Origin of the sequence: Streptomyces poriferorum (assembly GCF_019399235.1) — a bacterium.
Taxonomy (GTDB): domain Bacteria; phylum Actinomycetota; class Actinomycetes; order Streptomycetales; family Streptomycetaceae; genus Streptomyces; species Streptomyces poriferorum.
In genome coordinates this window covers 1-46898 of record NZ_JAELVH010000023.1, presented here as the reverse complement: position 1 = coordinate 46898, position 46898 = coordinate 1, and the positions used below count along the sequence as shown (strand labels likewise).

At 72.0% G+C, this 46898-nt stretch carries 49 protein-coding genes and 2 pseudogenes; 27 read left to right on the top strand and 24 right to left on the bottom strand.

What is annotated here, in order from left to right; all coding sequences use genetic code 11:
- Nucleotides 1-133 precede the first annotated feature (133 nt).
- On the top strand, nucleotides 134-1678 hold the full coding sequence (locus JGS39_RS06955; RefSeq protein WP_219567844.1) for an MFS transporter: 1545 nt from the start codon (nucleotides 134-136) through the stop codon (nucleotides 1676-1678).
- 19 nt (nucleotides 1679-1697) lie between these two features.
- Here the strand turns inward: JGS39_RS06955 and JGS39_RS06950 are convergent, their stop codons facing one another.
- Nucleotides 1698-2216, bottom strand: a complete 519-nt coding sequence (locus JGS39_RS06950) for a nitroreductase family deazaflavin-dependent oxidoreductase (RefSeq protein WP_219567843.1) — start codon at nucleotides 2214-2216, stop codon at nucleotides 1698-1700.
- A gap of 129 nt (nucleotides 2217-2345) precedes the next feature.
- On the opposite strand from JGS39_RS06950, the gene JGS39_RS06945 reads away from it, so the two are divergent.
- Both JGS39_RS06945 and JGS39_RS06940 read left to right on the top strand, forming a co-directional pair.
- A complete protein-coding gene (locus JGS39_RS06945) occupies nucleotides 2346-2993 on the top strand; it encodes a class I SAM-dependent methyltransferase (RefSeq protein WP_219567841.1) in 648 nt (215 codons plus the stop codon).
- A 99-nt stretch (nucleotides 2994-3092) separates the two neighbouring features.
- The gene (locus JGS39_RS06940; protein ID WP_219567839.1) at nucleotides 3093-3647 is read left to right on the top strand and encodes a MarR family winged helix-turn-helix transcriptional regulator; all 555 of its coding nucleotides are present in this window, start codon (nucleotides 3093-3095) and stop codon (nucleotides 3645-3647) included.
- Nucleotides 3648-3651: 4 nt separating this feature from the next.
- Here the strand turns inward: JGS39_RS06940 and JGS39_RS06935 are convergent, their stop codons facing one another.
- The 5 genes from JGS39_RS06935 to JGS39_RS06915 all read right to left on the bottom strand — a co-directional run bounded on the left by JGS39_RS06935 (nucleotide 3652) and on the right by JGS39_RS06915 (nucleotide 8177).
- Nucleotides 3652-4914 (bottom strand): cation:proton antiporter, encoded by a 1263-nt coding sequence (locus tag JGS39_RS06935; RefSeq protein ID WP_219567837.1) that lies wholly within the window; start codon nucleotides 4912-4914, stop codon nucleotides 3652-3654.
- Between the two features lie 2 nt (nucleotides 4915-4916).
- Complete coding sequence (locus JGS39_RS06930; protein ID WP_148019850.1) at nucleotides 4917-5387, bottom strand: cation:proton antiporter regulatory subunit; 471 nt, start codon at nucleotides 5385-5387, stop codon at nucleotides 4917-4919.
- Between the two features lie 172 nt (nucleotides 5388-5559).
- Nucleotides 5560-6999, bottom strand: a complete 1440-nt coding sequence (locus JGS39_RS06925; protein ID WP_236063358.1) for a flotillin family protein — start codon at nucleotides 6997-6999, stop codon at nucleotides 5560-5562.
- A gap of 76 nt (nucleotides 7000-7075) precedes the next feature.
- On the bottom strand, nucleotides 7076-7585 hold the full coding sequence (locus JGS39_RS06920) for an NfeD C-terminal domain-containing protein (RefSeq protein ID WP_219567835.1): 510 nt from the start codon (nucleotides 7583-7585) through the stop codon (nucleotides 7076-7078).
- Between the two features lie 106 nt (nucleotides 7586-7691).
- Nucleotides 7692-8177: a peroxiredoxin family protein gene (locus JGS39_RS06915; protein WP_219567833.1), complete on the bottom strand. Its 486-nt coding sequence runs from the start codon at nucleotides 8175-8177 to the stop codon at nucleotides 7692-7694.
- A gap of 111 nt (nucleotides 8178-8288) precedes the next feature.
- Between JGS39_RS06915 and JGS39_RS06910 the strand changes: the two genes are divergently transcribed.
- Nucleotides 8289-8996, top strand: coding sequence for an alpha/beta hydrolase (locus JGS39_RS06910; protein WP_219567831.1), 708 nt, complete (start codon nucleotides 8289-8291; stop codon nucleotides 8994-8996).
- A 250-nt stretch (nucleotides 8997-9246) separates the two neighbouring features.
- Entirely contained in the window at nucleotides 9247-10965 is a 1719-nt protein-coding gene (locus JGS39_RS06905; RefSeq protein WP_236063359.1) for a SpoIIE family protein phosphatase, read from the top strand.
- Between the two features lie 16 nt (nucleotides 10966-10981).
- Here the strand turns inward: JGS39_RS06905 and JGS39_RS06900 are convergent, their stop codons facing one another.
- From JGS39_RS06900 to JGS39_RS06880, 5 genes are read right to left on the bottom strand one after another with little or no spacing between them, the layout of a single operon-like run.
- Nucleotides 10982-11830, bottom strand: a complete 849-nt coding sequence (locus JGS39_RS06900; protein ID WP_219567829.1) for a GNAT family N-acetyltransferase — start codon at nucleotides 11828-11830, stop codon at nucleotides 10982-10984.
- A gap of 51 nt (nucleotides 11831-11881) precedes the next feature.
- Entirely contained in the window at nucleotides 11882-12475 is a 594-nt protein-coding gene (locus JGS39_RS06895) for a hypothetical protein (RefSeq protein ID WP_219567827.1), read from the bottom strand.
- Nucleotides 12472-13737 carry an MAB_1171c family putative transporter gene (locus tag JGS39_RS06890; protein WP_219567825.1) on the bottom strand — a complete coding sequence of 422 codons (1266 nt, stop codon included), beginning with the start codon at nucleotides 13735-13737 and terminating at the stop codon, nucleotides 12472-12474. Before JGS39_RS06890 ends, JGS39_RS06895 begins: the two co-directional genes overlap by 4 nt.
- Nucleotides 13738-13779: 42 nt before the next feature.
- On the bottom strand, nucleotides 13780-14340 hold the full coding sequence (locus JGS39_RS06885) for an intracellular growth attenuator family protein (RefSeq protein WP_219567823.1): 561 nt from the start codon (nucleotides 14338-14340) through the stop codon (nucleotides 13780-13782).
- A 1-nt stretch (nucleotide 14341) separates the two neighbouring features.
- Nucleotides 14342-14791 carry a hypothetical protein gene (locus tag JGS39_RS06880; RefSeq protein WP_219567821.1) on the bottom strand — a complete coding sequence of 150 codons (450 nt, stop codon included), beginning with the start codon at nucleotides 14789-14791 and terminating at the stop codon, nucleotides 14342-14344.
- Nucleotides 14792-15416: 625 nt separating this feature from the next.
- On the opposite strand from JGS39_RS06880, the gene JGS39_RS06875 reads away from it, so the two are divergent.
- The 4 genes from JGS39_RS06875 (at nucleotide 15417) to JGS39_RS06860 (ending at nucleotide 19144) form a co-directional block, all read left to right on the top strand.
- Entirely contained in the window at nucleotides 15417-15755 is a 339-nt protein-coding gene (locus JGS39_RS06875; RefSeq protein ID WP_219567820.1) for a MerR family transcriptional regulator, read from the top strand.
- Between the two features lie 803 nt (nucleotides 15756-16558).
- Complete coding sequence (locus JGS39_RS06870; RefSeq protein ID WP_015609674.1) at nucleotides 16559-16762, top strand: cold-shock protein; 204 nt, start codon at nucleotides 16559-16561, stop codon at nucleotides 16760-16762.
- Nucleotides 16763-17185: 423 nt separating this feature from the next.
- Nucleotides 17186-18781, top strand: a complete 1596-nt coding sequence (locus tag JGS39_RS06865) for a DEAD/DEAH box helicase (protein ID WP_219567819.1) — start codon at nucleotides 17186-17188, stop codon at nucleotides 18779-18781.
- A 51-nt stretch (nucleotides 18782-18832) separates the two neighbouring features.
- On the top strand, nucleotides 18833-19144 hold the full coding sequence (locus JGS39_RS06860; protein ID WP_219567817.1) for an SCO5918 family protein: 312 nt from the start codon (nucleotides 18833-18835) through the stop codon (nucleotides 19142-19144).
- An 89-nt stretch (nucleotides 19145-19233) separates the two neighbouring features.
- On the opposite strand, the gene crcB (JGS39_RS06855) is transcribed toward JGS39_RS06860, so the two are convergent.
- The 3 genes from crcB (JGS39_RS06855) to crcB (JGS39_RS06845) are packed head-to-tail and all read right to left on the bottom strand — an operon-like array spanning nucleotide 19234 to nucleotide 20371.
- Nucleotides 19234-19608, bottom strand: coding sequence for a fluoride efflux transporter CrcB (gene crcB, locus JGS39_RS06855; protein WP_219567816.1), 375 nt, complete (start codon nucleotides 19606-19608; stop codon nucleotides 19234-19236).
- Nucleotides 19605-19955, bottom strand: a complete 351-nt coding sequence (locus JGS39_RS06850; protein ID WP_219567815.1) for a DUF190 domain-containing protein — start codon at nucleotides 19953-19955, stop codon at nucleotides 19605-19607. The genes crcB (JGS39_RS06855) and JGS39_RS06850 overlap by 4 nt, the downstream gene beginning before the upstream one ends.
- Nucleotides 19952-20371 (bottom strand): fluoride efflux transporter CrcB, encoded by a 420-nt coding sequence (gene crcB / locus JGS39_RS06845; RefSeq protein WP_308120219.1) that lies wholly within the window; start codon nucleotides 20369-20371, stop codon nucleotides 19952-19954. Before crcB (JGS39_RS06845) ends, JGS39_RS06850 begins: the two co-directional genes overlap by 4 nt.
- A 324-nt stretch (nucleotides 20372-20695) precedes the next feature.
- Here crcB (JGS39_RS06845) and JGS39_RS06840 point away from each other — a divergent pair, with 324 nt between their 5' ends.
- From JGS39_RS06840 to JGS39_RS06815, 6 genes and pseudogenes are all read left to right on the top strand, one after another.
- Nucleotides 20696-22243 carry a DUF8823 domain-containing protein gene (locus JGS39_RS06840; protein WP_219567845.1) on the top strand — a complete coding sequence of 516 codons (1548 nt, stop codon included), beginning with the start codon at nucleotides 20696-20698 and terminating at the stop codon, nucleotides 22241-22243.
- Between the two features lie 149 nt (nucleotides 22244-22392).
- Nucleotides 22393-23157 (top strand): peptidoglycan recognition protein family protein, encoded by a 765-nt coding sequence (locus JGS39_RS06835; RefSeq protein ID WP_219567814.1) that lies wholly within the window; start codon nucleotides 22393-22395, stop codon nucleotides 23155-23157.
- A gap of 62 nt (nucleotides 23158-23219) precedes the next feature.
- Nucleotides 23220-23840 carry a GNAT family N-acetyltransferase gene (locus JGS39_RS06830; RefSeq protein WP_219567813.1) on the top strand — a complete coding sequence of 207 codons (621 nt, stop codon included), beginning with the start codon at nucleotides 23220-23222 and terminating at the stop codon, nucleotides 23838-23840.
- 140 nt (nucleotides 23841-23980) lie between these two features.
- Entirely contained in the window at nucleotides 23981-26191 is a 2211-nt protein-coding gene (locus JGS39_RS06825; RefSeq protein ID WP_219567812.1) for an MMPL family transporter, read from the top strand.
- Nucleotides 26192-26196: 5 nt separating this feature from the next.
- Nucleotides 26197-27384, top strand: a complete 1188-nt coding sequence (locus JGS39_RS06820) for a sensor histidine kinase (protein ID WP_219567811.1) — start codon at nucleotides 26197-26199, stop codon at nucleotides 27382-27384.
- Between the two features lies 1 nt (nucleotide 27385).
- A pseudogene (locus tag JGS39_RS06815) lies at nucleotides 27386-28078 on the top strand (response regulator).
- Here the strand turns inward: JGS39_RS06815 and JGS39_RS06810 are convergent.
- From JGS39_RS06810 to JGS39_RS06800, 3 genes are all read right to left on the bottom strand, one after another.
- Nucleotides 28036-28296: a hypothetical protein gene (locus tag JGS39_RS06810; protein WP_219567810.1), complete on the bottom strand. Its 261-nt coding sequence runs from the start codon at nucleotides 28294-28296 to the stop codon at nucleotides 28036-28038. The pseudogene JGS39_RS06815 and the gene JGS39_RS06810 overlap by 43 nt on opposite strands.
- Nucleotides 28297-28482: 186 nt before the next feature.
- On the bottom strand, nucleotides 28483-28821 hold the full coding sequence (locus JGS39_RS06805; protein WP_219567809.1) for a P-II family nitrogen regulator: 339 nt from the start codon (nucleotides 28819-28821) through the stop codon (nucleotides 28483-28485).
- Entirely contained in the window at nucleotides 28818-30143 is a 1326-nt protein-coding gene (locus tag JGS39_RS06800; protein WP_308120217.1) for an ammonium transporter, read from the bottom strand. Before JGS39_RS06800 ends, JGS39_RS06805 begins: the two co-directional genes overlap by 4 nt.
- A gap of 176 nt (nucleotides 30144-30319) precedes the next feature.
- On the opposite strand from JGS39_RS06800, the gene JGS39_RS06795 reads away from it, so the two are divergent.
- Complete coding sequence (locus JGS39_RS06795) at nucleotides 30320-30739, top strand: PadR family transcriptional regulator (protein ID WP_219567807.1); 420 nt, start codon at nucleotides 30320-30322, stop codon at nucleotides 30737-30739.
- Entirely contained in the window at nucleotides 30720-31313 is a 594-nt protein-coding gene (locus JGS39_RS06790) for a DUF1700 domain-containing protein (RefSeq protein ID WP_219567805.1), read from the top strand. Before JGS39_RS06795 ends, JGS39_RS06790 begins: the two co-directional genes overlap by 20 nt.
- 318 nt (nucleotides 31314-31631) lie before the next feature.
- Here the strand turns inward: JGS39_RS06790 and JGS39_RS06785 are convergent, their stop codons facing one another.
- On the bottom strand, nucleotides 31632-32087 hold the full coding sequence (locus JGS39_RS06785; RefSeq protein ID WP_219567804.1) for an Lrp/AsnC family transcriptional regulator: 456 nt from the start codon (nucleotides 32085-32087) through the stop codon (nucleotides 31632-31634).
- A 102-nt stretch (nucleotides 32088-32189) separates the two neighbouring features.
- Between JGS39_RS06785 and JGS39_RS06780 the strand changes: the two genes are divergently transcribed.
- Nucleotides 32190-33146, top strand: coding sequence for an SMP-30/gluconolactonase/LRE family protein (locus JGS39_RS06780; RefSeq protein WP_219567803.1), 957 nt, complete (start codon nucleotides 32190-32192; stop codon nucleotides 33144-33146).
- Between the two features lie 255 nt (nucleotides 33147-33401).
- On the opposite strand, the gene JGS39_RS06775 is transcribed toward JGS39_RS06780, so the two are convergent.
- Nucleotides 33402-33836 carry an organic hydroperoxide resistance protein gene (locus JGS39_RS06775; RefSeq protein WP_219567802.1) on the bottom strand — a complete coding sequence of 145 codons (435 nt, stop codon included), beginning with the start codon at nucleotides 33834-33836 and terminating at the stop codon, nucleotides 33402-33404.
- 94 nt (nucleotides 33837-33930) lie between these two features.
- Here JGS39_RS06775 and JGS39_RS06770 point away from each other — a divergent pair, with 94 nt between their 5' ends.
- The 5 genes from JGS39_RS06770 to JGS39_RS06750 all read left to right on the top strand — a co-directional run bounded on the left by JGS39_RS06770 (nucleotide 33931) and on the right by JGS39_RS06750 (nucleotide 38841).
- Complete coding sequence (locus JGS39_RS06770; protein ID WP_219567801.1) at nucleotides 33931-34872, top strand: LLM class flavin-dependent oxidoreductase; 942 nt, start codon at nucleotides 33931-33933, stop codon at nucleotides 34870-34872.
- Entirely contained in the window at nucleotides 34869-35546 is a 678-nt protein-coding gene (locus tag JGS39_RS06765; protein ID WP_219567800.1) for an alpha/beta fold hydrolase, read from the top strand. The genes JGS39_RS06770 and JGS39_RS06765 overlap by 4 nt, the downstream gene beginning before the upstream one ends.
- Before the next feature lie 32 nt (nucleotides 35547-35578).
- A complete protein-coding gene (locus JGS39_RS06760; protein WP_219567799.1) occupies nucleotides 35579-36259 on the top strand; it encodes a winged helix-turn-helix transcriptional regulator in 681 nt (226 codons plus the stop codon).
- Nucleotides 36260-36505: 246 nt separating this feature from the next.
- Entirely contained in the window at nucleotides 36506-37792 is a 1287-nt protein-coding gene (locus JGS39_RS06755; protein ID WP_219567798.1) for an LAETG motif-containing sortase-dependent surface protein, read from the top strand.
- A gap of 275 nt (nucleotides 37793-38067) precedes the next feature.
- Nucleotides 38068-38841 (top strand): polysaccharide deacetylase family protein, encoded by a 774-nt coding sequence (locus JGS39_RS06750; RefSeq protein ID WP_219567797.1) that lies wholly within the window; start codon nucleotides 38068-38070, stop codon nucleotides 38839-38841.
- A 4-nt stretch (nucleotides 38842-38845) separates the two neighbouring features.
- Here the strand turns inward: JGS39_RS06750 and JGS39_RS06745 are convergent, their stop codons facing one another.
- A complete protein-coding gene (locus JGS39_RS06745; protein ID WP_219567796.1) occupies nucleotides 38846-39667 on the bottom strand; it encodes a helix-turn-helix domain-containing protein in 822 nt (273 codons plus the stop codon).
- Between the two features lie 155 nt (nucleotides 39668-39822).
- Between JGS39_RS06745 and JGS39_RS06740 the strand changes: the two genes are divergently transcribed.
- The 3 genes and pseudogenes from JGS39_RS06740 (at nucleotide 39823) to JGS39_RS06735 (ending at nucleotide 40851) form a co-directional block, all read left to right on the top strand.
- Nucleotides 39823-40242, top strand: a complete 420-nt coding sequence (locus tag JGS39_RS06740) for an SRPBCC family protein (RefSeq protein WP_219567795.1) — start codon at nucleotides 39823-39825, stop codon at nucleotides 40240-40242.
- A gap of 98 nt (nucleotides 40243-40340) precedes the next feature.
- Nucleotides 40341-40495: pseudogene (locus JGS39_RS40645) on the top strand (MarR family transcriptional regulator); the annotation flags it as partial.
- A 17-nt stretch (nucleotides 40496-40512) separates the two neighbouring features.
- Nucleotides 40513-40851 (top strand): hypothetical protein, encoded by a 339-nt coding sequence (locus JGS39_RS06735; protein WP_219567794.1) that lies wholly within the window; start codon nucleotides 40513-40515, stop codon nucleotides 40849-40851.
- Nucleotides 40852-40948: 97 nt separating this feature from the next.
- Here the strand turns inward: JGS39_RS06735 and JGS39_RS06730 are convergent, their stop codons facing one another.
- The 3 genes from JGS39_RS06730 to JGS39_RS06720 form a co-directional block, all read right to left on the bottom strand.
- Complete coding sequence (locus tag JGS39_RS06730; RefSeq protein ID WP_219567793.1) at nucleotides 40949-42184, bottom strand: hypothetical protein; 1236 nt, start codon at nucleotides 42182-42184, stop codon at nucleotides 40949-40951.
- A gap of 61 nt (nucleotides 42185-42245) precedes the next feature.
- Complete coding sequence (locus tag JGS39_RS06725) at nucleotides 42246-42755, bottom strand: SigE family RNA polymerase sigma factor (protein ID WP_219567792.1); 510 nt, start codon at nucleotides 42753-42755, stop codon at nucleotides 42246-42248.
- A gap of 913 nt (nucleotides 42756-43668) precedes the next feature.
- Nucleotides 43669-44013, bottom strand: a complete 345-nt coding sequence (locus JGS39_RS06720) for a hypothetical protein (RefSeq protein WP_219567791.1) — start codon at nucleotides 44011-44013, stop codon at nucleotides 43669-43671.
- Between the two features lie 263 nt (nucleotides 44014-44276).
- On the opposite strand from JGS39_RS06720, the gene JGS39_RS06715 reads away from it, so the two are divergent.
- A complete protein-coding gene (locus JGS39_RS06715) occupies nucleotides 44277-46019 on the top strand; it encodes an acyl-CoA dehydrogenase family protein (RefSeq protein ID WP_236063362.1) in 1743 nt (580 codons plus the stop codon).
- A gap of 317 nt (nucleotides 46020-46336) precedes the next feature.
- On the opposite strand, the gene JGS39_RS06710 is transcribed toward JGS39_RS06715, so the two are convergent.
- Nucleotides 46337-46552: a DUF6243 family protein gene (locus JGS39_RS06710; RefSeq protein WP_219567789.1), complete on the bottom strand. Its 216-nt coding sequence runs from the start codon at nucleotides 46550-46552 to the stop codon at nucleotides 46337-46339.
- Nucleotides 46553-46898 lie beyond the last annotated feature (346 nt).

Sequence of the window (46898 nt, the reverse complement as noted above, 5' to 3'; positions counted from 1 at the left end):
CTGCGCTCTCCCGCTGCCGGGTTCCGGCAGCGTTCCCCGTCGGCGGCTCTCCCCGCATGCGGGGAGGCCGAGCTCCGCCTAGCGTGATCACCCGGGGGATCCGGCGTCGTGTGCAGTGAGGGAGATCCGCACCATGGCCCGTCATTCACGTCAGGCAGGGGAACCCTCCGAGGACGGCGGGCGGGGGCGGGTGGCCACCGAAGCGGCGTCCCGGGCCGCGCCGGGACAGGAGCGCGGGCCCTCCCACCGGTGGTGGGTGCTGGGCGTGGTCGGGCTGGCCCAGCTGATGGTCGTCCTCGACGCGACGATCGTGAACATCGCGCTGCCCTCCGCCCAGCAGGACCTCGGTTTCAGCGACGGGAACCGGCAGTGGGTCGTGACGGCGTACGCCCTCGCCTTCGGCTCGCTGCTGCTGCTCGGCGGACGCATCGCCGACCTGGTCGGCCGCCGGGTGGTGTTCCTGACCGGTCTGGTCGGCTTCGCGGTCGCCTCGGCCATCGGCGGCGCTGCTCCGAGCTTTGAGGTCCTGGTGCTGGCCCGCGCTCTGCAGGGCATGTTCGGGGCGCTCCTCGCCCCGGCCGCGCTCTCGCTCCTCACGACGACGTTCACCGTGCCCAAGGAGCGGGCGAAGGCGTTCGGGATCTACGGCGCCATCGCGGGTGCGGGCGGTGCGGTGGGGCTGCTGCTCGGCGGGGTGCTCACCGAGTACCTGGACTGGCGCTGGTGCCTGTACGTGAACCTGCTGTTCGCGCTCGTCGCCTTCGTCGGCGGCGCGCGTCTGCTCACCGCCGGTGCGCCGGCGAACCGGCCGAAGCTCGACATCCCGGGGACCGTGCTGGTCTCCGCCGGGCTCTTCTGCATCGTGTTCGGGTTCTCCAACGCCGAGACGCATGCGTGGAGTTCGGTGCAGACCTGGGGGTTCCTGCTGGCCGGCGCGGTGCTCCTCGTCGCGTTCGCGTGGTGGCAGACCCGGGCGGAGCACCCGCTGCTGCCGTTGCGCGTGGTGCTGGACCGGGACCGTGCGGCCTCGTTCCTCGGCATGTTCATCTCCGGCGCCGGCATGTTCGGCGTCTTCCTGTTCCTGACGTACTACCTCCAGAAGAGCCTGCTGTACTCGCCGGTTTCCACGGGTGCCGCCTTCCTGCCGATGGTCGCCGTCATGATCGTGACGTCCGTGACGACGACCAACACGCTGGTGCCGCGGTTCGGCGCCAAACCGATCGTGCCGCTCGGCATGGGCCTCGCGGCGGCCGCCATGATGTGGCTGACCACGCTGAACCTGAGCAGCAGCTATCTCGCCCATGTACTGCCGCCGTTGCTCTGCATGGGCCTCGGGCTCGGCATGGTCTTCGCCACGGCGATGAACCTGGCCACCGCCGGAGTGGGGGCGCGGGACGCCGGAGTGGCCTCGGCGATGGTCAACACCAGCCAGCAGGTGGGCGGCTCCATCGGTACGGCGCTGCTCAACACCCTGGCCACCAGCGCCGCCACCGACTACATGGTGGGCCGCAAACCGACGCCGGACGCCCTCGCCCAGGCCCAGCTGGAGAGCTACTCGACCGCGTACTGGTGGTCGGCGGGCTTCTTCGCCATCGGCCTGCTGGTCACGGCGATCCTCTACCGCCGGGGCGCACCCCGCCCCCACCTGGTCGAGGAGACCGGGGCGGCACCGGCCTGAGACACCCGGCCGTCCGGGCTCAGCGGCCGGGCCCGGTGCTCGCCACCAGCCGGACGAACGGGATCGACTCGCCGACCCGCCGGTAGTCCTCCGCGCCGCCGTCGACCGTGAACCCCATGAACGCGGAGAGCCGGCGGGCGGTCCTGGGGTGGCGGGGCGCGTACCGTGCCATCAGCTCGCCGCCCTCCTCAGCCGGCAGGACGTGCGCCGTCACGGCGTGGAACCCGCGCCCGACCTGAACGGTGGCATGCGGCGTACGGAGCAGATTGCGGTACCAGTCGGAGCCCGGGCCGAAGCCGGAGGCCACCGTCCAGCTCCGCCGGCCGTCCGCGGCCGTCGCGGATTCGACGACCTCGATCACCGTCCGCCGGGGAAGGCCCGAGGTGCGCCCGGTGTGCACGAGGAGCAGCAGACGGCCCCGGAACAGCGGCCCGAGCCCCGCGCGGAACATGTGGACGGGCAGTCGGACCGCGGCGCGCCGCAGTCCGGTCGGCAGGGGCGGACGCTGCGGTCCGGGCAGAGGTACGGGTTCAGGCATCACTGTGCAAACGTTGCACAGTCCAAAGGTGGGTGTCATGGTCCTGCGTCAAGGATTCGGTGACGGTTCGACACCGTTGCGGCCTCGGTGCACCCCGCAGCGGCCGGGACAGCCCTTAGTGTCGCGGCCATGGTCGAACACAATGCCCTCACGGCGACCCGCGAGGCCTATGACGCCGCCGCCCGCACCTATGCCGAGCTGTTCGGCGACGAGCTGCGCGACCGGCCGCTGGACCGCGCGATGCTGGGCGCCTTCGCCGAGCACGTACGCGCGAACGGGGACGGGCAGGTCGCGGACCTGGGATGCGGACCCGGCCATGTCACCGCCCATCTGGACACCCTGGGCCTTTCCGCGTTCGGCGTCGACGTGTCCTCCGCGATGATCGAAGCGGCGCGGCACGCCTATCCGGACCTGCGGTTCGACATCGGCTCCATGGCGGCGCCGGACATCGCCGACGGCGTGCTGGGCGGCGTTCTCTCCCGGTGGTCCGTCATCCACACACCGCCGGGGGAGCTCCCCGGCATCCTGGCGGAGTTCCACCGGGTGCTGGCCCCCGGCGGCTATCTGCTGATCGGCTTCTCCGCCAGTGAAGGCCCCGCGTACCCGACGCAGGTCTTCGACCACGCGGTCGCACCGGCCTACCGGTGGTGGCCCGACCACCTCGCCGCGTCGCTGCGCACGGCCGGGCTGGCCGAGACGGCCCGGTTGGTGCGCGAGCCGCAGCCGGCCGACCGGCGGCAGTTCCGGGAGGTGTACCTGCTGGCCCGGAAGGGCTGACGGGCCACGGGGATCAGGCGGCACCGCGGCACCGACGGGCCCCCGGGGCACGGGTGGCACCGGATTCGAGTAGGGCCCTCGCGCACGGTACAAAGAGGCATGGCCGCGCACGAACAGTCATCTGAGGAACGACCGTCCGCCCCGGGCCGGGACGACGTCGACGCGGTGACGCGCGCGGTGCTCACGGCGTCGCGGCTGCTGGTGGCGGTGTCCGCCCGCTCGCTGGCGACGGTCGAGGACCGGGTGACGCTGCCCCAGTTCCGGCTGCTCGTGGTGCTCGCCACGCACGGGGACGCCAAGCTGGTCTCGCTCGCCGAACGCCTCGGCGTGAACCCGTCGACCGCGATGCGCATGGTGGACCGGCTGATCGCCGCCGGTCTGGCGGAACGGCAGGTCAACCCGGCCAACCGCCGGGAGACCTCGCTGCGGGTGACCCCCGAGGGCTTCCGGCTGGTGGAGGACGTCACCTCCGCCCGCCGCCGGGAGATCGCCGCCATCGTCGAACGCCTCGCCCCGGAGCAGCGCACCGCGCTGGTCGAGGCGCTGACGGCGTTCACCGCGGCGGGCGGCGAACCGGCCGTGCCCGGGGGCGGCGCGGACGCCTACCCCCTGGGCTGGGCGCCCGACCTCCTCGCCCCCGGGGGGACCGTTTAGGGCCTCAGGGAGTGTCCGCGGACGCGGCCAGCTCCGGCTCGGGCTCCTCCTTCGGGGCGGGCACCGGTGCGGCGGGGCCCGTTCCGGCCTTGCCGGCCGGGCCGTCGTCCTTGCCGCGCCACTTCCGGATCTGCTCGACCGCAGGCTGGGTCCAGCGCGCGGTGAGCGGGCCCACGATGACGAGGATGAGGACGTACGCGGTGGCGATGGGCCCGATGCGGGGCTCGGTGGCCACGGCCAGTCCGGCGATGACGATGGAGAACTCGCCGCGGGCCACGAGCGTGCCGCCCGCCCGCCAGCGCCCGCGCGATCCGATGCCGGCCCGCCGGGCCGCGTACCAGCCGGTGGCGATCTTGGTGAAGACGGTGACGACGGCCAGCAGCGCGGCCGGCAGCAGTACCGGCGGAATCTCCGCGGGATTGGTGGAGAGCCCGAAGAACACGAAGAACACGGCGGCGAAGAGGTCCCGCAGCGGGGTCAGCAGCTTGCGCGCGCCCTCGGCGACCTCACCGGAGAGCGCGATGCCGACGAGGAACGCCCCGACGGCCGCCGACACCTGCAACTGCTGGGCCACACCGGCGACCAGAACGGTCAGACCGAGCACGACGAGCAGCAGCATCTCCGGGTTGTCGGAGGACACCGCCCGGCTGATCAGCCGCCCGTGCCGCAGCGCCAGGTAGAGCACGAAGCCGACGGTGCCGAGCGCGACGAGCAGCGCGATGCTGCCTCCGGCGAAGCCGACACCCGCGAGCATCGCGGTGAGCAGCGGCAGGTAGACGGCCATCGACAGGTCCTCGATGACCAGCACCCCTAGGATGACGGGTGTCTCCCGGTTGCCGAGCCGGCCCAGGTCCGCGAGGACCTTGGCGATCACCCCGGACGAGGAGATCCAGGTGACCCCGGCCAGGGCCACGGCACCCACCGGTCCCCAGCCGAGCAGCAGGGCCGCGACGGCGCCGGGGGTCGCGTTGAGGACGAAGTCCACCGCGCCGGACGGGTACTGGGTCTTCAGACTGGTGACGAGTTCGGAGGCGCTGTATTCGAGGCCCAGCAGGAGCAGCAGCAGGATGACGCCGATCTCGGCGCCCACGGCGGTGAACTCCTCGCTCGCCCCGAGCGGCAGCAGCCCGCCCTCGCCGAAGGCGAGCCCGGCCAGCAGGTACAGCGGGATGGGTGAGAGCCCCACGCGGCCGGCGAACCGCCCGATGATGCCCAGTCCCAGGATGACGGAGCCGAGCTCCACCAGCAGTGCGGTCGTGTCGTGCACGATCAGCCCTCCGCAATGATCTCGGAGAGCGTGTCGACGCCCTCCCTCGTACCGACGGCGACGAGCGTGTCCCCGATGGCGAGCCGGAAGTCCGGCCCGGGTGACGGATGCGCGCTGTGGGTCCGCAGCACCGCCACGATGGAGGCCCCGGTCCGGGTCCGGGCCCGGGTGTCCCCGAGCAGCCGGCCGCCGTACGGGGAGCGCGTCCCGAGCGGGATGTGCTCGGTGACCAGGTCGATGCCCTCGGTCCGCACGGCGTCGATCGGCGCCGCGTCGATGAGGTGGGCGAGGCCGGTCGCCTCCTGTGGAGTCAGGGGTACGGAGAGTTGACAGGAATCGGGGTCGTCCTGGTCGTAGAAGCCGATGAACCGGCGCCCGTCGTGGTGGACCACGACGGAGATGTGCTGGCCCGACTCGGTGGTGTAGTCGTACTGCACACCGACTCCGGGCAGCGTGGTGCGGTGGGTTCCCATGGCTTCCTCCCGAGGAGAGCGATGTGCGTCTCTGACGCCCTTGGTGATCTCTTTAGCTCCGCATTACCCTATCCGGAGGCTTCCGCCGCCTCCGTGGCCGGTTCCGGACCCCGCACACACGCGTGCCCGGCCGGTACGCAACCGGCCGGGCACGCGGTGGTCGAGCCGGGCGTCAGCCGCTGATCTCGATCTTGCCGTTCGGTTCGGTGGCGGTGTCCTGCTGGGCCGGGACCTTCGCCTTCGGGCCCGCGCCCTTGAGGTTCTGGAGCAGCGCGGCGAGGTCGACCCCCGTGGTGGAGCTGAGGAGCTCCATGCCCTGCGCGACGTTGTCCGTGACCGTGCGCGACAGCTGGCTCGCGCCGTCCGTCGAGATGACGGTCAGCTTGTCGATCGCGCTCAGCGGCTCGGACGCCTTGGCGACGACCTGCGGGAGTACCTCGACGAGCATCTGGAGGACGGCCGCGTCGCCGTACTGCGCGAACGCGTCGGCCTTCTTCTGCATGGCCTCGGCCTCGGCCGAACCCCGGGCGGCGATGGCGGCGGCCTCGGCCTCACCCTCGATGCGCACGGCGTCGGCGAGCGCCGAACGGTGCAGCTTCTCGCCCTGACCGGTCAGCCGGGACCGCTCCGCGTCCGCCTCGGCCTCCTTGACCTGGGCGATGCGGCGGGCCTCCGCCTCCTGCTCGGCCTGGTAGCGCGCGGCGTCGGCGGGCTTGCGGACCCTGGTGTCGAGCTCGCGGTCGGTCAGGGCGGCCTGACGCTGGGCCACCTTCTCCTGCTCGGTGAGGACCTCCTGCTGGCGGGCGGCCTCGGCGAGCGGGCCCGCGGCGGCGGCCATCGCCGCGGCAGCCTCCGTCTCGGCCTTGATCTCGGCCTGCTTGAGGTAGAACGTCCGCTCGGCGATGGCGATCTCCTCGGCGGCCTTCAGCCGGGCCTGCTCCGAGGCGCGGCGGGCGATCGCCTCCGCGATGTCCGCCTCCTGCTTGGCGCGGGCGGCCTCGGGACGGCCGAGGTCCTCCAGGTAGGAGCCCTCGGTGGTGATGTCCTGGATCTGGAAGGCGTCCAGGATCAGGCCCTGGCCGGACAGGCTCGCCTCGGCCTCCTCCGCCACCTGGCCGGCGAACGCGGCCCGGTCGCGGATGATGTCCTCGACCGACATCCGGCCGACGATGGCGCGCAGCGCACCGGAGAGCACTTCCTGGGTGAAGCCGACGATGCCGTCCTGCTGCTGGAGGAAGCGCTGGGCGGCGGCCCGGATGGCGTCCTCGCTGCCGCCGACCTTGACGATCGCGACGCCTTCGAGGTGGGACTTGACCCCGCGCAGGGTGACGGCCCCGCGTACGGCGACGGGGATGTGCCGGCTGGAGAGGTCCAGGGTGAACTTCTGCTGGACGAAGGGGACGACGAAGACGCCGCCGCCGACGACGACCTTCTGGCCGCTGTTGTCGATGCTGGACCGCCCGGTCACCGGGTCCACGGACTTCTTGCCGCGGCGTCCGGTGATGATGAACGCCTGGCTGGGTCCCGCGACCTTGTAGCGCGTGATGACGGCGAGGGCGAGCAGGACGAGGAGTACGACGACTCCGACGATGGCGATCAGGACTGGACTCATAAGGTTGTCCCCCTCTGCCTCCCGACGGGGACGGCAGTTCTGTGGCGAGCGGTGGCGTGCGGGCCGGTGAGCCGGCTCAGCGTTCGACGGGACGGACCGAGACCGACGTGGTCGAGAGTGTGGCCTCGACCCAGATCTCGGCGCCGCGTGCGACCGGTACCGGACTCTTCGCCGAGAGCTTCACGGGCTGGCCCCCGAGCTGCACCAGCACCTCCCCGTAGCCGTCGGCCGGAATGGCCGTGACCACGGAACCCGACGTGCCGACGAGGTCCTCGTCCCGCGGGGTGGCGTCGGTCTGATCCCGCATCAGGGCCCGGCTGAACTTCCAGGTCAGCCAGGCCGCGACCAGACCGGCGAGCGCCCCGGCCGCGGTGGCGGCGATCGTGCCGGCGCCGGTCGTACCGAGCACGATGGCGCCGCCGAAACCGAGCATCGAGAGGAAACCGGCGATCACCGGAAGGGAGACCAGCCCGCTGAAGAGGCCTTCCAGGAAGCCCCCGAAGAGTCCTTCGAGGATCCCGTCGAAGACCAGCGACAGGGCGAGAAGAGCGATTCCCGCAATTCCGAGACCGAGAAACAACGTCACGCGGTCACTCCTCCCGGCTGCCGGAATCCCCCGAGGATTTCCGTCGAACTGGCTGGATGGTCCCATACATCCCCGACCGCCGACACTGCCGTATCCCGGCAGTGTTCTACCTGTTACCCATGCCGGACAGATGCTCAGCCAGCGTGTCCAGCGACTGGAACGTGGCACCGAGCAGCGCCACGTGCTTCCAGCGGAGCACCCCCTCGGCGTCGATCAGGAACACCGCGCGCCGCACCCCGATCCCGGGCGCCGCCACTCCGAACGCGCGGGCCGTCGCGCGGCCGGTGTCCGCCAGCAGCGGCATCCGCAACAGGTGGGCACGGGCGAACGACTCGTGGCTGTCCACGTCCTGCGGGCTGATCCCCCAGACCTCCGCGTCGAGCCCCTCGAAGGTCTCCATGCCCGAGGAGTACGAGCAGAGCTGCTTGGTGCACACCGCCGTGTTGTCGCCGGGGTAGAAGGCGAGGATGAGGGCGCGGCCGCGCGCGGCGGAGAGCGTGTAGTCGCGGCGTTCGAAGGAGTCCCCGTCCAGGATGCCTCCCGGGAGCGTGAAGTCCTGGATCTGCTGGCCGATGTGGAGTGAGGATCGCATGTGATGTCCTTTGCGGGTCCGGCAATTGGGGGAGCGGCGCTGCGTGCGGGAGCTGCCCGTGCCCGTACAGCATGCTCGGTACGGATCCGATCACCGCACCCGGAGGTACGCATGACGCAACCAGGCCCGCCGGAGGCCGCGGTACTCCTGCTGCACGGCGGCCGGGAGACCGGCCTCGGGGTGCCGCCGCCCGGCCCGTTCAACCTGCCCGCGGTGCGGATGCGGCCGTTCGCGCGCGTCCTGCGGGGCGCGCTGCCCCGGGAGGTGCTGGTGCGGGCGGTCCGGTACGGGCACCGGGGGTGGAACGGGGACCGGGCGGATCCGCTGCACGATGCCGTACGCGCCCTGGACGTGCTGCGGCGTACGGCGGGCGAGATCCCGGTCGTACTGCTCGGGCACTCGATGGGTGGCCGGGCCGCTCTGGCCGCCGCCGGGCATCCGCTGGTACGGGGCGTGGTCGGCCTCGCCCCGTGGTGCCCGCCGGGCGACCGGACCGGTCAACTCGCCGGACGGGACGTCGTCCTGGTGCACGGCACCGACGACCGGGTCACGAACCCTGCGGACTCCCGCGCGCTCACCGAACGGGCCAGGAAGGGCGGCGCCCGGACCTGCCTGGTCACCGTGCCGGGCGGCGACCACGCGATGCTCCGGCGCGCCGGAGCCTGGCACCGTCTGACGGCCGCTCTGGTCGCCGGGCTGCTGGACCGCGCACCGCTGCCCGGCCCCGTCGCCGAGGCGTTGCGGCTGCCTCCGGGGGCCACGGCCGACGAGGGGACGGCGGACCTGGACCGAGTGCTCCGCCCCGGCGGGCCGGGGTGACCAGCCCCCGATCAGTCCGGTGACCGGCTTCGCGGACGCGTTCCTCGTGTGCGCGGTGGCGGCGGGCGGCCGTGCGGCGGTGTCCGCGGCGCCGGTGCCGCGGGGGAAGCCGGAACCCGGCGTGGGGTCCGCCGCGATGCCGTTGCACCGACGGTGGGGCGGGCGGTCTGCGGATGCGGCGGCGGGGCGGCCGTCCGACGATGAAGGGCCGGGCAGTCGGGTGGCCCGCGCCCTGCCCCAGGAGGTTGCCTTGCTGGCCGATGCGCACGCCGACATCCCGTCGCCGCTCGACATCGTGGCGCTCGCGGCCCTCATCGACGGCACCACGGCAGGGGTGGGCGTCCTCGACACCCGGCTGCGCTACCTCTACGTCAACCCGGCCCTCGAACGGCTCAACGGCATCCCGGCCGCCGCACACATGGGCCGTACGGTCTCCGAGGTGCTTCCCGAGGTCGACGCGCGCGAGGACCTGATGCGCGCGGTCCTCGCCGACGGCCGGGCGCGCGAGATCACCTCCAGCGGCCGGACCCCCGCCGCGTCCGGCACCGCCACGCGCTACTGGCACGGGGCCTACCACCGGCTGGAGGTGGCCGGGCGGGTCGTGGGCATCGCCGGGATCGTGCTGGAGGTCAAGGCGTCCGACGAGGACCAGCGCCGGCTCGCCCAGGCGCAGCGCCACCTGAACCTCCTGGACACCGCGAGCACCCGGATCGGCACCACCCTCGACATGGACACCACCTGCGCCGAACTCGTCGACCTCGTCGTTCCCGCCCTCGCCGACCTGGCCACCGTCGAGGTCTTCCCGCGGGACGTCGCCCCGCCGGTGCGCCCCGCGCCGCCCGGGGTGGTCCGGCTGCGGCGGGCGGCGCTGACGGCGGTGCCGGGGCTGCGCGGACAACTGGAGCGGTTCGGCGGACCCGGCGACTACATCGACTACCAGGAGAACTCGGCCGTACCGCGCTGCCTGGCCACCAACCAGCCCGTCGTCGAGAACCTCACCAGCGACGAACAGCTCGGCCGCGCCGCGGCCTCACCCGAACGGGTCGCCGCCTACCGGGCCCTCGGCATGCACTCCGCGGTCATCGTGCCGGTCGCCGTGCGCAGCCAGCCGATCGGCGTCCTCGGCCTGGTCAGGGCCGGGGACTCGCCCGTCTTCACGGACGAGGACGTGGTCGTCGCCCGGGAGCTCGCCGGACGGGTCGCCGTCGACCTCGACCACGCGCGCCGCTTCACCCATGAGCACACCATCGCCCTGGAGCTCCAGCGCTCGCTGCTCTCCGAGCCGCGCCCGCCGCACCCGCACATCGAGGTCGCCACCCGCTATCTGCCGGCCGACCGGAGCGTGCTGGTCGGCGGCGACTGGTTCGACGTCATCCCGCTGCCCGACGGCCGCCACCTCAAGGCGATGGGCGATGTGATGGGACACGGCGTCGAGGCGGCCGTCGCGATGAGCCACTACCGCTCGCTGCTGCGGCTGCTGGCCGACGAGGAACTGCCGCCGCACCGCATCCTGGAGCAGCTCGACCGAATGGTCGAACGGTCCGGACTCGACCGGGCGGCGACCTGTCTGCTCGCCGTGGTCGACCGGTCCGGCGTGCTGTGCGAGGTGTCGAGCGCCGGCCATCTGCCGCCCGTCCTCATCGATCCCGGACCGGCCGGGACCTGGCTGGGCGATGTGCCGGCCGGCCCGCCGCTGGGCACCGGGTTCGGCGGCTACCGGACGACGAGGCTGGAGTGCGGACCGGGAACCGTGCTGTTCATGTACACCGACGGACTGGTGGAACGGCGTGGCGAGGACATCGATGTGTCCGTCGCCAGGCTCAGCGAACTGAGCCTGCCGGAGAGCGGCGGTCTGGAGGAGCTGCTGGACGCGGTGCTGGAGCGGTTCGGCCCGGGCGCCGAGGACGACATCGCGGTGATGGCCTCACGGTCCCGGCAGGTCCCGGGCAGCGGCTGTGTGACGGGCTGAGTCCCGGGCCCGCCGCTCACCCCAGTTCGAGACTGGTGATGCCGAACAGCCCGCTGTGATCGACGTCCGGCGCCGGTCCGGTGTACATGCGGGCCGTCTCGAACGACGGGGTGAGCCCCAGCTCTTCGGCCAGCCGCACCGCCGCCGGATTCACGTCGGGTACGTCCACGGCGACGGGCGCGGACGGATCGGTGGCCGCGAGCGCGCTCACCAGGGCACGGGCGATCTCCGGAGTCGCCGCGTACAGCGGGCCGATGCGCGATGACGTGCGGCAGGCGCGCAGCACGGCGAGCCCCTGTACCTCGCCCTCGGACAGCGCGACCAGCGCGGTGCGCCCGGGCGTGGTCGTCCAGGCCGCGAGGAAGCCGTCCCGCTCCGCCGGGAAGAACCGGCGGTCGTACGCGGTGACCTGGCCGAAGGGCAGCGTGCGGGCGTCCGCCAGCGTGACGCCGGGCGGCGGAGCGACGTCGAGCGGGACGAGTCCTTCGTACCGCAGGTTCGTCCAGGCCGGACTGAAGCCGGACTTCCGGTAGTTGGGCTGCTGCGCGACGACTCCGTCGAGGCCGGTGTTCCGCCCGGCCAGCCGGGCCGTCCCGGTGGCCCAGATACGGCTCCCGTAACCCTGGCCACGCAGTTCAGGGCGGGTCAGATAGAAGCCCAGGAAGCCGAAGCCGGAGCCGTAACGGACCACGGAGACGCAGGATGCGGGCACCCCGTCGAGGCGGCCGATCAGGAAGCCGCACGGATCGGCGGCGAAGAACGCCTGACCGTCCGTCAGTCCGGGGTTCCAGCCTTCGGAATGGGCCCAGTCCGCCATCATCCTGATGTCGTCCGCGCTTGCTGTGGTGATCTCGAATGTCGGCACGGCACCACCATGGACCCCGCGCGCGGCCCGTTCAACGACGCCGGGCCCCGCTCACACGAACAGGAACGCGCCCGCCGTCGCCGCGCCCAGCGCCGTCCCGGCCGTCACCTGGCCCACCGTGTGGTAGCCGAGCGCCACCCGCGACCAGCACACGGCCGCCGTCATCAGGTATCCGAACAGCCACCACGGCGAGTGCACCGCGGCGAGCAGCGCGACCGCTGCCGAGGCGACCGAGGCGTCCACCGAGATCTTCCACACCGTGTTGACGGCCAGCAGGACGACGGTCATCACCCAGAGCCCGAGCATCGCGGTCAGGATGCCCGACGGGGCGCCGCCCAGCACCATGACTGCCGAACCGGTGCCGATGGAGCCGAGGATGACGAGGAAGATCGGGGCCCGCTTGGTCCGGTCGACGACATGGCGGTCGCCCCAGGTGCCGCGCCCGCGCTCCCACTCGATGTAGCCGGCCGGGACGAGCCCCGCGCACAGGGCGCCGAGGAGTCCCCACAGCAGCCCCGTCCAGTGGCCCGCCGCCGCCAGCCCGATGGCGAGCATGCCGGCCAGCAGGACGTTGCGGGGCTGGAAGACGTCGGTCACGGTGCGTGCGGTGGACGCGCCCGCCTCGTGGGTGGTGCTCGTGCTCATGTCTGCTGCTCCTGCTCCTGGACCGCTGCGGACGCTGCGAGGACCTGCCGGGCCCGCTCCGGTGCGACCGTGCGGTACGCCGCCGCCACCCGGACCAGCCAGGCGACCTCGCCGTCCTGGTCGGTGGCGTGCTGGGTGCCGACGGCGGCAGCGTCGCCCGCCGGCGTCCCGGCGCTCCGGGCCGCGAGCGCCGCCTTGATCCAGTAGGCGTCGGCCAGCGGCCCGGTCCGCTCCCGGCCGGCACCGCCGTCCGCGGCGGCGGCCTCGGCGGCCGGCAGCAGCGCGTCGGGCACGTAGTGGCGCAGCTTCTCCACCGCGTCGGCGATGTCCGCGGCCCACCGGTCGACGCGCAGGTCGGCCGGGGTGCCGAACCGGGACAGCTCGCGCAGCAGCGGGGCCGGGGGGTCGAAGGGCTGGTCGGGGAAGGCCGTCATCAGCTCGTACCAGAGGGCATGCAGCTTCACCTGGGCGCGCCAGAGCGTCGCCCGGCGGCGGACGTTGCGACACGCGGGGATGGAGGCGCCGATCGCGAAGAAGGCGAACAGCACCACCTGCGAGGCCTCGGTGATCTCGTCGAAGCGCAGCGCGAAGGCCTCGCCGGGCTGGTCGACGACGCTGACCCAGAGGAACAGCGTCCGGCTGACGGTGTAGCCGACCCCGATGAACATGGCGAACGTCATCATCCCCAGGCCCACCCGCAGATGGCGCCGCCCGGCGCTCGCCGTGGCGAGCGCCCACTGGTAGGCGCAGACGGCGGAGGCGGCGCCGAGATAGAGGTAGAACACGCTCATGTAGAGCGTCGCCCCCCACTGCCCCGCGTGGTCGGCGACGAAGCGGTCCGACGGCGTGGACCGGTCGACGACGGTGAAGAACAGCACCGTCAGCAGGACGAGCGTGGCGACGGAGGCCTTCGCCGCGACCTGCTGGATCATCCGCGCGAACCGTACGTGGCGCGGGACGGCCCCGGCATCGGCGTACTGGCCGTAGATCGCGACGATGTAGCTGAGAATGGCCAGAATCGCGACCGTCGCCGTGTAGTGCTTGATCAGCACCGAGAGATCGGTGACCGGGCTGTCGTTGAGCCCGATGCGCACGGCCCGGGTCTTGGTCCACAGGGCGGCGGCGAATCCGGCGTAACAGCCCCACAGGGCCCGGCGGCGACGGTCCTCCTCGTCGCCCCACAGGGCGGCCGGCATGCGCCACACGGCGACTGCTGTCATCAGGACGGCTATCAGATAGCCGGCGACGTCGAGCGGGGTCACGGCAGAAGTCCTCGGGGTGGGGGGATCGGGGGAAACGCGGTGCTACGAACGGCGGAACAGGCCCCGGCGGCGGTGGGCGACCGGGCGCGAGAGCGAGTTGGCGAGCCGCCCCACCATGTCATCGCTCGTCACGTCCCTCGCCATGCGGGGGATGAGTGAGGCGCCCAATTCGGCCATGCGTTCGTCATGGGTGTCGTACTGGGCGCGGGCCTGCACGGCGTCCGGGCTGCCCAGCGCGTCCGGGCCAACGACCCGGGCGATCAGGGAGGTGTCGAAGACCGGCAGCAGCCGCCGCAACTGCTCCGCGTCCAGCGAGGTGCCGTGGTCGAACCACTCGTGGCACAGCTCGTGCAGGATGACGTGCTGGGTCTGGTACGCGGTGGGGCGCCGGCGGTAGAGCACGACGCTGGTCCCGCCGGCCTTCAGCCGCAGCCCGCAGGCCGCGTTGACGCGGGCGAGCCGGTCGGGCATCTCGTGCAGCACGATGGTGCGGCCGCGGGCCGCCTCCATGTTGGCCACCAGCCCCTCGACGGTGAAGGGGGAGGGCAGCGGGAGTCCGGCAAGCCCGGCCTCGCACTCCTTCCGCAGCTCACGCATGGACACCTCACTGACCCCGTGGTCCGCCGCCGGCCGGTGGCTGCCGGTCCTCCGCGTCCTTCAGCAGGGCGAGCGCGAACTGCAGGAGTTCGGGCGGAAGTCCGTCCTCGTCCAGCCCGCGCCCGGCCAGCCCGCTGATCTCGCCGGTACGCCGCTTCGCCAGGAACTGCAGGCCCGCGACGACGTCGTCGACGACCTCGGACTCCTCCTTGAAGAAGCGCCAGTCCACGCCGAAGCCGAGGCCGAGCGCCTTGAGGATGTCCTCGGACGGCTGGGTGACCTTGCCGGCCAGGATGTTGGAGAAGTAGCTGTGGGAGAGGGACCCGCCGCGCTCCTTGACCAGGTCGGCGAAGACCCGTCCCGAGATCTTGCGGCCGGGAAAGGTCTTCTCGACCATGTACTCGACCTTCTGCCGCAGCGTTCGCAGCTCCGGCGCGCGTTCCTCACCGTTGTCCATCCGGCCCCCACGTTCACGTCCGCCGCACGGGTGTCTGTCCGGCTCCGCGCGGTGCTCGATTCGGTCAACGGGCTCGTACTGTAACGAACCCCGACGCCGCGTCCGCGGCCCGGGATGCCTGATGGCACACCGGAAAGGGATGAAGTGGAGCATCTTGCTCCGGTGTCCGGAGCGGGCTTGCGCAAACACTTTGAGTCACTGTTAACTCGAAAAAACATGGGCAGGGGACCACGAGGGGAGTCCCTTGCCCGTGAAGACTCCTGCGCGAACCCGGCCCGCACGGGAAGGCCCGGCGCGCACATGGGTGTAGCCCTTCACGACGGGGGATGCGTGAAGGGCTACGCCTGCATTATGGCCCCTGGTCAGGCAGCCATCAACTGACCGGCCGGTCAGTGTTCTTGGCGAGCCCCCGGTCGGTCCTCCCGGAGAGTGCGGCGACGGCGGCTCCGGGCGCCGGCCGGGTGACGGTCGCGGCGCTGGGCCGAACAGGGCCGGGAGCGGTCCGGACCAGGTTATTTCCCCCGTCCGGCCCGGGAAATCTATCGCGGCTATGCTAGAGACGATGGCTCGCACAATGAGAGTTTCTCGTTCGGTCAACGAAGTCAGCGATACGCGGCAGGTGCACATGCCCCCCGACACCCCTCCGCACGCCACTGACCGTCTCGATGACGACGACTACCCCGCCTACACCATGGGCCGCGCCGCCGAGATGATCGGCGCCACGCCCGGATTCCTCCGCGCGATCGGTGAGGCGCGGCTGATCACCCCGCTGCGCTCCGAGGGTGGCCACCGGCGCTACTCCCGCTATCAGCTGCGCATCGCGGCGCGCGCCCGTGAGCTCGTCGACGCCGGGGCGCCGATCGAGGCCGCGTGCCGCATCGTGATCCTGGAGGACCAGCTCGAAGAGGCGCTCCGGCTGAACGAGGAGCTGCGCCACCCCGCCCCGGGCCGCGACACGGCCTGATCCGCGGCCCCGGCTCAGCGCGCGGAGGCCCCGGCCCGGAGACCGATCGGGGCGGGCACCGCTTCCGGAACGCGCTCGTGCCCGGTGCGGCGATCGGCGACGCGGCCCGCGAGGGATTTCGCATCGACCTGCCGGGCGCCGGGTCACCGGTGAGCGGGAGGCGGCCCGCCGGCGGCCGTCGACGACGACGCGGTTGTCGTGAGCGCGGTCGAACCGGCGGACGGCGCGAGCGGCGACCCCCGTCGCGGGCCTCTATGAGTCGACAGGCGGTCGCGCCAAGGTCCGGCTCGCCGCCGGCTTCGAAGCAGGCGGTGTCACGGCGTGCGATCTGCCGGAGCGCCCGCCGGGCGATGCGACGGCGGCTGAACTCCACTGCGGCGGGGTGGAGTTGGCGCTTCGCCCCTTTGAGCTGATCGCGCCGAGGTTCACGCGCGGCTGCCCCGTGCGCCCTTCTCCCGCGCCAGGGCCGGGGGAAGGGCGGGGTGCCGGCCCCGAGAGGCCGTAGCACGGAGAGGCGAATATCTATAGCCGCAAGCACAGAATTTTATGCAATGCCCGGTGAAGGTTTATGACGCGCCGGGCGGAGTGTAATTACTTGCCGCGCCTGCTCGCATTCATTGTGCTACTGTAGATCTCAGTTGCAGTTGTGGTTCCCAAAGACTCCAAGTGCTCTCCTCGGCTAAATGGGCCGGTGGGTGCGCTTTTGTATTTTCCGGCTCATTATCCGGATGGGGTAATCATCGCGGCGACGCGGGACTGGCACAGTGCCAGTCCCCGGGCTCTGCCCCAAAAGGAGATAAAACATGGCTACTGGCACCGTCAAGTGGTTCAACGCGGAAAAGGGCTTCGGCTTCATCGAGCAGGATGGTGGCGGCGCTGACGTCTTCGCCCACTACTCGAACATCGCCGCCAGCGGCTTCCGTGAGCTGCAGGAGGGCCAGAAGGTGAACTTCGACGTCACGCAGGGCCAGAAGGGCCCGCAGGCGGAGAACATCACCCCCGCGTGAATCCGATGACACCGGCGCTTATGCGCTGAGTGAGCATCCACAGCTGGGGCCCGCACCTTGGGTGCGGGCCCCAGCTCGTTGCTTTTCCCGGGTCCGCCTCCGTGCACGCCGTGCCGGTACCACCGCCACGAGCCGCCGGGGAAGCGCACAGGACCCGCACTCTTCACCGTGCGGCGGACGATCCGCCATGGCTCCCGGACCACCGGTCCGCCGGAGCCCCGTGACGAGACCTTCAGGCCCGCACCCCGGGCCGGTTCGTCCGTCATTGCGAAGCGCCGGACCCGGTTCTCCCGGGCCCGTATCGGCTCAAGACCGGCTGCCGGGCTTCGTTCACGTATGCCAACGGCCCGTTCTTGCGATTCTTGTGCCGCTCGTCGCCGCAATGAATTCCTCGATACGCGCCATATCGAGGAAAGGTTCTGTATGAACCGCGATCGCACAGCTCGCTCCAATGACCGTTTCTCCCGCACCACCCGTGGCGGTGGAGCCTCCGGTTCCGGCGGCTCCCGTTCGGGTGGCGGCGGTTTCCGCTCGCAGGCCCCGGGCAGCCGTCAGGGCGGCGGCCAGGGACGCTTCGGCGCCCCGGCCCAGCGCTCCGGTGGTGGCTACGGCCGCCGCCCCGCCGCCAAGCAGGGTGAGTTCGCCCTGCCGAAGACCATCACCCCAGGTCTGCCCGCCGTCGAGGCCTTCGCCGACCTGGAGATGCCCGCGCCCCTGCTGTCGGCGCTCGCCAACGAGGGCGTCACCGTGCCCTTCCCGATCCAGGCGGCCACGCTGCCCAACTCGCTGGCCGGCCGTGACGTGCTCGGCCGCGGCCGCACCGGCTCCGGCAAGACCCTCGCCTTCGGCCTGGCCCTGCTGGCCCGTATCGAGGGACAGCGCGCCGAATCCCGCCGCCCGCTGGCCCTGGTCCTCGTGCCCACCCGCGAGCTCGCCCAGCAGGTCACCGACGCGCTCACCCCGTACGCCCGCTCGCTGAGGCTGCGGATGGCCACCGTCGTCGGCGGCATGTCGATCGGCCGGCAGTCCGCGGCGCTGCGCGGCGGCTCCGAGGTCGTCGTCGCCACGCCCGGCCGGCTCAAGGACCTGATCGAGCGCGGCGACTGCATCCTGGACCGCGTCGCCATCACCGTGCTCGACGAGGCCGACCAGATGGCCGACATGGGCTTCATGCCGCAGGTCACCGAGCTGCTCGACCAGGTGCAGGCGGAGGGCCAGCGGATGCTGTTCTCGGCGACCCTGGACCGTAACGTCGACCTGCTGGTCCGCCGCTACCTGCACGACCCGGTCGTCCACTCGGTCGACCCGGCCGCCGGTGCGGTCACGACGATGGAGCACCACGTGCTCTACGTCCGCGGCGCCGACAAGTACGCCACCACGACGGAGATCGCCGCCCGCGACGGCCGGGTGATCATGTTCCTCGACACCAAGCACGCCGTGGACAAGCTCACCGACCACCTGCTCAGCAGCGGGGTGCGGGCGGCCGCGCTGCACGGCGGGAAGTCCCAGCCGCAGCGGACCCGGACCCTGACGCGGTTCAAGACCGGCCACGTCACGGTGCTGGTCGCCACGAACGTCGCGGCCCGCGGTATCCACGTCGACAACCTCGACCTGGTCGTCAACGTCGACCCGCCGAGCGACCACAAGGACTACCTGCACCGCGGCGGCCGTACCGCCCGGGCCGGGGAGTCCGGCAGCGTCGTCACGCTGGTGCTGCCCAACCAGCGCCGCGAGATGACGCGTCTGATGGCCGACGCAGGGATCACCCCGCAGGTCGCCGAGGTCCGCTCCGGCGAGGCCGAGCTCAGCCGGATCACCGGTGCGCAGGCGCCCTCGGGCATCCCCGTCACCATCACCTCGCCGCCGTCCGAGCGCCCCAGGAGCGGCTCGTCCTCCCGCGGCCGGCGCAGCCGGCCCGCCCAGGCCCGCCGCTCGCCGTCCTCCTCGTCGTCCTCGGCTTCCTCCCAGCCGCGGGGCGGTGGCGCACCGCGCCGCTCCGCCGGCGACCGTGCCGCCTGACCGACATCCGCGTTTCCGCCCGGTTCCGTCCCCCGATCCCGTTGAGGCACTATGCGCTGCGTCATCGCCCGCTTCCCGTTCGACCTGTTCAAGAACGAGGTCGAGGAATCGATGAAGGGCATCAAGCCCGAACCCGTCACCGGGGAATCGGTGATCATCAGTCGTCGTGTGTACCCCGTCAAGCAGGTCGGCGAGATCATCACCCGGCAGGACCGCCGCGACTTCTCGGCCGGTGAGGTGACCAGGGCGCTCTCGCGCCTCGGTTTCACCTGCCGGTCCGTCCCGGCGCCCGCCGCGCCCGTGGTGCTCAGCCCCCTGGAAGCGGCGTCCGCCGCGCTGGGTACGCCCGGCCAGGACGTCTGAGCCCGCACCGTCACACGCCGAGGCCCGGTCTCCCCGAGAGGGAGGCCGGGCCTCGGCGTGTGCGGTCATGCGTGCCCGGCCGGAAGCGGTCAGCTCCAGAGCGCCTCGGCGAGCGCGACACCGGCGAACGCCGCGCCGAGACCCGCGACCACGCTCGCCACCGCGTTGGCCGCCGCGTAGAACCGCGCCCCGCCCTCGGCCAGCCGCAGCGTCTCGTAGCTGAACGTCGAGTACGTGGTCAGCGCCCCGCAGAGCCCCGTCCCGACCAGCAGCTGGAAATGCGAGGACGCGGCGCCGGCGGCCACCGCGCCGGTCAGCAGGCCGAGCACCAGACAGCCGCTCACGTTCACCGTGAAGGTCCCCCACGGGAAGACGGTGTCGTGCCTGGACTGCACCGCCCGGTCGGTCAGATACCGCAGCGGGGCGCCCACCGCCGCGCCGATGATCACCAGCAGCCAGTTCACGAGCCCTCGCCGGGACCGGGCGCGGAGCGGACGATCTCGCAGGAGTCCAGCGTGACCGGGCCGCCGGTCAGTTCGGCGATCAGCGGCAGGAACGCGCGGATCCTCGCCTCCGTGTCCACGATCACCACCGCGACCGGCAAATCCTCGCTGAGCGACAGCAGCCGCTGGGTGTGGATCATCGAGGAGGCGCCGAAGCCCTCGATGCCCCTGAACACGCTGGCGCCCGCCAGACCCGCCGCGTGCGCCCGGTGCACGATCTCGGTGCAGACCGGGCGGTGGTGCCAGGTGTCGGACTCGCCGGCCAGGACGGTCAGGCGCAGGCCCGGGGTGGTGTTCGGCGTTGTCATGCCTGCCTCCATGTGAGAACGCGGCGCGTCAGCCACACCCCGCCGCACACGGCCGCGAGGGCCGCGAGCAGCGTCACGGCCAGATAGACCAGACCGGTACGGGCCCGGCCGCTGTCGACGAGCCGCTCGATGTCCACGGCGTATGTGGAGAAGGTGGTGAACCCGCCCAGTACTCCGGTGCCGAAGAACGGCCGGACCAGGCGGTGCGGAGTCCAGGCCTCGCTGATCACCACCATGAACACACCGATCACCGCACAGCCGACGACGTTCACCACGAGGGTCGTCCACGGGAATCCGCCCGTCGCCGTGGGCCACAGCAGCGCGGCTCCGTAGCGGGCCGAGGCGCCCGCCGCGCCGCCGAGCGCGACCACCGCGACGACAGGGGCCTGCGGGTGGGGGGCCTTCTTCGTGGACACACGTCTCCTACCTGCCGGGGCGCCCGCGCCGGACACGGGCTCGCACGTACGCAAGTAGGGACCGTTGGCGGCATCCGCGCCGCAGTTCGGGTACGGCGGGCCCCACCGCCGTGCGGCGACCGTCACCGGTCCCCGCTCTCCCCAGGATATCGCCCGTGTGCCGCCGGGGTGCGTTGTCCTAGGGTTGCCCGGGTGTATGCCAACGGGGAGTTGCGGACAGCAGCGGCAGGGGACGTCGACCGGGGTCGCATTCCCCGGCAGCGGGACGGGGCGCGGGGGGACCGGGAGCCGGAGGGCCGCGCGTCGTGGTGGCGGCGGCACCGGGTGCCGGTCGTCGCCGTGGCCGTCGTCCTTCCCCTCTACGGCGTGTGGGCGGCCGTCCTGGCCACCGGCGGCGGTGACCTGGCCGCACAGCTGGCCTGGTCGGGGTTCACCGCCCGCCACCCGGGCGCGGCCTACAACCTCTCCTGGTACGGGGGGATGCACACGGCCAACTACAGCGTCTTCTCCTCGTATGTGATGGCCTTCTTCGGCGTGCGGACGGTGTCCGTGGCCGCCGGGATCGCCGGCACCTGGTTCATGGCCCTCCTGTTCGCGCGCAGGGGTGTGCCGCACGCCGTCCTTCCGGCGGTCCTGGCGGCGCTCGCCCTGTGGTGCAACGTCGCGTCGGGGCGTACGACCTTCGCGCTCGGGGTCGCCGTCGGGCTCGTCGCCTGCCTGTACGCGCACCGTTCGGTGACCGCGGTGGTGGCCGGGGCGCTGGCGACGATGGCCAGTCCGGTAGCGGGACTGTTCCTCGTGGTGGCGGGGGCGGCGTATCTGATGGACCGGCAGTGGCGGAAGGGCGCGGTGCTGATGGTGCCGTTCTTCGCCGTGGTGGGCGCGACCACGGTGCTCTTCCCGTTCGAGGGCGAACAGCCCATGCACGCCAACCGGTTGTGGATGCCGATCGTCGTCTGTGCCGTCCTCGCGGTCGCTGCGCCGGTGGGGCGGGAGTGGCGGCTGCTGCGGTACGGGGCCGTGGTGTACGCCGTCGGTGTCCTCCTCACCTACCTCATCGCCTCCCCGATCGGTACGAACGTGGAGCGGCTGCTGGGTCTGGTCGCCGTGCCCGTGCTGTTCATGGCGGTCCTCGCCCTCGTCGGGGAGAAGGCGTGGGCGCGGACGGCCGTGGTGGCGGTGGCCCTCGTGCTGTCCGCCAACTGGCTGGTCGACAAGACCGTGGACGACCTCCGGGTGTCCACCGAGGTGCCGTCCTGGGCGTCCCGCACCGAGGGGGTGACCGGTGAGCTGGACCGCCTGGGCGCCGGGCTCGGCCGCGTCGAGGTCGTTCCGGCCCGCAACCACCGGGAGGCGGCCGTGCTCGCCCCGCACGTGAACATGGCGCGCGGCTGGAACCGCCAGCTGGACGTCGAGCGCGGGCGGCTCTTCTACGACGGGGCGCTGTCCCCCGACGACTACCGGGCCTGGCTGGACCGGTGGGCCGTCGGCTATGTGGTGCTGCACCACGGTCAGCCCGACGGGCCCGCCGAGGCCGAGGCGGCGCTGGTCAGGGCCGGGCAGCCCTGGCTGAAGCAGGTGTGGCAGGACGACGGGTGGACGATCTACCGGGTGCGGGGCGCGAGGCCGCTGGTGGAGGCCCCCGCCCAGGTCGTACGCGGCGACGACGCCGAGCTGGTGGTGCGGATGCCCGAGGCGGGCTCGGTGACCGTCCGCCTCGCGCATTCGCCGTGGCTGCGGGTGCGCGGCGTCGACGGCGCCCACCGGGGGTGCCTGCGGCAGGACGGCGAGTGGACGAGGCTGACCGTGCCCAGGGCCGGGACGTACCGCCTGGACTCGACGTACCGGCTGCCGCGCCACAGGGGCTGCTGAGGCCGGGATGTAGGGGCGCCCGGCCGGGGCGCGGCCCGGATATCGGGGCGCGGGCTGCCCGCCCTGAGCGGCGCGCGGTCCGGACCTGCGGTTTCACCCGATCGGCCACCGTATCTGCGCGCCGGGCACAGAGGCCGCAGGGTGGTCCCATGTGGCTCCGTCACCGACTCTGGCCGGCCGCCGCGGTCCTCCCGCTCACCCTTCTGGTGCTGCGGGACGCCCCGGTGCGTTTCGCAGCGCCCCCACCGCAGGCCCAGGTCCACGAGCGGGCGCGCGGGGTGGCGCAGCCGACGATCGTCACCCGGGCGGCCTGGCACGCGGACGAGGGCATGGTGCGGGAGCACGCGGTCTACACGGGCGCCGTGCGGGCGGTCTTCATCCATCACACGGGCGAGTCCAACACCTACGACTGCGCCGACGTGCCGCGCATGCTGCGGGCGGTCGAGGAGTCCCACATCAAGGGCAACGGCTGGGACGACATCGGCTACAACTTCCTCGTCGACCGGTGCGGCACGATCTACGAGGGCCGGGCCGGAGGCATCACGCGACAGGTCCGCGGGGCGCACACCACGGGCTTCAACGCCGACAGCGTGGGCATAGCGGTGCTGGGCAACTACGGGCGCGGGGCCGAGGTGCCGAAGGCCATCGTCCGGGCGCTCGCCGAGGTGGCCGCGTGGAAGCTGCGGCCCGGGGCCGATCCGCAGGGCAGGGTGCGGCTGGTCTCCACGAACGACGCGAGCCGGTACGCGAAGGGCGAGGCGGCCGTGCTGCACGTCATCTCGGGCCACCGTGACGCCTACCAGACCAACTGCCCCGGCGAGGCGCTGTACGCGAAGCTGCCCGCGATCCGGGCCGCGGCGGCGGCCCTGCGCCAGGCCCGGACGGGCACGGCGGACGCGGAACCGCCGCACTGAGCCTGTTTCGTACTAGTGCATATTGCTTTTAGGCCTAGTTCGAAATGGGCTAGCATGCCGGCATGTCTGCCACGACCCCGCTTCCCGTGACCCTGACCGGCCGCCACGTCCGCGTCGAACCGCTCTCCCCGGACCACCTCGACGACCTCTTCGCCGCCGGCGGAGGTGACGACGAGGTCTGGCGCTGGCAGGGCGGACCGACCCCGCGCACCCCGCAGGAGCTCGGCGAGAAGCTCACGGAGCTGCTCGCGAACGGGGCGTACGTCCCGTTCGCCGTCATCCACCGCGCGAGCGGACGGGCGGTCGGCTGGACCACGTACATGGACATCGACGCGGCCCACGAACGCCTGGAGATCGGCTCGACGTGGTACGGCCGCGCCCACTGGCGCTCGGCGGTCAACACCGAGACGAAGCTGCTCCTGATCGGCCACGCCTTCGAGGAACTGGGCATGGGGCGCGTGCAGTTGAAGACCGACCACCTCAACGTCCGCTCCCAGGAGGCGATCGCCCGGCTCGGCGCCCACCGCGAAGGGGTGCTGCGGCGCCACCGCCGCCGTCCCGACGGAACCTGGCGCGACACCGTCTACTTCTCCCTGCTCGCCGACGAGTGGCCCGAGGCGAAGGCCCGCCTGGAGGCACGGGTGGAGGCACGGGTGGAGGCACGGCTGGAGGCCCGCCCCTGACCTCTGGCTGATCCGTACGCGGCCGGCTGCCGACTCCCGTACGGGGGCAGGCCCCCGGGTCCGTGTCCACCGGCCGGTGGACCCCGGGTTCCACCGGCCGGGGCTGCCGGGCGAAGGGCCCCGCGAACCAGCATGGACGCATGAGAACGCGACCCGTACGTATGGCCCGTTGGAGCGCCCGGCACCCGTGGCGCGCGATCGTCGGCTGGTTCCTCTTCGTGCTGCTGTGCCTCGGCGCGGGCATCGCCGCCGGCAACAACCCCGCCACCACCAAGGACTTCTGGGTCGGCGAGGCGGGCCGTGCCGAGTCGATGGCCACCGACGCCGGACTCCAGCGCCGGCCCACCGAACACGTCCTGATCCGCGCCAGGTCGGGCCCCCTGGACCCGGAACGCGCCGACGCGGCGGCCCGCGACCTCACCGCCCGGATGGACGCGCTGCCCGAGGTGGCCGACGTGGCGCCGCCCGTCCGCTCCGAGGACGGCACGGCCCTGCGCGTGACCGTGGTCATGAAGGGCGCCGAACTCGACGCCCGGAAGAACGTCGTCCCGCTCCTCGACCGGACCGCGCAGGTGGCCGACACCCACCCGGACCTGATCGTGGAGGAGACCGGATCGCCCGCCATCAGCAAGGGCGTCAACGACCAGCGCGGCGAGGACCTCGCACTGTCCGAGCGCCTCTCCCTGCCGGTGACGCTCGTCATCCTGCTGATCGTGTTCGGCTCGGTCGTCATGGCCGGTGTGCCGCTGCTCCTGGCGCTCTCCTCGATCGCCGCGACGATGGGCCTGGCCATGCTGGCCTCGCACCTGATGCCCGACCCCGGTGTCGGGACCAACATGATCCTGCTCATGGGCCTCGCGGTCGGCGTCGACTACACCCTCTTCTACCTCAAGCGCGAACGTGAGGAACGGTCCCGGGCAGCCGGGCGCCTCAGCTCCGAAGCGCTCGTGGAACTCGCCGCGGCGACCGCGGGCCGGGCCGTCGTGGTCTCCGGCCTCGCCGTGATCGTCTGCACCGCCACCCTCTACCTGGCCACCGACGTCATCTTCTCCTCGCTGGCGACCGGCACCGTCCTGGTGGTCGCCGTGGCCGTCCTCAGCTCGCTCACCGTGCTGCCCGCGCTGCTCGTGAAGCTCGGCCACCGCGCCGAACGCCGTGCCGCGAAGAAGTCCGCCCGGCGGGCGGAGCGGGGCGCGCCGGTCGTGACGAAGACGGCGAAGCCCGAGAACGGCCGGGTCTTCGGCGCCCTCATGCGGCCCGCCCGGCGCCACCCCGCGATCACCCTCTGCGTCTCGGTCCTGGTCATGCTCGCCGTGGCGGCGCCCGCGCTGGGCCTCAAACTTGTCGACCCCGGCCGGGACACCTTCTCCCGCGACATCCCGGCCATGCAGGTGTACGACCGGCTGACCACGGCGTTCCCCGAACTTCTGGTCAAGCACGAAGTGGTGACCCGCGGCACCCCGGAACAGGCCCCCGAGGTCAGGAAGGCCCTGACCGAACTCGGCCGGACCGCCCAGGCGGACCCGCTCTTCTCCCGCACCGGCGAGCCCGTGGTGCGCACGTCAGCCGACGGCCGGACCAGCGTGCTGGAACTGGCGGTGCCGCACCCGGCGCCCTCCGACGAGGCGATCACGTCGCTGGACCACCTGCGCGACCGCTACATCCCGTCGACCGTGGGTGAGTTGACGGCGGTGGACACGGGGGTCAGCGGTGACGTGGCCCGCGGCCAGGACTATGTGCACCACGAGCGGAGCAAGCTGCCGCTGGTGATCGGATTCCTCCTGCTGCTCACCTTCGTCACGACCGCGGTGGCGTTCCGCTCGGTGATCGTCGGCCTGCTCGGAGTCGTACTGAACCTGCTTTCCGCGGCCGCCGCGCTCGGCGCACTCGTCCTGGTCTTCCAGGGCACCTGGGCCGAGGGCCTGCTGGACTTCGACTCCCTCGGCGCGATCGCGTCCAGGGTGCCGCTCTTCCTCTTCGTGCTGCTGTTCGGCCTGTCGATGGACTACCAGGTCTTCGTCGTCAGCCGGATCAAGGAGGCCATGGACCACGGGATGACGGCCCGCGAGGCGGTGCTCGACGGCATCGAGCGCTCGGCCAAGGTGGTGACGAGCGCGGCCCTGGTCATGGTCACGATCTTCGCGGCCTTCGTCTTCCTGCACCTCACCGAGATGAAGCAGATGGGCTTCTGCCTGGCGGTCGCGGTCCTGCTGGACGCCGTGGTCATCCGGATGATGATCCTTCCCGCCGCCCTGCTGCTCCTCGGCGAGCGTGCCTGGCGCCCGCTCCGCCGCAGGCCCGGCAGCGTCCCGTCGGCCCCCGCAGACCTGCCCGTCCCCCACGTAGGCTGACGGGCATGCTTCAACGGCCTCGGCGCGGCGATCCCGTCTGGATCTGGGTGCTTCACGGGTGGGAGGTCTTCTCCTGGGGGCTGATCGCCCTGGTCACCCTGATCACGATGGCGGGCGGCACCCCCACGGACCGCAAACTCGGGATCCTCGCGCTGACGGCCGTGCTCGCCCTCTGCTACGGCCTGGTGCGTACGCGCCCTGCCGGGCAGCCGGCGGCCGGATACGGCTACCTCTGCGCCCTCGTCGTCGTGCTGGGGCTGCTCTCGTACCTCGGTGACGGCTTCGGGGTCTTCTACACCGTGACGCTCACCCAGTTCATCGTCTTCGCGGACAGCCCCCGGGGCGCCGTCCTGTTCACCGGCCTCGGCGCCCTGGCGATCACCCTCGGCGGCAGCCTGCGCGAGGGCGGGCAGCCGGACGTGTTCCTCACGAACACCATCTCCTCCCTCGGCGTCTGGGCGGTGGCCGTCGTGATGGCACTGCTGACGCCCCGCGCGCTGGCGCAACGCGACGAACGAGCGGCTCTGCGCGCCGAGTTGAAGAGCACCCAGCTCGAACTGGCCGAGGTCTACCAGCGCCAGGGCGCGGCCGAGGAACGCGAACGCCTGGCCCGGGAGATCCACGACACCCTCGCCCAGGGCTTCGCCTCCATCATCGTGCTCGCCGAAGCGGCCAGGTCACAGCTGGCCGTGGACGTCGACCGCAGCGCCCAGCAGCTCCAGTCCATCGAGCAGACGGCCAGGGAGAACCTCGCCGAGGCCCGGGTCCTGGTCGGCGCCGCCCCCCGCAGCGGCGTGGCCCCCGGATCGGTCGCCGTGACGCTCCGCCGCACCCTGGACCGCTTCACCGAGGACACCGGACTCGACGTGACGGCGGACCTCGCCGACATCGACTGCGACCGGCCGACCCGGATCGCCCTGCTGCGCTGCACCCAGGAGTCCCTGGCCAACGTCCGCAAGCACGCTGCGGCGACCACCGTCGGCGTGGTCCTGGCGCACGGACCCGACACCGTCGAGCTGGAGATCACCGACGACGGACGCGGGTTCGTCGTCGAGGACTCCCACGGTTTCGGCCTGGACGGCATGCGCAAACGGCTCGCCGAGTTCGGCGGCGGCCTCACCGTCACCAGCTCGCTCGGTGACGGCACACGGATCCTCGCCACCATCCCGCTCGCCCCCGACAGCCAGGAGTGACATGACATCCGATACGGACACCGCGCCCCCGCTGCGGATCATCCTGGCCGACGACCACACGGTGATGCGCGCCGGACTCGTCGCGCTGCTCTCCTCGGAACCCACCGTCGAGATCGTCGGCGAAGCGGGCGACGGCCGCGAGGCGGTCCGGCTCGTCGAGCGGCTCCGCCCCGATGTGGCGCTGCTGGACCTGCGGATGCCGGTACTGGACGGGGTGGGCGCCACCCTGGAGATCGTCGCGGGCGAGGCCCCGACCCGGGTACTGATCCTGACCACGTACGACACCGACGCGGACATCGAGCGGGGCGTCGAGGCGGGCGCCACCGGTTACCTCCTCAAGGACGCCACCCGTGAGTAGTTGGTCGACGCGATCCACTCGGCGTCCCGGGGCGAGACGGTCCTGGCCCCGCGGGTGGCCCAGCGCCTGGTGGCCAGGATGCGCCGTCCCGTACCCGTCACCCTGACCGCCCGTGAGTCCGAGGTGCTCCAGGCGGTCGCGGACGGGCTGTCCAACGTGGAGATCGGCCGCCGGCTGTTCATCGGCGAGGCCACGGTGAAGACCCATCTGCTGCGGATCTTCGCCAAGCTCGATGTGAACGACCGCACGCGCGCGGTGGTGGTGGCGCTGGACGCGGGCCTGCTGCGGCGGAGTCAGGACCTGCCCTCCGGATCAGGCCGCGCTCGCGAGACCTGATCCGAGGTCCGGTCCTCGCCCCCGGGGGAGGGCGCCGCCCAGCCGCGCAGATCAGCCGGGAGCAGCGAGCCGATCCGGGCCCGGGCATCGTCGGTGGTCTGCGGTTCGGTGGCCGTCCGCAGCAGGCCGAGGTGGGCCTCGGCGGTCTCGGCGACGGACGTCAGCCGCTCGGCGGCGTCGATCCGTACGGGCGTCCGCGCCGCACGGTCGCCCCGCACCGGCTGCCGGGGGAGTCGCGCGTCTCTCCGGGAGCGTCAACCGGCGGTGCAGAACGGCCCGTTGCCCTGATGGAGGAGGCAAGTGCTTCCTTCCACCGGGGCACGCAGGACCGGGACCCGGCCCACGTGCCGCGCAGGACCGGGACCGGCATCGCCCCGCGGTCTCCGCCATGCCGCAAGGGTCAACTACAGCGCGTCCGGTCCCCGCTCGCCCGTGCGGACCCGCACCACTGTTTCGACCGGCTGGGTCCACACCTTGCCGTCGCCGATCCGGTCGGTGCGGGCGGCGCGCACGATCGCGTCGACGACCGCTTCGGTCTCCGGGTCGGCGACGACGACCTCGATGCGGATCTTGGGCACCAGGTCGACCCGGTACTCGGCGCCCCGGTACACCTCGGTGTGGCCGTGCTGCCGCCCGTAGCCGCTGGCCTCGGTGACGGTGAGGCCGTGCACGCCCAGGTCCCGCAGCGCGGTCTTCACCTCGTCGAGGCGGTGCGGTCTGATGACGGCGGTGATGAGCTTCATGAGGCGGAGTTCCTGTCCTTGGAGAGCGGCGTCGGCCGGGCGGGCAAGGCCTGCGGAGCGCCATGACCCAGGGCGCCGTGATCGTAGGCGCTCTCCGCGTGCAGTGTCTGGTCCAGGCCGGTGAGCTCCTCGTCGGCGGAGGCCCGCAGACCCATGAACCGGTCGACGGCCTTGCCGATCCCGTACGTCATGAGGAAGGTGTACGAGGCCACGGCCAGTACGGCGACGGCCTGCCGGGCGAGCTGGCCGAACCCGCCCCCGTACAGCAGACCTTCCGCGCCGCCGGTCATCGCGGCCGTCGCGAACAGGCCGATGAGCAGGGTGCCGACGATGCCGCCGACGAAGTGCACGCCGACGACGTCGAGCGAGTCGTCGTAGCCGAAGCGGAACTTCCAGGCGACCGCGTACGAGCAGATGACGCCCGCCGCGAGGCCGACCGCGGCGCCGCCGAGGATGCCCACGGTGCCGCAGGCGGGGGTGATCGCGACCAGCCCGGCGACCGCGCCGGAGGCGGCGCCGAACGTGGTGGGGTGGCCGTCGCGCTTCTGCTCGACGAAGAGCCAGCCGAGCAGTCCGGTGCAGCCGGCGACCAGGGTGTTGAGCACCGAGGCGGCCGCCAGTCCGTTGGCGCCGAGCGCGGAGCCGCCGTTGAAGCCGAGCCAGCCGAACCAGAGCAGCCCGGCGCCGAGCATCACCATGGGCAGGTTGTGCGGGCGCATCGCGTCCTTCCTGAACCCGATGCGCGGCCCCACGACGAGCGCGAGCGCCAGTCCGGACGCCCCGGACGCGATCTCCACGACCAGCCCGCCGGCGAAGTCGAGCGCGCCCAGCGAGTCCTTGATCCAGCCGCCTGGGCCCCACACCCAGTGGGCGACGGGGGCGTAGACGAGCAGCGTCCACACCGGCACGAGGACGAGCCACGCGGCGAACTTCGTACGGTCCGCGATCGCACCGCTGATGAGTGCCGCGGTGACGATCGCGAAGGTCAGCTGGAACGTGGTGAACAGCAGGGTCGGCACGCTGCCGGTCACGCTGTCGGGCCCGATGCCGGCCATCGCGACGTGCCGCAGATTCCCGACGAGCCCGCCGAACGCGTCGTCGCCGAAGGCCAGCGAGTATCCGGCGAGCAGCCACACTACGGTGACGAGAGCGATCGAAACGAAGCTCATCATCAGCATGTTGAGTACGTTCTTCGTGCGGACCATGCCGCCGTAGAAGAGTGCGAGCCCGGGCGTCATCAGCAGAACGAGTGCGGTGGCGGCGAGCAGCCAGGCGGTGTCACCTGTGTCGATGCCGGCCGCGGTCACGGTCACGGGGGTCACGGGGGAGTTCCTCCTCGGGGCGCGTGCGGTGCGGGCGACTGAGAGCGTGACCGGTGCGCGTTTCGTCGGAGGGACTTGGATGTTTCCGCCGCATTTCATTGCGCGGGAGTTGCCGAGATCTCACGGCTGCGGACAGCTGCGGAAGCGGCGCCTCCCGGGCTGGTATCTTGCATTGCATGGAACCCGGTAAGGCAAGTGGACAGCCGAGTGACCGGACCCCGGGCAGGATCGAGAGCCAGCTGCTCAAGGGAGTGCTGGAGTACTGCGTCCTCGCGCTGATGCGGGACGAGGCGAAGTACGGGGTCCAACTGCTGCGTGAGCTGGAAGAGACGGGTGCGCTGGCGACCGGCCAGGGCACGGTCTATCCCCTGCTGTCACGGCTGCGGCGGGAGGAGCTCGTCGTCACGACCTGGCGGGAGTCGACGTCCGGGCCGCCGCGGCGCTACTACGAACTGTCCGAGGCCGGTCATGCCGCCCTCGCCCGGTTCACCGCTGTCTGGCCGGGCTTCCGGCACGCCGTCGACCGCGTCGTCATACCGGGCAAGGGGCCCGGTATGCATAAGGAAGGGCGCCACCGTGAAGACCAAGACCGATGAAACGCTGACGCGCGAGTACCTGGCGGCAGTCGAACGCGAGACGTCGACGCTGCCGGCCGCCGCCCGCCAGGAACTCGTCGCCGACCTCGGCGAGCACATCGCGGTCGCGCTCGCCGAACGGCCCGGCAGTGTGCACGAGATCCTGCGCGAGATGGGCGACCCGCGCGCGATAGCGGCGACCGCCTTCCAGGAACTCGGCGGGACCCCGGCCGCACCTGCCCCGAGCCCCGGCCGCCGCCGCTCCCCGGTATGGCTGTCGCCGGCCCTTCTGGTGGCGGGCGATGTGCTGCCGTACCTCGGAGGCGTCGTCCTCGCCTGGATCGGCATCGCCGCCAGGATCGCCGCGGTCGTGATCGTGTGCCGGGCCCGCTACTGGACGGCGGCCCAGAAGTGGACCGGACTGACCCTTGCCGTCATCGTCCCGGTCGTCGCGCACCTCATCTGGTACTTCTCCCCGGTTCCCCACCACGGCAGCGCGGCGGAACCCGTGGCGCGCTGGACGCTCGTGGCCGTGGTGTTCCTGCTGACGCTGGCGGGCGCGGGGACGCTGTGGCGGAACCGGCGCCGCGCGTAGTCGTGCCGCAACCGGCGGTGTCACGGCACCGCGCCTGACTCCCGGCCATGGACGAACGGGAGTTGACCGCATCGGGCCGGGCCGCACCGCCGGTGGGCCCGGCGGAGCCGTCCTGGGCGGGCCGGTCGTCGCCGTCACCCGCCGGCCGGACGACCGGCGCGCCGCCGCGGTCGACTGGGCGGCGGCCGCGACCCGGGTCGGCGCGGTGCTGCCCGGCGGCTGCGAGGACCTGGCCGAGCGGTTCGCGTGGTCCGGGTGCCGGCCTGGCGCCGCCCGCCTCCCGATGCACAGGTGTACCGGGAGAGACCTGCCGCTCCGCTACCCCGCCGCCCCGGCCCCGTACGGGGAGGCGGGGCGTTCGAAGAGGGACTCCAGCACGATCGTGGCCCGGGTTCCGTTGACTCCGTCGATTGCGTGGATCCGGCGCAGGACGTCCTGGAGCTGCTCGGTGCTCGCGGTCCTGACCTTCACCAGCACCGAGGCGTTCCCGGCGATGATGTGGGCTTCCACGATCTCGGGGAGCGCCGCGAACTCCGGGGCCGTATCGCCCATCCAGCGGGTGGAGTCGACGGTCACGTACGCCAGCACGCCGTACCCCAGTGCCGATGGGTCGACGTCGGCCGTGGTGCGCCGGATCGCGCCGTGTTCCCTGAGCTTGCGGACCCGTTCGTGTGCCGCGCCGGTGGAGAGGCCCACTGCCTGGCCCAGTGCTGCGTAGGACTGTGTCGCGTCCTGCTGGAGCTGCTCCAGCAGGGCCCGGTCTATGTGATCCACGACTCTCCATTCGGCTTCTGGTTGTGGTGACCATATCTCATCCGACATTCTTCGAATGAGGCCGAAGGTTGTTCGGTCTCTTGTCGGAAGGGATGGACGTCCATGACCATCGAGCGCCCCGAACTGTACGAGAGCTTCGACGACCGGTTCCGGACCGGGCGGTGCATGAACGGCGATGACGGTCTCGAAGTCCTTTACAGCGGCTGCCGTTGGGCGGAGGGGCCCGTCTACGTGCCTGCCTGGCGGCAGTTGGTATGGAGCGACATCCCGAACGACCGGCTGCTGCGCTGGGACGAGGAGACCGGTGCGGTGGGCGTCTTCCGGCGGTCCGCGGGGCATCCGAACGGCAACACGCTCGACCGTGAGGGCCGGCTCATCAGTTGTGAGCAGGGCAATCGGAGGGTGACGCGGACCGAGCACGACGGCACGGTGACGGTGCTGGCCGCCCACTGGCAGGGCAAGCGGCTGAACAGTCCCAACGACGCGACGGTGAAGTCCGATGGGTCGATCTGGTTCTCCGACCCGGACTTCGGCATCACCAGCGATTACGAGGGCTACCGCGCGGACAGCGAGATCGGCGCCAACAACGTCTACCGCATCGACCCGGCCACCGGTGAAGTACGCCTGGTCGCCGACTGTTTCGGCGCACCGAACGGGCTGGTGTTCTCCGCGGACGAACGGCAGCTGTTCGTCTCCGACACCCGGGCCGGGTTCATCCGTGTCTTCGACGTACGGGGCGACGGCACCCTGTCGGACGGCGAGGTCTTCGCCGCCGCCGGGGCGCGCGCCGCGGCCCGGTTCGACAACCTGCGCTTCGACGACGGCGGCCGGCTGTGGGCCGCCGCCATGAATGACGGGGTGCATTGCTACGACCCGGACGGCACGCTGATCGGCCGGCTCGCCGTCCCGGAGGCGGTGGCCAACATCTCCTGGGGCGGGGCCAAGCGCAACCGGCTCTTCATCGCCGCCGAGACCAGCCTCTACTCCGTGGTCATGGGCGTCACGGGGACCCACCCGACGGGCCCCGGGCGCAGGCCGTGGCTGGACCCGCGGGGCTGAACGAGCCGGGTACGGATCCGCCGGGTGCCGTGACGCACCCCCCGGATCCGTACCCGGGCGGGGTGAGGCGGTGAACGTCGCGGGTCCGTACCCGGGCTGGGTGCCGTGACACACCCCCCCCGGATCCGTACCCGGGCAGGGTGACGCGGCGAACTCCGGGGGTGCGCTCACTCGGTCACACGAAGAAGCACGGGTAACTCGCCGACTTCCTCCAGGTGCGCAGGGGTCAACTGCGGCCCGAGGGCGTCGGGCTGGTTACACCGCCGCGCCGTCCACCATCAGTGTGACGTCGATGTTCCCGCGCGTGGCGTTGGAGTACGGGCACATCAGGTGAGCCGTACGGACGAGGTCCGCACGCTGCTCGGCATCGCCCATCGACGGCAGGGCGATGTCGAGTCCGACGGCCAGTCCGAACGCACCGGTCCCGCTCGGGACGAGGGCCACCCGTGCGTCGACCTCCGCGTCGTCCGCGTCGAGGTTCCTGCTCCGCCCCACCAGGGACAGCACCGTCGCGAAGCAGGCGGCGTAGCCGATCGCGAACAGTTGCTCGGGGTTGGTCCCCTCGCCGTCGCCGCCCAGCTCCTTCGGCTGCCTCAGGTCCACCTCCAGCCGGCCGTCCGTCGTCCGTCCGTGGCCCTGCGCGCGGCCCCCGGTCACATGCGCCTCTGCCGTGTAAAGCGGCTTCGTCATGCCGTTCCCCTCCCATGGACTTCCCGAATATGAACTGTATGCTTCAAAAACAGGAAGCTCAAGATGTGAAGCTCAAGAGATATGGGGAGACGCGATGACGGGACCTCGGATCGGCTACTTACTTCCCACCCGGGACCTGGCAGTCCGTGAAGAGCAGGAGTTGGGCCCCCTGATCCGGCAGGCGCGGCTCGCCGAGAGGCTGGGGTTCGACTCCGTCTGGGCGGGCGACAGCCCCGTCACCCGGCCCCGCGCCGATCCGCTGCTGGTGCTGGCGGCCGTGGCTGCGGCCACGGAACGGATCACGCTCGGCACGGCCGTACTCCTGGCCGGTCTGCGGCATCCGATTCTGCTGGCACACCAACTGGCCACCTTGGACCGGATCTCCGAGGGCCGGCTGATCGCCGGCCTGGGCGCCGGGTTCCCGCACGCCAACACCGAGGCGCAGTTCACCGCGGTCGGCATCGACTTCGAACGCCGGGTCAGCCGGCTGACGGAGTCCATCGAGGCGATGCGACGGCTGTGGATCCCGGAGCCGGCCTCGTTCAAGGGACGCCACTTCGACTTCCACGGAGTGACCCTGGCGCCCGGTCCGGTCCAACTCGGCGGCCCGCCCATCTGGTTGGCCGGGTCCGGCGAGAAGGCCCTGCGGCGCGTGGCACACCAGGCCGACGGCTGGCTGCCCTACCCGCCCTCGTCGCGGACGTACGCGGACGAATGGGCCATCGCCCGGCGGGCACCGCGGCCGGTCACGCCCGCCCTGTACGCGACGGTGTGTGTGGACGAGGACCCGGAGCGGGCCCGCCGACGGCTGCGGACGAGCATCGAGCGCTACTACAACGCGCCCCTGGAGTACGTCGAGAGCGTGCAGGCGATGTTCGCGGGGCCGGCCCGCGAAGCCGCCGCCTGGCTGCGCGGGTACGACGCCGCCGGTGCCCGTCACCTGGTGATCCGGCTCGCCGTCGACGACCACGCCGCGGCGCTGGAGGAGTTCGCCGACGGAGTCCTTCCACTGCTGCGCCGGGGAGGCCGGGCGTGACCACCTTCGTGCTCGTCCACGGCGCCTGGCACGGCAGTTGGGCCTGGGAGCGCGTCACCCCGATCCTTCTCGCGGCGGGCGCGCGCGTCGTCGCTCCCGATCTCACGCTCGACCGCGACGTCGGACTGCGTCACCACGTCGACGAGGTGGTCACGGCGATCGACGCCACGGCCGGTGAGGAACTGGTGCTCGTCGGCCACAGCTACGCGGGCCTGGTCGTCCGCCAGGCGGCGGACCGCAGACCGGAGCGGGTGGCTCACCTCGTGCTGGTGGAGGGATGGGCGGGACCGGACGGGGCCGGCCTGGCACAGCTGGCCCCGGACTGGTTCATGGCCGCGATGCGTGCGAACGCCGGGGACGGCTGGTGCGTTCCCGCCCCCGCCCCGGAGTCGTTCGGCATCACCGAACCCGGCGAGGCCCGCCGGCTGGAGCGGCGACTGCGCGGCCAGCCGCTGCGCACCTTCACCGAAGCCACCCGTCTGACCGGGGCTGTTGACCGGATCCCCGGCACGGGCGTCCACTGCCGTCCGGCGACCTTTCCGTTCGCCCGGTTCGCCGCGGAGCTCGGGTACCGCGACATCGCCCTGGACGGCCCGCACGACGTGATGCTGACCGATCCCCGGAGCGTCGCGGACGTGCTGCTGTCCTGTACGACGACGCCGGCGACGCCTTAAGGAAAATGAAGTCCGAGGTCTAGAATGAGGTAGTGGACCAGCGAACGTACAACCAGTACTGCGCGACCGCGCGCACCCTTGACCTGGTGGGCGAGCGCTGGACACTGCTGCTCGTCCGCGAGCTCCTGACCGGACCCAAGAGGTTCGGTGATCTGCAGAAGAGCCTGCGCGGGATGGGCACGGGGCTGCTGGCGGCCCGGATGAAGCACCTCGAACGCGAGGGCCTGGCCCGCAAGATCACGCTTCCCCCGCCCGCCCGCACCCCCGCGTACGCACTCACCGAAGCGGGCGAGGAACTCGGCCCCGCGGTGCTGGCGCTGGCCCGGTGGGGCACGAAGTGGGCGATGGGGGAGCGGCGGGAGAGCGAGACCTTCCACCCCGGCTGGGCGGTGCTCGGCATGGAGGCCTACTTCGACGCGGAGGCCGCCGGGGGTGTGCGTGCGGTCTACGAGTTCCGCGTGGGCGACGAGGTGTTCCACGTACGCGTCGACGACGGCGTCATCGAAGCGCTGCACGGGCCGGCCCAGCATCCGGACGCGGTGGTCGAGGCGGACGAAGCGGCCTTCGCCGCACTGGCGGAGGGCCGGTCGAACCTCGCCGACGCCATCGAGGAGGGGGCCTTCTCCGTATCCGGTGACCGGCAGGCGCTGAACCGGCTGCCCCGTCTGTTCCGCAGGCCGTCCGCCGCGGACCGGCACCCGCCCGCCCCGTAGGACGCCGCGGGCACTCGCCCCTTTCGCGATCATGTGGCGTTCCTCACGAGGAATGACGGGGCGGCGAAGGCAACTGCACCCATTCGTCTCGTGTGTCCGTACCGCCGCCCCGGCTTCGGCCGGCGTGCGTGAAGAAATGGTGATGACTGACCGCTGACCTGGTCATACGATCACCTCGAGTCGCCTGTGCGTGCCCCATTCCGCCGCGACCCCTTCTTCTCCGTCTTCGTATCCCGAAGGGCCCTTGTGACGATTCGCCGGATTCTTGCCACAGCTGTTGCCGCAGCGGTGACGACGCCTGTCCTTCTGCTCTCGGTCACCCCCGCGTTCGCCGACGCCAAGCCGCCTGCGCAGACCCAGCAGAAGCCGTCCATCGCTGAGCTGGAACTGGCCGCCGCCGCGGCCAAGATGGCGTACGACAACGCCGTGGCGGCCGAGGACGCCGCGATCGAGGCGCTGGAGGCGCTCGACGCGGACACCCACCCCCTCGTCATCGCCTACACGGCCGCCAAGGCCGCGGCGGCCGACGCCGCCACCGCGAAGACCGAAGCCGACCAGGCGGTCGTCGACGCCCGGGCGGTGCTCGAAGGCCTCCTGGAGACGGCCACCGAGGCGGAGCGGACCGCCGCGACGACGGCGCTCGCCGAGGCGGAGGGCGCCGCCGTCACCGCCGGCGAGGCCAAGACCGCCGCCGACGTCAAGTACACGGAGGCCGGGGACGCGTGGAGCGACGCCCGCGTCGCCGCGGCCCGGGTGATCGGCCAGGCCCAGAAGGCCACCAAGCAGGCGCTCGCGGACCTGACCGCGGCCGACGAGGCGCTGGCCGAGGCGAAGAAGGAGGCCGAGGAGGACAAGGAGGACGAGGAGTGCGACTCCGTCTCCGAGCCCCGTCTCACCACGGTCATCACGGGCCTGCCCACCACCGTCGTGGCCGGTACGAAGGTCAACTTCAACCTCCGGGTGACGAACGGTTCCGACCGGACGATGGACGAGGTGCTTCCGTTCGCCTACGTCCACGCGACCGACACGAGCGGCCTCGACAGCATCGACGACCTGGTGCGTGTGCAGTGGTCGTCCGGCTCGTCCTCGAAGTGGAAGACCGTCGACAACAAGCACTACATGGACGCCATCAGCCCGCTGAAGGCCGGTGCCCACGTCGACGTCAAGATGCGCCTCACCATCGACGCCTCGGCCCCCGCGGGCAACGGTGTCACCTTCGTCGCCGGTGACTACGTCAACGACGACGGCACCTGCGGCGGGAACCCGGACCTGGAGGGTTACGAGTTCATGATCGCCGCCGCGGGCAGCAAGCCGGGCAGGACCGACGACGCCAAGCCGGGCAAGACCCGTCCGAACACCTCGGACATCAACACGCAGACCGGCTCGTCGGCCAGTCCCGCGAGCGGCACCCTCGCCGCCACCGGCTCGTCCTCCGCGACGCCCCGACTCGCCCTCGCGAGCGGTGCGGCCGTGGCGGTCGGCGCGGGCGCGATGTTCGTCGTACGCCGTCGCAGGACCGGCTCCCACGTCTGACGCAGGACCGAACTGCCCACCGCACGCGGTCAGTCCGAGGCCCGGCACCCATAGGGGCGCCGGGCCTCCGGCATGTCCGCCCCCGCACCGCCCTGTCTCGCGCCGCACCGCATCGCCCCGCACCGTCCTGCCCCGCTCCCGTCGCGGAATCTCTGCCTTTGTCGCCGCCCGCCTGCAGGTTTGTCCGCGAACGGTAACCGAGGCAGCCTGCGGAGGCGTTCCTGTGTCTTGATGGGTGCACGGCATCGGCGGAGCGTACAAAGGGGCGGGCGGACATGGCGAAGCACAAGGGCAGGGCATGGCATGTCCGGCTTCTCGCAGCGGCGCTCGGGGTGACCGCGATGGCCGCCGGTGCCTCCGTGTGGACCGCGCAGGCGGGTACCGCCTCCGCGGGACCCCGGGCAGGCATCTCCTCGGAGGCCAAGCCGCAGGAGCGGGTGAGCGCGGTGGCGGTGGACATCGCGCACGCCTCGGACCGCGGCGCCAAGGGCGTCAACATCACCATCGACGACGGACCGGACCCGAACTGGACGCCGCAGGTGCTGCAACTGCTCAAGGACAGCGGCGTGAAGGCCACGTTCTGCATGGTCGGCACGCAGGCCCAGGCGTACCCGGACCTGGTCAAGGAGGTTGTGGCGGACGGGCACCGGCTGTGCAACCACACCGTCTCGCACGACACCGCGATGGACACCAAGTCCGAGGCCTACCAGTCCCAGCAGATCCTGGATGCCGAACGCATGATCACCAAGGCGTCCGGAGGTGTGCGGCCGCAGTACTACCGGGCCCCGGGCGGCGCGTTCACCCCGTACAGCCGGAAGCTCGCCGCGTCCCGGGGGATGCGGCCGCTGGGCTGGAACGTCGACACCAAGGACTTCGAGCGGCCCGGCGTGGACACCATGGTGGCCACCGTCAAGAGCGAGATCTCCAACGGGCCCACCGTCCTCTTCCACGACGCGGGTGGGGACCGCTCCCAGACGCTGGCCGCTCTGCGCCAGGTCCTGCCCTGGCTGAGGGAGCAGGGATACGCGTTCGGCTTCCCCGTGCGGTGACCCGTCAGGACGACCGCGGGGCCAGGAGCCGCCGCAGCGCCGTCGGCGTGTGGCCGAGGTGCTGACGCATGGTCCGGCAGAGGTGCGCCTGGTCCGAGAAGCCCAGGTCGGCGGCGAGGCCGGCGAGGCTGTCCTCGCCCGCGTCCAGCCGGTCGAGGGCCCGGCCGATACGGACCCGGTTGCGGTAGCGGGTCAGGGAGACGCCCAGCTCGCGGGTGAAGGAGCGGCTCAGGCGGTACGGCGAGACGCCGAGGAGCTCCGCGAGCGACAGCAGCCCCGCGGACGCGGGATGGGCCGCGCCGATCGCGTGCCGGGCCGCGGTGACGAGCTTCGCATCGTCCCGGCCGGGACGGACGGCTGCCGGTACGGCCCCGTCGACAGCCCGGCCGACGGTGACGGAGAGCAGGCCGAGGAGTTCCTCGGTCACCGCATGGTCCACGTCGCCCGTCCGGGCGGACGCGAGGACGCGGCGGTGGGCCAGGTCGAGGCCCGCGCCCACGTACACGCTCTGCCGGGCCGGGCGCGCGTCCTCACCCGCCACGACCCGCCACAGTGCCGGCGTCAGGCTGATCGAAGTGCACACGTCACCCCCGTCGGCGGGGTGCGCGAAGTGTTCCTCCTCGCCCGGGACGCCGAGATAGGCCACCGTCCGGTCGACGTCGACCGGAGTGCCGGCCGTCCGCCTGCGGAACCGGCCCCGGCGCACGAGCACCACGCGGTAGTCCTCGCGCACCTCCGCCGGCGACCACCGGGTGTGGTCGTCCAGGCAGTTCACCGCGGTGATGCGGAACCCCGGCCGGGCGGCGAGATCGGTGAAGGTGAGCACACCCGAACGCTACGCCGGGGGTCGGACAGTCGCCCCGCGCAAGAATCTTCAAGACCGGGACCGGGCCCGACGAGCAGGCTGGGCGCACCGCTGTTCGAGCTGCCCCGCCACTTGCGTCCGGGCAGTCACCCGACTGGAGAAGACGAGAAGACCACATGGCTCACATCCGCAAGGAATTCCTGATCGACAACGCCCCTGAGAACGTCTGGGAGGCCCTGCGCGACGTCGGAGCCGTGCACGCGCGCCTCGCGCCGGGCTTCGTCACGGACACCCGCATGGAGGAGGACATCAGAATCGTGACCTTCGTGAACGGTGTCGTCGCGCACGAACTGCTCGTCGACATCGACGAGGAGGCCCGCCGCGTGGCGTACGCGGTGGTCGGCGGCTCGCTGGCGCCGAAGCACCATCACGCCTCCATGCAGGTGTCCGCCGACGCCGACGGGCGCAGCCGTTTCGTCTGGACGATCGACGTGGCGCCGGACGAACTGGCGGGCCCCATCGGTGAGATGGCCGAGCAGGGCGCGCTCGTCATGCAGAGGACGCTGAACGCCGCCCCGGCGCCGACGGGCGCGTAGCCGCTGACGGGCCGGCGCGTATCCGTCGCCCGGCCCGGACGGCCGGACTGTCCCGGTACGACTCGGCCCTCCGGGGACTCGGGGACTCGGGGACTCGGGTGGAGCTGTCGGACGCGGGCCGGGCCGCGCTCGAAGCGGAGCGCGGCCGTCGGGCCGGCTGGCTCGCTCAGGCCATCGAGCCGAACTCACGTATGAGGAGCGGACGTTGCTGGCCCGCAGCGCCACTCTCCTGGAGCGCCTGGCCACCCGGTAGGCACGGTCACGGTCCACGTGCCGCGCGAACACACCGGGCGCCGCGCCGGCCCGGCGTACTGCAACGGGTACCTGGGCAGCACCGAGGGCAACGACTCCAACCGGGATGCCGCCGGGGGCGGCTTCGAGAGCGACGGCGACAAGGCCTCGTCCTTCCTCGACGCGGGCATCACCGGCAGCTACGGCATCGTGAAGTTCTACCGCCTCGCGGACTACGGTGGCGGCTGCAACTGCCTGGACGCGAACGAGTTCTTCCTCGGCAACCTGTCCCGGCACACCTTCAGCGACGGGGCCAACATGAACAACAGCATCCGGCCCCACAAGTGGGTCGAATGCTGCGACCGCTTCATGCACTGACGGGACGCCGCCCTCGAGCCCGGGAACCCGGAAGGCCGAACGCCCGGACGGCCCACCGGCCTTGTGCCGGTGGGCCGTCCGTCGGGGGCGGGCCTGCCTACTTCCGCCACACCTTGCTGGTGGCGATCTTCCGCAGCTGAGCGAGGGTCAGAGCGGGCTCCGCACGGGTCGCGGCCTCGTTCTGGTTCCCCGCATTGAACGCGGAGATCACTACACGGAACCCGTCGGGGCGCATCGTGTCGGCCAGCCTCATCTTCACGCCGGCACCGCCCTTCTCGCCCGGTCCCTCATGGGTGACGACCTTCGTGCCGTCCGGCAGGACCTCCGTGCCGGCTCCGAACAGGTCGCCTTCGACGCCGGACATGTCCGGCTGCACGTTGATCTGCACGAAGCTCTTGCCCCGGCCGTCGTCGACCACCACGTACGCGTACTCCGCCTCCTGCTTCCCGGACGCCGTCACCGTCAGACCGTCGGGGAGCTGCGCGGTCAGCCGTGCCAGGATCACGGCGCCGCTCAGGCCCTTCGGGGTCTGCTGCGCGGGCGGCTGTTCCTGAGGCTTGGGGAGGGACGCGGCGATGGAGCGCCACTCCTTGGCGCGGACCAGTGCCTTCATCCGGTCCAGGGACAGCGGCGGGGTGGCACGGCTGACCGGGGCGCCCTTCTCCGCGGGCGCGTTCCACTCGGACAGCGCGATCCGGTATCCCTCGGGCGTCAGCAGGTCCGCGTACCACCACTTGGTCTCCTCGCGGCGGTCCGGGTACTCCCAGCCCTTGAACAGCACGAGGCGCGAGCCGTCCTTCAGCGAGGTGGCTGAGCAGGTCTCGAACGTGTTGACGTTGCTGTCAGGGCAGGAGAACTCGTCCTCGTTCAGCCGGCCGGGGTTCTCCCGGCTCAGGGACACCGACAGGGCGGCCTTCCCGTGGCCGTCGTCGTACACGACGGAGGCGGCCGCCGGGTGGGGGCGCTTCTTGTCCTTCGTGCCACCGGCCGTGCTGACCGGCGGTTCACTGAGCTTCCCTTCCGGCAGCAGAGCCGCGAGCACTCCGGCCACCTGGGAGAGAGCCGCAGTCGGTGCCCCGACCTCGCCGGCGTCCTGCGAGGAGCCGAAGCCCCCCGTGACGAACGATCCGCCGAGCCCGATCACCGCCAGTGCCGCCACGCTCCCGGTCACCGCGGCGCTGCGGCGCAGCACCGACCGGCGCCGGCCGCGCGCGACCCCGCCGTCCACGAGAGGCCTTCCTGCGGCGGAGAACTCCTCCCCCGCCTCCTTCATCGCCGCGCCGAGACCGTCCTCGAAGGACTCCCGGTCCTTCATGCCACCGTTTTCGAGCATGCCGATCACCACCGTCCCCACACCTGTGGAAAAGAGGAACAAGAAAGAAGAAAAAGAAGACTCAGCGCACGGCCAGCTCGCCGATGCTGCCGCCGAGTTGCTCACGCAGCCGGGCAAGCGCCCGGGTGCTCCGGGTGCGTACCGCGGCCGAGCTGACGTGCAGCGCGTCCGCGGTCTCCGACACCGACCTGTCCTCCCAGTAACGCAGCACGATCACCGCCCGGTCCTTGGGCGGCAGCTCGCGCAGCGCGTCGAGGAGCGTCATCCGCAAGGTCGCGTCGCCCGCGGACTCGCCCGGACGGTCCGGCAGCTCGCCGCTCGGCCGTTCCCCCGCCGATCTGCGCCGCCGGTGTCCGAGATAGCAGCGCACCAGCACGGTCTGCGCGTACGCCGCGGGGTTCCCGAGACGCGACGTGCGCCCCCAGATCACATACATCCGGCCGAGTGTCTCCTGCACGAGATCCTCGGCGAGATGTGTGTCCCCGCCGGTCAGCAGGCACGCCGAACGGAACAGATGGCCCATACGGGCCTCCGCGAACTCGCGGAACGCACCTTCCTTGGACTGCCTCAACCGTCACCCCCTCTCGCCTACACCCTCTTAGATGCGGTGGCCGCCGGGAAATGTTTCACATCGTGCGGCCGAGGCGTCGTGGACATGTGGCCCGTCGGTCGCGCGCCCGGACGCCCGAACCCCGCACCCTTGCCCCGCCCGTGGAGAGGACGCCCCGATGGCCCAGCGAACTTCCGCCCTCGGCGCCGGCGCCACCACCGAGTTCGGGACGTACGTCGTCAGGCTGTTGCCGGAGGCGGTGAGCAGCGCGGCCAAGCAGGAACGCGAGGACGTCGGTACGGGGAGTGCGCTTCCCGCGCTCGTGGCGGGTGACTCGGCCGCAGGTTCCGCTGTCGACCCCCCCCGGGACGAGGGCTTCCGGCACGCTCGGCGGTTCGATCGGGGTCCGTGGGACGTCCGTGCGGGGCATCGACGACAGGGGGGACGGTGCGGCGGGAACCCGGACGACGAGCGGGAGATCGAAGCCGTCCGGCGGGAGGCCCGGGCAGGACCGGGCCAAGAAGAAGCTGCACCGCTGCTCCCCGGGCTCTCACGCGATGAGCCAGTCGGAGTTCGCGGCGGTCGCCCCCGAGCCTTTGGGGGCCCAGCGGAATGCGGCCGCAGGAGGCGAGGACGAGCTCGGCGGCCGAGCCCTGCGCGGAGGCGAGCTCAGCGACCGAGCCCTGCGAGGCGGCGAGCCAGGCGGCTGCGCGGCGGCGAGCTCAGCGGCCGAGCCCTGCGCAGAAGCGCCGGCCGCTTGCCGGCCTCCGCCGGCAGCCGGGGCGGACATCGCGCCGGGCACGGGCAGGCGGGTGGAGCGGGCGCCGTCGTGGCCGACCGAGAGGCGCGAGGAGCGTCCGTCGGTGGCGTGGTGGTCAGAACGCGGCGGGCCGGTGCGGCGGTGGGGCCGACGGCCCCACCGCCCACGCCGGGCTCAGGAGAAGACGACCGAGCGCACCAGCAGTCGCTCCGAGGCGCCACCGCCCGGGCGCAGGGTGAAGTAGGCGTCACCCGTGCAGTCCGCTTCGAGGAACACGGTGGCCACCGCGTCGGTGCGGTTCTTGGGTGCGTACGCGGCGGACCCCGGCTCGGATCCCGGCCCCTGGATGTTGATGCACGTAGCGCTGTCGGGGTCGTTCATGAAGCCGACGGCCTCGTAGCCGTCGGAGGTCATGTACGTGTAGCGGAACTGGCCGTTGGCGGCCGAGGCCGAGCCGGCGGTGGCGAGGAGCAGGACGACGGCGCCGGCCGACGCGGCCAGGGAGGAGCGGAGACGCATGGGGGTGTTCACCTTTTCTCGGACGTACGGAGATCAGGGCAAGCGCTGCCCGGACCGCCTGCGGGGTAACCGCCGCGTCGCCCGAACGAAGTGTGCGGAATCGTTCCTCCCGGGCATTCGGCCCTGCCGGGACCCGGACGGGAGGCGATGCGGACACACGGAGATCGTTTCCGTGAACCGGTCCGCTCGTTGGGTCGGACATAATGATCAACACCGATACATGCGTGCAGACCGACGAACAACTTGCCCCTCGGCTGCCTGAGTTGACCGACATCCTCTTCCGGGACGGAGGCGGGGGCCCGGACGCCCACGGTCTCTGGCGCAAGGTGATCTCGACGGACCGGTTCCGCCATCGCGTCCATATGCGTGCCGAGGAGCGGTGGCAGCTGTCGTACGACCGGCTGCGCGCCCTGAACGAAGAGGTGCTGTGCCCGGAGTCCCTGGCCCGGGACCCCCGTGGGCTGGCCGCCCTGCACGAGTGGACCTCGGTGGTGGACGGGGCCACGGCCACAGTGGCCGGAATCCACTACAACCTCTTCCTCGGCAGCCTGCTCGACGACGACACCTCAGCGGCGCGTGACCTCACCGGGTTCGCCGCACTGACCCGCACAGGAACCTTTCTGTGCACCGAGCGCGCGCACGGCAACGACGCGGCCGCGCTGGAGACCACCGCCCGCTACGACCGCGAACGTGACGAGTTCGTGCTGCACACCCCGCACGAGGGCGCGCAGAAGTTCATGCCCAACACCAGCTCCGCCGGCGGGCCGAAGACGGCGGTGGTCGCGGCCCGGCTCCTGGCCGACGACAGGGACCATGGCGTCTTCCTGTTCCTCACCCCGCTGAGCGACCGCGACGGAACGCTGCCGGGCATCACCGTGACCGTCCTGCCCGAACGCGTCGGCAGCTCCGTGGACCACTGCGCCACCGGCTTCGACCGGGTACGTCTGCCCCGCACCGCCCTGATCCAGGGGGAGCACGGCGAACTGCTGCCGGACGGCACTTTCACCAGTGCCGTGGGCAGCCCGCGCAAGCGGTTCCTGCACGCGATCCGCCGGGTGACGGTCGGAAAACTGTGCATGAGCGCGAGCACCCTCGGAGGCAGCCGCGCGGCCCTGGCGATCGCGGTCCGCTACGCGGGCATCCGGCACATCTCCGGCCCCTCCGCCGGACAGCGCCTCCCGCTGGCCGCGCACCGCAGCCATCACGCCCGGCTGCTCACCTGCACGGCCACCGCCTACGCCATGACCTTCCTGCACCGTGCCGTCACCGACCGCTGGATCACCCACGCCCCCGAGGACCGGGCCGACAGCGAACGGCTGGTCGCGGTGGCCAAGGGCTGGATCACCTGGCAGGCGCGCGAGATCACGATCGAGAGCCGGGAGCGCTGCGGTGCCAGGGCCCTGTTCCCGGTGAACGGGATGGCCGAGTTCGCCGCGAACGTGGACGGAGCCATTACCGCCGAGGGGGACAACCTGGCGATCTGGTGCAAGGCCGGGGCCGAGATGATCTTCGGTCACCCGATGCTCCCAGCACCGCCGCCGGCGACCGGCCAGGAGTCCCTGACCGACCCCGCCTTCCTGCGCCGGGCCGTCTTCGCCGCGGAGCGCCATTGGCACCTGGCCGCGCGGCGGGACCTGCGCGGCGGAGCCGGGGGCGACGCCCTCGGCCGCTGGAACCACGCCTCCGCCGCCGCCCTCGCCCTCGTCGAGACGTACGCGTTGGGCCAGGCCGCCGATGCCTTCGCCACGGCCTGCGCCGGCGTCACCGACCCGGGCACCCGCGCCACCCTGGACGACCTGCGCGCACTGTTCCTGCTCGACCGGCTGCCCGCGCTCAGCGGGCTCCTGCTGGTCGAGAACGCACTCACCACCGACCAGGTCCGCGCCCTCCCCGACACGGTGCGCGCGCTGACGTCCAGACTCGCCCCGCATCTGCCGACGCTGACGGAGGCCTTCGACATCCCGGAGGAGTACCTGACGTCGCTGCCGATGCTGACATCCGTCTGAACGGGACACAGGCGGCGAGACCCGAAGGCGAACCCGGGAGTCCGGGAGGCCGGGAGACCGGCAGTCCGGCAGTCCGGCAGTCCGGGAGTCCGGCAGTCCGGGAGACCGGGAGACCGGCAGTCCGGCAGTCCGGGAGACCGGGAGACCGGGAGACCGGGAGAGGGGCGGGCCGGGAGGGCGGTCCGGCCGAGACCGCCGCGCCACATCGGGCCGCGTCTCACGGATCAGACCCCGGGGACAGCAGCAGGGCCCGGGACCGCGCGTGGCGGTCCGGGCCCTGCCCTGTGTGGTGCGTGCCGCCCTGCGGCGGCGGTGCGTCAGCTCTCGGCGGAGTCGTCGCCCGTCTGCCCGGAGCCCTCGGCCGAGCCGGCCTTCTCGCGCATCTTGCGCACCAGCTCAGCCTTCCGGTCGGCTGCGCCCTGGCGGTCGAGGTTGCGGTGCGGGCCGTTGTTCTGGCGTTCGGTGCGGGACAGCCGCTTGCGCTTGCCGCCACCCATACCCACGGGGTTGTTGATGTTCTTGCTCACGGTCATGGGTTCTCCAGGTCATGAAGTGAAGTGCTCTACGGATTCATCGGTGGGGGACGGGCGGCGACGTCGAACGACATCAGCAGGAGCCCGTCGCGCTCTCACTCGTAAATCGGCGTCTGGAAGAACATGACAAAGACGTTACCCGGTTCCGCCGACTCCGCACACCAACCGTTTGGGGAGCGCGACGCCACTCGTTCTCTGCCGCGGTCCGGCGGGCCTCGGCGGCGCCCCCTGAGCGGCGGCTCGTGACCAGCGCGGCGACGAGCGCGGACGGGGTGGCCGCCACGGAGGACCGGGGCCGGGCGAGAGGTCAGCCGGGGCCAGAGGTCAGGCGGGTGGGGTGTCGGGG

What these genes read in the sequence shown, in the direction of transcription:
- JGS39_RS06955 (WP_219567844.1), top strand. Translation starts at nt 134, where the DNA reads ATGGCCCGTCATTCACGTCAGGCAGGGGAACCCTCCGAGGACGGCGGG.
- JGS39_RS06950 (WP_219567843.1), bottom strand. Translation starts at nt 2,216, where the DNA reads ATGCCTGAACCCGTACCTCTGCCCGGACCGCAGCGTCCGCCCCTGCCG.
- JGS39_RS06945 (WP_219567841.1), top strand. Translation starts at nt 2,346, where the DNA reads ATGGTCGAACACAATGCCCTCACGGCGACCCGCGAGGCCTATGACGCC.
- JGS39_RS06940 (WP_219567839.1), top strand. Translation starts at nt 3,093, where the DNA reads ATGGCCGCGCACGAACAGTCATCTGAGGAACGACCGTCCGCCCCGGGC.
- JGS39_RS06930 (WP_148019850.1), bottom strand. Translation starts at nt 5,387, where the DNA reads ATGGGAACCCACCGCACCACGCTGCCCGGAGTCGGTGTGCAGTACGAC.
- JGS39_RS06925 (WP_236063358.1), bottom strand. Translation starts at nt 6,999, where the DNA reads ATGAGTCCAGTCCTGATCGCCATCGTCGGAGTCGTCGTACTCCTCGTC.
- JGS39_RS06915 (WP_219567833.1), bottom strand. Translation starts at nt 8,177, where the DNA reads ATGCGATCCTCACTCCACATCGGCCAGCAGATCCAGGACTTCACGCTC.
- JGS39_RS06910 (WP_219567831.1), top strand. Translation starts at nt 8,289, where the DNA reads ATGACGCAACCAGGCCCGCCGGAGGCCGCGGTACTCCTGCTGCACGGC.
- JGS39_RS06895 (WP_219567827.1), bottom strand. Translation starts at nt 12,475, where the DNA reads ATGAGCACGAGCACCACCCACGAGGCGGGCGCGTCCACCGCACGCACC.
- JGS39_RS06880 (WP_219567821.1), bottom strand. Translation starts at nt 14,791, where the DNA reads ATGGACAACGGTGAGGAACGCGCGCCGGAGCTGCGAACGCTGCGGCAG.
- JGS39_RS06875 (WP_219567820.1), top strand. Translation starts at nt 15,417, where the DNA reads ATGCCCCCCGACACCCCTCCGCACGCCACTGACCGTCTCGATGACGAC.
- JGS39_RS06870 (WP_015609674.1), top strand. Translation starts at nt 16,559, where the DNA reads ATGGCTACTGGCACCGTCAAGTGGTTCAACGCGGAAAAGGGCTTCGGC.
- JGS39_RS06865 (WP_219567819.1), top strand. Translation starts at nt 17,186, where the DNA reads ATGAACCGCGATCGCACAGCTCGCTCCAATGACCGTTTCTCCCGCACC.
- JGS39_RS06860 (WP_219567817.1), top strand. Translation starts at nt 18,833, where the DNA reads ATGCGCTGCGTCATCGCCCGCTTCCCGTTCGACCTGTTCAAGAACGAG.
- JGS39_RS06850 (WP_219567815.1), bottom strand. Translation starts at nt 19,955, where the DNA reads ATGACAACGCCGAACACCACCCCGGGCCTGCGCCTGACCGTCCTGGCC.
- JGS39_RS06835 (WP_219567814.1), top strand. Translation starts at nt 22,393, where the DNA reads ATGTGGCTCCGTCACCGACTCTGGCCGGCCGCCGCGGTCCTCCCGCTC.
- JGS39_RS06830 (WP_219567813.1), top strand. Translation starts at nt 23,220, where the DNA reads ATGTCTGCCACGACCCCGCTTCCCGTGACCCTGACCGGCCGCCACGTC.
- JGS39_RS06825 (WP_219567812.1), top strand. Translation starts at nt 23,981, where the DNA reads ATGAGAACGCGACCCGTACGTATGGCCCGTTGGAGCGCCCGGCACCCG.
- JGS39_RS06820 (WP_219567811.1), top strand. Translation starts at nt 26,197, where the DNA reads ATGCTTCAACGGCCTCGGCGCGGCGATCCCGTCTGGATCTGGGTGCTT.
- JGS39_RS06805 (WP_219567809.1), bottom strand. Translation starts at nt 28,821, where the DNA reads ATGAAGCTCATCACCGCCGTCATCAGACCGCACCGCCTCGACGAGGTG.
- JGS39_RS06795 (WP_219567807.1), top strand. Translation starts at nt 30,320, where the DNA reads ATGGAACCCGGTAAGGCAAGTGGACAGCCGAGTGACCGGACCCCGGGC.
- JGS39_RS06780 (WP_219567803.1), top strand. Translation starts at nt 32,190, where the DNA reads ATGACCATCGAGCGCCCCGAACTGTACGAGAGCTTCGACGACCGGTTC.
- JGS39_RS06775 (WP_219567802.1), bottom strand. Translation starts at nt 33,836, where the DNA reads ATGACGAAGCCGCTTTACACGGCAGAGGCGCATGTGACCGGGGGCCGC.
- JGS39_RS06770 (WP_219567801.1), top strand. Translation starts at nt 33,931, where the DNA reads ATGACGGGACCTCGGATCGGCTACTTACTTCCCACCCGGGACCTGGCA.
- JGS39_RS06750 (WP_219567797.1), top strand. Translation starts at nt 38,068, where the DNA reads ATGGCGAAGCACAAGGGCAGGGCATGGCATGTCCGGCTTCTCGCAGCG.
- JGS39_RS06740 (WP_219567795.1), top strand. Translation starts at nt 39,823, where the DNA reads ATGGCTCACATCCGCAAGGAATTCCTGATCGACAACGCCCCTGAGAAC.
- JGS39_RS06730 (WP_219567793.1), bottom strand. Translation starts at nt 42,184, where the DNA reads ATGCTCGAAAACGGTGGCATGAAGGACCGGGAGTCCTTCGAGGACGGT.
- JGS39_RS06720 (WP_219567791.1), bottom strand. Translation starts at nt 44,013, where the DNA reads ATGCGTCTCCGCTCCTCCCTGGCCGCGTCGGCCGGCGCCGTCGTCCTG.
- JGS39_RS06710 (WP_219567789.1), bottom strand. Translation starts at nt 46,552, where the DNA reads ATGACCGTGAGCAAGAACATCAACAACCCCGTGGGTATGGGTGGCGGC.